Raw genomic sequence first — 57,671 nt, 5'->3', positions numbered from 1 at the left:
CGTCCTCGGCTACTCCTACGGGACGCGGATCGGGCCCCGGCTCGTCGAACGGCATCCCGAGCGCTTCCACGCCTACGTCGGGCTCGGGCAGGCGGCCGGCCCCGACGCCGAACGCCAGCTGTACGCGACGCTCATGGAGCGCGTCCGCGCGGCGAACGACACGACCGCGATCCGCGAACTGGAAGCGCTCCGGCCTTATCCTCCCGCCGCGGGCCCCGGCGCGGTCGACAAGCTGCTCGCCACCCGCAGGTGGGCCCGGGAGTACGACGGCGGCTGGTACGGGAAGCCGACCTTCGACCTGTACTTCGCGCTTCCCGAATGGGGGCCGGAGTACACGGCGGCCGACGTGGCGAACATGCAGCCGGCCATGGCGTGGGCCGAACGCCACCTCATCGACCGGGCCCCGGCGCCCCGGCCGGCGCGGCTCGTGCAGCGCTTCGAGGTGCCGGTCGTCATCCTCCACGGACGGTTCGATCTGCACACGCCCTACCAAAGCGCCAGAGACTACTTCGACCGCATGGAGGCGCCCCATAAGCGCTTCGTGACCTTCGAGCGCAGCTCGCACATGCTCATGTTCGAGGAGCCGGGCCGACTGCTCCTGGCCCTGGTGGAGGAAGTCCTTCCGCTTGCGGGCGGACGGGCGCCGTTCTGATCCGGTCCCGGATCGCGCCACCCGCGCGGAACCGCGGCGTATTGCGCGGGCATTTCTGCGGTGCAGTTTGCGGGCGGAAGCCCCGTCATCTCCCCGTTTCCGAGGCAGTATCATGAAAGCAGCCCGAGTTCTTGCGCTCTCCGCGGCCGGTCTCCTCTTCGGCGCCACGACCGGCGCGACGGCCGCAGCCGCCCAGTCCGCCCTCGAGACGGCCATCTCCCATCTGGAGTACCGGGAGATCGGCCCGGCCCTCATGGGGGGACGGATCGCCGACCTCGATGTCGTCGAAGCGAAACCGCAGATCTTCTACATCGGCACCGCGAGCGGAGGGCTGTGGAAGACGGAGAACCACGGCACGTCGTGGACCCCGCTGTTCGACGACCAGCCGACGAGTTCGATCGGGGACGTGACGCTCCACCAGGCGAACCCGAACCTCGTGTGGGTGGGGACGGGCGAGCCGCAGAACCGTCAGTCCTCCCCGTGGGGGAACGGCGTCTACAAGTCGACGGACGGCGGGAACACCTGGATGCACATGGGCCTTGAGGCGACGAAGCACATCGCCCGCATCCTCATCCATCCGCGCAACCCCGACGTCGTCCACGTGGCCGCGATGGGGGATCTCTGGGGTGCGAACCCCGAGCGCGGCGTCTTCCGGACCCGCGACGGCGGCGATACGTGGGAGAAGGTGCTGTACGTCGACGACCACACGGGCGCGATCGACCTCGCGATGGACCCCGCCGACCCCAACACGATCTTCGCGGCGATGTACCAGCGGCAGCGGACCGGCTGGGGATTCAACGGCGGCGGGCCGGGGAGCGGCCTCTACCGCACGGTGGACGGCGGCGACAACTGGACGGAACTCACCGAGGGCCTGCCCGACGGCGACAAGGGCCGCATCGGAATCGACATCTACCGCCAGGACGGCAACCTCGTCTACGCGCTCGTCGAGGCGGATCCGCGGCGGCCGGGGCAGGGCTTCGGCGGCGGAGGCGGCGGTCCCCGCCAGGGCGGGCTCTTCCGCTCCACGGACCGCGGCGAGACGTGGGAGAAGGTGTCGGACACCAACCCGCGGCCGATGTACTACTCCCAGGTTCGCATCGACCCGAGCAACCCCGACCGCATCTACGTGCTCGGCACGCAGCTCTCCATTTCGGATGACGGAGGACGGACGTTCCGCAACGACGGTGCCGTGCAGATCCACGTCGACCACCACCAGCTGTGGATCAACCCGGAGGACCCGGACCACCTGATCCTGGGCAGCGACGGCGGGGTCGCCGCCTCGTGGGATGGGGCCGCGCACTGGCGCATGTTCGACAACATCGCGCTCGGCCAGTTCTACACGATCGGGTACGACATGCGGACGCCCTACGCGGTGTGCGGCGGGCTGCAGGACAACGACGCGTGGTGCGGGCCCTCGAACACGCGCTCCTTCCACGGCATCCGCCACCAGGACTGGTACGAGACGGCCTACGGGGACGGGTTCTTCACGATCGTGGACCCGACGGACTCGACGATCGTCTACTCCGAGTCGCAGGGCGGGAACATGAACCGCTACGACCTGACGACGGGCGAGAAGATCCCGATGCGCCCCATCGTCGGGCCGCGGGCGGATGGGGACACGACGAAGGCCTACCGCTACAACTGGAACTCGCCGCTCCTGCTCTCGCCGCACGATCCGGCCACCGTCTACCTGGGCGCGAACTACCTGCTGCGCTCGCGGGACTACGGGATGTCGTGGGAGGAGGTCGGGGGGCTCGATCTCACGAAGCAGATCGACCGCGAGGAGCTGGAGATCATGGGTGTCTCCGGCTCCGAGCCGCAGATGTCGCTCAACGACGGGATCGCCAATTACGGGAACCTGACCTCGGTGGAGGAGTCGCCGCTCGCGCCGGGGTTGATCTACGCGGGGACGGACGACGGAAACCTGCAGGTGTCGAGAGACGACGGGGAGACGTGGGAGAACGTCGTCGACCGCATCCCGGGCCTCCCGGAGCGGACCTATGTGAGCCGGGTGGAGCCGTCGCACCACGTGGAGGGGCGCGTCTACGCCACCTTCGACGGGCACCGGAACGGCGACTACGCGCCCTACGCCTACGTGAGCGAAGACTACGGGCAGAGCTGGCGGGCGATCGCGAACGGGCTGCCGGACCTGTGGTCGGTGAACGTGATCGTCGAGCACCACCGGGCGCCGAACCTCCTCTTCATCGGGAACGAGGTCGGTGTGTTCGTCTCCGTGGACCGCGGCGAAAGCTGGGTTCAGCTCAAGAACAACCTGCCCACGGTCCCGGTGGACGACCTCCTCGTGCACCCGCGCGAGAACGACCTCATCGTCGGCACGCACGGGCGCAGCGCCTGGATCCTGGCCGACGTGGCGCCGCTCGAAGCCCTCTCCGAGGGGATGCTGGCGGAGGCGGGACGCGTGTTCGGCGACCGTTCGATCATGTGGACGGAGAAGGGGGACTGGCCCTTCTACGGCGCGACGTACAGCGCGCCGAACCCGCCGCGCGGCGCCCGGATCCGCTACTACCTGCGCGATGCCCCGGGCGAGGCCGTGGCCGAGGAAGACGACGAGGGCGAAGACGGCGACGGTGACAACGGGGATGGAGACGACGGAGAAGGGGGCGACGCCGGCGACGAAGATGGAGGCGAGGACGCCGCCGAGCCGGACGATCCGCCCTTCTCGCTGAAGATTTCCGACGCCTCGGGGGTACATGTGCGTACGCTGGAGGCGCCCGCGGAAGTCGGTATCAACGAGGTGATCTGGGACTGGCGTCACGACGCGCCGTACGAGCGCGAGGGTGGCCCGGGCGGCGGCCCCGGCGGAGGCGGCGGCTTCTTCGGCGGCGCACCGCAGGGCCCGATCGTCCTGCCCGGCGAGTACACGGTGAGCATGGAGGCGGGGGACGAGACGCATTCGGCTACCGTCGAGGTCGTCGCGGAGCCCAGGCGGCCGATGAGCCGGGTGGATCGGATGGCGCGGCAGGAGGCGCTGATGAGCCTCCACGCCATGGCGGGCCCGATCTACGAGGCGGGGCAGGCCCTCGACGCGATCGAGGAGCAGCTGTCCGCGGCGGCGGAGCTGATCGAGGGCGCGGACGAGGCGCCCGAGGGACTGGAAGAGGAGCTTGAGGCGATCGAGGAGGAGGTGGAGGAGATTCGCGACGAGCTGGGGGATGCGCGCAGGAACGCCGGCGTGGCGAACGCGATCCAGGGTTCGTCCACGGTCCCGACCGCGGACCACCTGTGGCAGGTCGACGAGGTCTGGAACGTGATGCCGGAGTTGCTGGACCGGCTCAACGCGCTCATCGAGACGCGCGTGCCGGCGCTGAACGCCCAACTGTACTCGGAAGGCGTGCGGCCGTCCGCGGGCGAACCGGTCGCCCTGCCGGACCGGCCGGGCGGCTGACGGGCAGCCGATCGACCGCACCGTTAGATTGCAGCCCATGCGACCCATGACGAGACAGGGAATGAAACCGGGCCTCACGGGGCTGCCGGCGCCGGTGCTCGCCCTCGGGCTGGCGGTGGTGGCGGTGTCCGCCTCGGGCGGGCCCGTGCCGCCGGGACTCGGTACCGTCCTCGCGCAGTCCGCGCCCGTCGCGCAGTCCGCGGCCACGGTCGTTCGGGTGCCGATCTCCGGTACGATCGAACTCGGCGTGGCCCCGTTCGTGGCTCGCGCGCTCTCGGAAGCGGCGGAGTCCGGGGCGCCCGCCGTGATCATCGAACTCGATACCCCCGGGGGCCGGGTCGACGCGGCGTCGAAGATCATCGACGACCTGCGCGACGCGGAGGTCCCGACCTACGCCTACGTGAACCGCCGCGCGCTCTCGGCGGGCGCGATGATCGCGCTCGCGACCGACCGGATCTACATGCGGCCGGGTTCCACGCTCGGAGCCGCCACGCCGGTCACCGGCGAGGGCGAGAAGGCGCCGGAGAAGATGGTGAGCGCGATGCGCTCGGAGTTCCGGGCGCTGGCCGAGGAACGCGGGCTGGATCCGCTCGTCGCGGAGGCGATGGTCGACGAGAGCATCGAGGTCCCGGGCGTGAGCGAAGCCGGCCGGCTGCTCACCCTCACCACGGATGAAGCCACGGCGCTCGGAGTCGCGGATGGCGAGGTTCGTGACCTCATCGAACTCCTCGAGGTCACGCGGCTTCCGGCGGCCCCGGTGCGGGAAATCCAGCCGAACTGGGCGGAGGCGATCGTCCGCTTTCTGACGAACCCGGCGGTCGCGCCGTTGCTGCTGAGTCTCGGCTTCCTCGGACTCATCGTGGAGGTGCGGACGCCGAGCTTCGGGGTGGCGGGGGCGGTGGGACTCGCGTCGCTGGCCGCCTTCTTCGGGGCGCACCACCTCGTGCACCTCGCGGGGATCGAGGAGATCCTCCTCTTCGGCGCCGGCGTCGTGTTGATCGCGCTCGAAGTCCTCGTCATTCCCGGCTTCGGGATCGCAGGGATCCTGGGAACGGGGGCGGTACTCGGGGCGGCCGTCATGGGCATGGTCGGCCAGGTTCCGACCTTCGACCAGGTGTTCAACGCGGCGGGGCTCGTCTCCCTGTCGATCATCCTGGTGGGCGTCGCCGGATGGGCACTCGTGCGGCACCTGCCTCGCAGCAACCGATTCTCCGGCCTATTCCTCCGCGCCTCGACGAGCCGCGAGACGGGCTATCTCTCCGTGCCCCCACGCGAGGATCTGGTCGGCCAACTCGGCGTGACGTCGACCGATCTGCGGCCCACGGGGGTCGCGATCATCAACGATGAGCGCATCCACGTCGTGACCGAAGGTCCCTGGCTGGAGGCCGGGACCCCCATACGCGTACTCGAAGTCGCGAGCGGGCGGGTTCTCGTGCGCCGCGCCAAGCAATCTCCCGAATCCGAACACAGGAACGAGGCCTGATATGGAACCACTGGCGGGAACCAGCATCATCATCCTCATCGCCATCGCGCTCGGCGTACTCATTCTGTCCTGGATCGTGCCGATCCGGCTCTGGGTCACGGCGATCGCGTCGGGGGTCCGCGTGGGCCTCGGAAGCCTGGTGGGGATGCGCCTGCGGAAGATCCCTCCGCCGCGGATCGTCTACCCGCTCATCAGCTCCTACAAGGCGGGGCTCCCGCTCCACACGAACGAACTGGAGTCGCACTTCCTCGCCGGGGGCGACGTGGAGCGCGTCGTGAATGCGCTCATCTCGGCGGACAAGGCGCAGATTGAACTGCCGTTCCGGCAGGCCGCGGCGATCGACCTAGCGGGACGGGATGTGCTCGACGCGGTGCAGGTCTCGGTCAATCCGCGTGTCATTCAGACGCCGAAGGTCGCCGCGATGGCGAAGGATGGGATCCAGCTCATCGCGACGGCACGGGTGACGGTGCGGGCGAACATCAACCGCCTCGTCGGCGGGGCGGGGGAGGAGACGATCCTGGCGCGCGTCGGCGAGGGGATCGTGTCGACGATCGGGTCGGCCTCATCCCACAAGGCGGTGCTCGAGAACCCGGACAACATCTCGAAGACGGTGCTCGCGAAGGGGCTCGACTCCGGGACCGCGTTCGAGATCCTCTCCATCGATATCGCCGACGTCGACGTGGGGAAGAACATCGGCGCCGAGCTTCAGACGGACCAGGCGGAGGCGGACAAGCGGATCGCGCAGGCGAAGGCGGAGGAGCGCCGGGCCATGGCGGTCGCCTCGGAGCAGGAGAACCGGGCGCTCGTCGAGCAGATGCAGGCCGAAGTCGTGAAGGCGGAGGCGGAGGTTCCCCTCGCGATGGCCGAGGCGTTCCGTGAGGGCAACCTCGGGATCATGGATTACATGAAGTACCGCAACATTCAGAGCGACACGCAGATGCGCAGATCCATAGCGAAGCCGCCGGAGAGCGACAAGGACGGCTGATGCCCGATCTCGAGGGGGCACTTCCCCTGATTCTGCTGATGATCTTCCTCTGGGTGCGCAGCATCGGCGCCGCGATGAAGAAGAACCGGCAGCGGCAGGAACAGGCGCTGGGGGAGGGGCCGGAATCGGACCCGACGAGGGGCGAGGACGGGCCCCTGGAACTGCCCGGGTTGCCGAACCTGCCGCCGGATGCGGGGGTCGCGACGACCGCACCGGCGAAGCGCCCGAGCCTGCGCGAACAGCTGCGCGACATGGGCCGCCAGCTCGAGCAGCAGATGCAGCAGGCCGCGGACGAAGGCCGGCCGGGCAGTATGGTCGGGCATGTGGATCCGGAGGAGGCCCCGGAGCCTCCTCCGTTCATCCGCCCTGCACCTTCACCTCAACGCCAGGTCACGCCTGCCTCGGCCCCGGCGCACTCCGTCCACTCGAGCCCGCCGCGCGAGCCGCTTCGCCCCGCGGCGGCGCGTCCGCTCGGTGAATCGCGTCCGCCGGGTGTGGCGAGTCGGCGTGCCTCCGCGCCGGGAGACGGTCCCCTGGGACGTCTCGAGCGCTACCCCGCGCTCGCTCGCGCCGTGATCCTCTCCGAGATTCTCGGGACCCCGCCGGGGCTGTCCGACCGGGAGGGATCGGCGTCGCGGAACTGACGCGGCCGGCCCCGTTCAGGCCTGCCTGGGTCCTTACCTGCTGTGCAGGGCGAAGGCGGCTCCCTGCGGGTCGATGCCCTGCAGGATGAACTCGCCGCCGGGGACCTCCATCGGCCCCACGACGACCGATCCGCCCAGCTCCTTCACGACCTCGGCAGAGGCGTGCACGTCGGACACGAGGATGTAGAGCCCCCAGCACGGCGGCGGCATGTCGTCGCTCCGCGTCATCATGCCGCCCAGTTCCTTGCCGTCGCGCCCGTACATCTGATAGATGCCGGCCTCGCCCATGTCCATCTGGGTCGTCTTCTCCCAGCCGAACAGGTCGGAGTAGAACGACCACGCCGCCTCGAGGTCCCCTGCGATCAACTCGTGCCAGGAGAACTCTCCGAGGGCGGGCGGCCCGTCGTGCCCGGGCGTGTCTTCGGAAGGCTGGTACGCCGTGAAAACCGCTCCGTCGGGGTCCCTGAGGACCGAGATACGGCCGACTTCGGGGATCTCCATGCGGTGGATCACGCCACCCCCCAGCCGTTCTGCCCGCGCCGTCGTCGCGTCCACGTCGGGCGTCGACAGGTAGGGCAGCCAGTGGGCCGGGGCTCCGTCGGCGAGAGCGTCGTCCGGCAGCTGCATCACGCCGCCGAGCGGGGTGCCGTTGTTGTTCCAGGTGATGTACGGCGGGCCTTCGCCCTGCCATGTTCCGGTCTCCCAGCCGACGACCTGCCGGTAGAAGTCCTGGGCGCCTTCGAGGTCCGTGGTGAGAAGCTCGTACCAGCAGAAGCGGCCGAGCGGCGTTTCAGACATCGCCTGCCTCCTGAGAGATGTCGGGTGAGACTGCGGCCGGGTCGTACCCGGCGGGGACGAGATGCCGGCCCGTACGGCGGAATCCGGATGCCGGTTTCGCGTACGCCGGCATGGACGCCGCATGAGGGCGGCGGTCGGTCAGCGGTCAGTCATCCTCGGCAAGGTCATCGAGGAAGGGCGATTTCTTCCTGCGCGGCTCGTAGACGTCCCCGAAGGGGGAGGCGTCCGGAGTCTCGCGATCGACCTTCGGGTTCGGCGTCGCGTTGCCGAGTATGGACTGGAGTTCCCGCTCGCTGAGTTCGAACGGGTCGTCGCCCGCGTAGAGCGGCGGCCGGGCCCGGCGCGGGGCGCGCGGATTTCCCGGGACCGGATCGAAGCGCCACTCATGCTTCGAGGAGACGCGTACTTCCCACCGGGTTCCGTCCCGGTCGGCGAACTTTCGATGACTCATGGCCGCAGTCCGTGGTCTGGCGGGGAAGCTACGCTCGTGCGTCTCAACGTCGCCACTCGCGGGGGGCCGGGAGCCCGCGGCTGAACAGCGCATCGAGGCCCGGCTCCGGCGGGAGGGCCCCGACATCCACGACGCTGCGGGCCAACGAGGCGGGGGGCGGATCACTCAGGAAGGCACGCACCTGTCCCGTCCGCGCATTCCGCAGGATGAGCATGGGTCGATCCGTGTCGCCGTCGAGCAATGCGGTCCCGCCCGGCCCGGAGAGCACGATGGAAGCCAGCTCGCCCGGCCACTGCGGATCCGTCGGGAGGACGAACACGAAGGCGGAATTGCCTCCTCCGTCTGCCACTTCCGGCATGTCGAAACCAAGCGAGAACAGCACCTCGCCCCAGCGGGTCCGTCCCTCAAGCTCGAACGCGCCGGCTCCGGTCTCGGGAAGTGTGGTCGGGGCGTCGACAACGAAGGCGGGTTCGAGGAAAGGCATGCCCGCAGCGTCTACACCGCCCCACAGCAGCAGCGATCGGGCGGAGTGGCCTCCCGCCGCGACGTCTCCCCCCCGCGTGGCAGCGGGCGCGGCGTCTTCGTCCGCCAGGCGAAACTGGAGGGCTCTGTTGAAGTGATAACCGCTGATCCATTTGGGGTTGCAGTAGGACATGAGGTCCCGGTGCGCCCCCGGTGCTACCAGCGACTGCCAGTAGTCGTACCCCCAGTCGCCGATGGTCCCGTTGGCGTGAGGATACGATGGATCGACCCCGTCGGGATTCCCGCACGGGGCGTGCAAGAGGTTCATGTTGTGCCCGAGTTCGTGCGCGATGGTTGCAGAGTAGGGGCGCGAGACACTCGTGCGCCCCGCAATCTCGCCGCGGCCGGCGGCCCCCGCCATCGGACCCGACATCATGCCCATGTAGTGGCCATCCCCGTGCTCGAAGATTCTGATCAGGCGGGTCTGGCGGATCAGGTCGAGATCAAGGTTGCTGCTACTCAGCACGGGTTCGTGCGCCGTCACCTTCAGCCCCGAGACAGGCAGAAGCGTGCGCGTGTCGTGCAGCAGGGGATGGCGCTCGGGGTCGGCCGCCATGGCATCGATCATCTCCACGATCTCCTCGTCCGGCGCCTCTCCCCACAGGAAGGGGATCAGCGTGAGCTCGAGCACGGGCATTTCCAGCACATCCACGGTCAGGCGGCCCTGCTCCGGGATCCGCCGCGAGATACCGAGTGAGGCGTCCAGCGTCCCCTCGGGGTCGATCTCGACTACCAGTTCCAGCCCCGGGCGCATGACCTCGCCGGGAATGGGCGCGTTCGCCGACGCCACCCAACGGTCCTCGCTCACCGTCGTCGGAATGACCCCTCCCCCGGCCGGAATCTCCGCGGTGTACGTCGTCGCGCCGTCCACGTGGAAGGTGGCCCGCACGGGCGGGATCGTCGCGGTGGTCGAGTCCGGGACCGTCACGAACACCCTCAGCAACGCCGACCTGTCCGCGACCAGCGGCACGGGAATCGATCTTGATTGTACCGCCTGCATAAGATACACGGTCGTGGGGCCCGTATCGTCGAGGCAGCGAGGCAACTGTCCTGTGACACCCAGCGTCCACGCCTGGAAGTCGGGATCGGCGGAGGCACACAGAGCCGTGCCGGCCGTCTCGATCCTCTCCAGCCGGTCCAGAACCATCAGGCTGACCGGGAGGGGGCCCGCCAGACGCGGGTTATGCGATACGGAAAGCAGCTGAAGCCGCGCCAACCGACCGAATTCCGGCGGGACGGATCCCGTGAGGTTGTTCCCGGACAGCTGCAGCTCCTCGAGGCTGGCGAGGTGCCCCAGCTCGGGAGGGATCAGGCCCGCAAGCCTGTTCCGGGACAACTCCAGTTTCTCCAGGGCGACGAGGTTCCCCAGCTCCGGCGGGATCCGGCCTCTCAGGTTGTTGTTCGCCAGCGTCAAGCGGAGTACGTCGCCGGCGGGATTGGCTACGACTCCCTGCCACGCGTCCACCGGCGCTTCGGACATCCAGTTGTCGCGCCGGGTCCAGTTGGGCCCGCCGGTCGCTTCGTACAGGGCCCCCAGGGCCGCCCGGTCCCCCGAGAGAGCGGACGAGGGGAGAGGTGGCACGGGGACCGGAGCGGGGCCACTCGTGGCCTCTTCACAGGCGAGCAGGACGACCACGATCAAGACCGGCGCACCGCGAATGCCACGGAGACCGCACGGCACGGCTCTACCCTCCGACACGAAACATCCCATGCCGGAAGATCGATCGTGAGGGTACCGGCGTAAACCCGGTGCGCTGCTACTCTCCGCGAGTGAGGATCGCGGTGCCGACCAGCGCGATCACGGCGAACGAGAACCACTGGATCGCGTAGGAGAGGTGCGGGCCGGAGTCCGTCTCGATCTCGCGCGCGGGACGGAAGCTGGCGCCCGCGGGCGGATCGTCCGCGCGCAGCACATGGGGGGAGGGGTCGAGGTCAGTCTGATCGCGAATCAAGGCGAGGTCGAGGCCCGCGATGGCGAGGTGCCCGGCGCCGGCGATCTCGACCTGGAGGGGCTGGCCACCCCGTCCGTCGCGTGAGGAGACGAACACGCCCTCGGCGCGTGCCGGGTCCCCGCCGCCGGTGGTGGCGGGCGGGGCGGTCCAGCCGGCTGCCAGGTCGGGGCGCAGGCCGTCCGGCGCGGGCAGCCAGCCGCGGAGGACCATCACGGTCTGCGCGGAGTCACCGCCGACGAGGAGCGGGGTCAGCACCTCCGCGCCGGCCCGCCCGTCCAGGGTGCGGCTCCTGATGACGACCTCGCCAGCCCGGTCCCACCGGCCGCTCAGCCGCGCGCGGCGGCCGATGAGGCCGGCTGTGTCGGGCGGCACGTCGCCGGGGCCGCTCCACTCGAGCACGGGGGCCTCGGCGCGGACTGCGCGCTCACGTACCCCGGCGCTCCGCTCCCCATGCCGGTCGAGTTGCCAGAATCCGAGCCGGACGAAGAGCGCGCTCAGGCCGATCGCGACGACCCAGAGGACGATCTTGCGGGTGGAGGTCATGGAGAGTCGAGTCTACGGGTTCGCGCCCCCGTGCGCAGCCGGTCCCGGTGACCACGCGCCCCGCCCGGCGATGCCGCGGCGCTCCCGGCTGCTTGCCGGGCCGCGGCCGGTTCGCCGATCTTCCGCTCGAGTATCGGCGGTCGACGCCGCCCCCTGAATCCACCGGAAGGACGCCGAATGATCTTCCACAGCCCTCATCCCCCGATCACCGTCCCGGCGCAGTCCTTCTCCGACTATCTCCTGGGTTCCCTCGGGGACCGCCGGGACAGGCCAGCGTTCATCGAAGGACCGAGCGGCCGGGTGGTGACGTACGGGCAACTCCGTGATCAGGCGCGCGCCGCGGCGCGGGGCCTCGCAGCCCGCGGACTGGAGCGCGGGGGCGTCATGGCCATCTGCAGCCCGAACCTGCCCGAGTACGCGACTGCGTTCCTCGCGACGGGCATGGCCGGCGGCTGCAGCACGACGCTGAACCCTCTCAGCACCGACGACGAACTCATCTCCCAACTGAACGATTCCGGTGCCCGCTGGTTCATCACCGTCCCGCCGCTTCTCCAAAGGGCTCAAGCGGTCGCGGCACGAACCGGGATCGAAGAGATCTTCGTGTTCGGAGAGGCGAAGGGTGCCACCGCCTTCGCCGACCTCATCGCAGACGGGATGAAGGACGGGATGACGGCGGATGCGGAACCGGCGGGCAGCGGCGATCCCGCCGAGGATCTCCTCACACTCCCGTATTCGAGCGGCACGACGGGCGTGTCCAAGGGCGTGATGCTCACGCACAGGAACCTCGTCGCGAACATCGAACAGTTCAGCGCCGTGGGACTCGTGGACGCCGACGACGTCGTGCTCGCCGTCCTCCCCTTCTTCCACATCTACGGGATGGTCGTGGTCATGAGCGGCGCCCTGAGAGCGGGGGCGACCGTCGTCACCATGCCCCGCTTCGATCTCGAGGAGTTCCTGGGGGCGATTCAGCGATACCGGGCCACGAGCCTCTACCTCGTTCCCCCGATCGTGCTCGGCCTCGCAAAGCACCCCGCGGTCGATGGCTACGACCTTTCGTCCGTGAACTGGATCATGTCCGGTGCGGCCCCGCTGGGAGAGGAAATCGCCCTCGCCTGCCAGGAGAGGATCGGGTGCCGCGTATTCCAGGGGTACGGTCTTACCGAGGCGAGTCCCGTCACCCACGTCTGCTTCGGGGAGAACGTCGACGTGGACAAGATCGGGACGATCGGGCCGACGATCCCGAGCACCGAGATGATGATCGTCGATCTCGAGTCCGGGGAGGCGCTGGGACCGGGCGGGGAAGGGGAGGTGTGGGTCCGCGGTCCGCAGGTGATGAAGGGATATCTCGGGAACCCCGAGGCGACGGCGGCGACCGTCGATGCCGAGGGCTGGCTCCACACGGGGGATGTGGGACGCGCGGACGAAGACGGATATGTGACGATCGTCGACCGCGCCAAGGAACTCATCAAGTACAAGGGTTACCAGGTGGCCCCCGCCGAACTCGAGGACCTTCTCCTCGCCCATCCGGCCGTGGCCGATGTCGCCGTCATTCCGGTGGCGGACGAGGAGGCCGGCGAGATCCCGAAGGCGTGCGTCGTGAGGGCGGGAGAGGTGAGCGGCGAGGAAATCATGGAGTACGTGGCGGAGCGCGTGGCTCCGCAGAAGAGGATCCGTGCCGTGGAGTTCCTCGAGGAGATCCCGAAGTCGGCGTCGGGCAAGATCCTCCGGCGGTTCCTGGTGGCGCGCGAGCGGGCCGGGGCGTCGTGAGCGAGTCGCTGCAGGAGAGGTACGCGCGCGAGTCGATCTGTTTCGGCTGCGGTCCGGCGAACCCGGATGGGCTCCGGCTGTGCAGCTTCCCGGCGGCGGAGGGCGGCCACGGGCCGGACGGCAGCTACGAGGTGATCGCGGAATGGACGCCGGGGCCGAATCACCGGTCGTTCCCGGGAATCCTCAACGGAGGGATCATCGGAACGCTGCTCGACTGCCAGTGCAACTGGTGTGCCGCGCACTACTTCATGCGTACGCGCGGGCTGGACCATCCGCCCGTCACGGTGACCGCCGAATACACGGTCCGGCTCCGGAAGCCGACGCCCTCGGACGCTCCGGTGCAACTCCGGGCGCGGATCGCCGAGGTGGGCGAGCGCAAGGTCGTGGTCGAAGCCGAACTGCTTTCCGGAGGCGAGCGCACGGCGACCTGCTCGGGGACGTTCGTGGCCATCGGAGAAAGGCACCTGGCGCATGGAACCCGCTAGCACCCTCGCTCGCACGCTCGCCCCGCGCGGTCCCGGCTTCCACGGATTCGTCCCCCGGAGCCTCGTCGCCCGCGGCCTCGTCGTTCGCCACCTCATCGTGTGGGGTCTCGCGTTCGCATGGGGCGCCTCGTCGGCGGCACGGCTCTCCGCCCAGACGGGGGAGGGCGGGGCGGCGGCGTTCGAGGTGTGGGAGGCGTCGATCCCCGAGCTTCAGGCTGCGCTCGAGTCGGGCGCGGCGACCTCCGTGGACCTCGTCGACGCGTACATCGCACGGATCGCGGCGTACGACCGTGCGGGGCCGACGCTCAACGCGATCATCCGCCTCCATCCGGGCGCGAGGGAACAGGCGCGGCGGCTCGACGCGGAGCGCGCGTCGGGGCGCTTGAGGGGGCCGCTGCACGGGATCCCCATCCTCCTCAAGGACAACTACGACACCTTCGACATGCCCACGGCCGGCTCGACGGTTGCGCTCGCGGGCTGGACGCCGCCGGACGACGCCTTCCAGGTGGGGAAGCTGCGCGAGGCGGGGGCGATCATCCTCGCGAAGACGAACATGCACGAACTGGCGGCGGGGATCACGAGCATCAGCTCGCTCGGCGGGCAGACGCGGAACCCGTACGATCCGGCGAGGAACCCCGGCGGCTCCTCCGGCGGGACAGGCGCGGCGGTTGCGGCGAGCTTCGGAGCCGTGGGCTGGGGATCCGATACGTGCGGGTCGATCCGCATCCCGTCGTCCGTCCACAACCTCGTCGGGCTGCGGCCGACGAAGGGGCTGTCGAGCATCGACGGGCTCATCCCCCTCTCGCACACGCAGGATACGGGCGGCCCGCTGGCGCGCTCGGTGGTGGATCTCGCGCTCGCCCTCGACGCGACGGTCGGCGCGGATGCGGCGGATCGGGCCACGGAGGCGATGCGGGGCCGCGAGCCGGTCGGCTTCCTCGCCGCGCTCGACGCGGAGGCGCTTGACGGCGCCCGGATCGGCGCATTGACGGAGTGGCTGTCGGATTCGGGCGCGGAAGCTCCGGTCACGGCGTCCGTCCGCGCCGCTCTCGATGCGATGGCCGCGGCGGGGGCGGAGATCGTCGATGTCGAGATCCCGGACCAGGACTCGCTGCTCACGAACACGAGCGTGATCGGGCACGAATTCGCCCTGGATCTCGCCGCGTACCTGGATGCGGCCGGCGGCGCGCCCGTGGCGTCGCTCGGGGACATCGTGGAGCGGGGACTGCACCACGAGCAGCTCGACGGCACCTTCCGGCGGCGCAGCGAGTCGGGGCAGCGCGATGAGGCGGCCTATGCCGAGGCGCTGGCGCGGCAGGCCGCGCTGCGGGAAGCGATCGTGGCGTTCATGGACGAAGAGCGGCTCGACGCGATCGCCTACCCGACGCTGCGGCGCGATCCCGCCCGGATCGGCTCAGCGCCGGTCGGGGGGACGTGCCAGCTCGCCGCGCACAGCGGGCTCCCGGCGATCAGCGCGCCCGCGGGGTTCACGCGGACCGGGATGCCGACCGGCGTAGAGCTGATCGGCCGCCCGTTCGACGATGCGCGTCTGGTCTCGTTCGCGTACGCGCTCGAACGGGCGATCGAGCCGCGCCGCGCACCTCACCGCACGCCCCCGCTCGCGGACGGCCGCGCGCCGGAACCGCTCCGCTTCAGCGTCGCCGGCGACGGCGGATGGGCCGGGCGGCCCGCCGCCCCTCGGCTCCAGGGCAGCTTCAGCCTCGACCTTCCGCGCGGCACCCTCCGCTACCTCATCGCCACGTCCGGCCTCGGGCCGGCGGACGCCCACGCGATCGTGCTCCAGCGCCGGGGCAGCGGAACGCGGCCGAACGCGGTCGTGCGTCGTCTCTCCGGCCCGGGCCACGCATCGGCCGAGGGCACGCTGACGCTGAGCGCCGCCGACCTCGACGACCTGCTCGCGGGGCGGTTCGAGCTCGCGCTCTACACCGCCGACCGCCCGCTCGGCGCCGTGCGGCTGCCGCTCGACCCGCGCGGCTGAGGCGCGAGCGTCGAAGTGCCCCGGGACTCGAACAGAGTTGGCATCGTGGTGCTTCCCGGCAAATCCCGCATTCCGGCGGGGGCACAGGGGCTGGTCTGCAGGTATCAGGTCGCGCCGAAAACGCGTTTAGTGCCGTTTGTATTCGCAGAGCCGTGACCACAACTCGGGCGCCGGCCCACCGCTGGCAGCCAGAAGAAGCTTGCCCGCTTGGCACCACGCACAGACGTTAGGACATGGGTTCTCGACCACTTGCGGCACATCGAGTCCCATAGGTGGCCACTGACAGGGTGGCGGTTGCTCACTTGCGTCGAACAGGGCGCGGACGTAGTCGACACCACCTGTTTCGAAGATGCCGTACAGCGCTTGATCTCCCTCGTACTGCAGTCTGGCCTCGCCATCGTAGGACTCGTAGAGCCGAATGAACGCATCTGCTGCGCCCGTGTACGGTACGCCGCGTCCAGGTTCTTCAGCCACCGCGGCGGAGTGGATCAGCGCCATGTGAGCGGCATACGCCTGCAGTTTCGTCCCGTCGCGGATCAACCGCACCAAATCATCGGCGAACGCATCCAGTTCAGCCTTCGAACGGCTTTCGAAATGCTGACGCAAGACAGCTTCGGCTGCGTTTCGCCCTCGGAGGCGTCCATCGGCATCTGACTCTTCGACCTGCAGTGCGCGGAGGGCGCTCGTGGGAGTCGGTGTCCGCCATTGCCCCCGCTCCAGTAGCATACCCCGTTCCGGCATTTGCTCCCGGGCGCTCAGGCCTGCCGGACACAGTAGCACCAGAAAGAAAAGTACGATCCGCTTCATTTGCCGTCTCTCTTCTGCTTTCATCGATTCATCGACGATACGCCCTTGAGGCTCGTGACGTCGAGATACAGGTACCGCATGAGGCAGCACGGCGATCTCTTCAACACCCTCCGGAGCAACCCTTCGTCACGTTTTCAGCCGCCATTGACAGCTCACGACATCGGTTCACATGGTGGCACGCGCGGTTGCTGGTGCTGGGGCGAGGAGAACGATCATGAGGTTGGAACCGGGGAAGCTCCTTCTCACCCTGGGAGTGCTTCTCGCTCCGCTAACCGTGTCCTGCCAGCAATCGGAGAGGGACAGGCGGTGGCTCGTGCGGGGTGAGGCCGGAGAATGGCGTGAACCCACGATCGCCGACGCACTCCTCGCCCTGCGTGGCGAGTCGGATCTGGTCAGTCCGGGCGCCGAGGCTATGCCCGCCATCAGCATACTTCGGCAGGTGCATACGCCCCGCTCACCGATCCAGCTGGAGGCGTTTGCAAACAGGCTGGGGGATATCCTGTTACTCGACGCGGAGTACTTGTCGCCGGAATACGATACACAGGTCAAAGCGTATTCGGCGCTGGTCAGCGCCATGGGGTACGGTCGTGGTCGATCGTACCCCGCCGCCTTCGATGTACTCGTGCGTGTTTATGAAACGCGTGCGGATCGCGTGCTTGCAGGTGGCGGTACCGATCCGATCCACGAGGCTCACCGCCGCGGGAGCCGATCCGAAATACGTGGGCTCGTGTCGGCGCTGGGCGACATCTACCACGCGGATCCCGAGGGCCGGGGACGTGACTACATGCGGAGGCTGGCGGAGTCGAGTACGCCGCCGCCGCCGTGCAGAGAGGTCGGCGGGGAGGTCAGCCCCTCCGGCAGTGAAGTCGACCTGTCGATGCCGCCCTGCCCGAATCACTCTCTCTGGTGCCATGCCGTAGGCAAGTTCATGTACGAGAACCCCGGCACCCTGGAGCCACCCCGGAAGCCGCCGGAGTCCGTTCTCCCAAACGGTCCGGATGGTAAGACGTTCGACCGCCTTTGCAATGAGAGGGTATGGTGAGGCTGTAGCGTGATTCCCCCGATGCCCGCCGGCCCCTGGGCTTCATCGCAGCTCCAGCCTCGACTTCCCGCTCCCACACGCTGAAGTGACCCCGGACGTTGGCAGCGACCCCGGAGGTCGGCCGCTGGCCCGAGCCCTCATCAGTGCGCTACGAGATTGATCCGACGCCGTAGGCGCCCAGGAGCAGTGCTTCTTTGCGGAAGCGTTCCGGGCGGTAGGGGGCGAGGTCGACGTCGGGCGTCTCGCCCAGCAGGGACTGCGCCACGCAGCGCCCGATGGCCGGGGCCAGCTTGAACCCGTGCCCCGAGAACCCGTAGGCGAGGTACAGGCCGGGCAGGTCGGGCGCGGGGCCCAGCACCGGATTCCAGTCCGGTGTGATGTCGTAGGGTCCCACCCACGAGTCCGTGAGGCGCGCCCCCTCGAAGGCCGGCATGCGGGCTCCGATCTGCGTCCGCTGCAGGGAGACGAGGTCGCGCGGAGCGGTGGCGGTCATGCGGTCGGGATCCTCCAGCGGGTCTCCGAAGTCTCCGGTCCCCACGAGCACGACACCGCCATCGGCAGGTCGAAAATACATCTTATTATTGACAGTAAGATCTTTTACGATAGGAATTTCAGGGCCATATTCCGAGGAGCCGCCGAACGTCAGTACCACGTGCCGCGACACCTGCAACCGGAGGGCTTCGACGGCATCGTCCGATAGGCCGGATTCTGCGTAGAGACCTCGGGTCCAGGGGCCCACCGCACTCACGACGCACCCGGCCTCCACCGTCCCGCCGGGCGTCGTCACGCCGGTCACGCGATTGGCGGAGGTCCCGCCGTCCGGCGCGAGGCACAGCCGCTCCACGGGTGTGTGCTCGAACACCGCTACCCCGCGCCGCTGCGCGGCCGTGACGTACCCCAGGGTCGTGGCGACTGGATCCGCGTAGCCCGACGCGGGTTCCCAGCCGATCGCAGCCACGTCTTCCAGTTCGAGCCAGGGGTGCAGTTCACGTGCCTCCGCCCGCCCGATGGGCGACGTGTCCGCGCCCAGCTCCCGTTGCCGTGCGAGATTGTCGGCCAATCGGTCGGCGAAGGATCCGGGCCCGGCCAGGATGAGGTAGCCCGAGTTCACGAAGCCGCACGCGACGCCGTCTTCGCCGAGCGCTTCCCGGAAATCGCGGAACACCTCGAGACTCCGGAGCGTCAGCCGGGTGTTGCTCGCCACCGAGTAGTGGCTGCGGATGACGGCGCACGACCGGCCCGTGCCACCGCCGCAGACTTCTCCCCGGTCGAAGAGGGCGACCGAGGCATCCGACAGCTCCGCCAGGTGAAAGGCGATGGAGGCGCCGATGACGCCCCCGCCCGCGATCGCAAAGTCGTAGCCCCTCTTCACCGGTCCCCCTCCCACCGTCGGTCGGCTCGCAGGCCGCCGCTGCCGGCATTACCCGCAGAGTGCGTCAGCGGGACGTCACGCCCGGGAGCCCCTCGGGCTCGTCGTCCCACCACCAGAGCGGGGCCAGCGGCCGCTGCCGAGGATGGATCTCGTCCAGCGTATCCGCGTCGTACAGGCGCCCGTTCAGCATCACCTGCTCGATCGCGTTCGTGTTGCGCAGGTCGTCGAGCGGGTTCGCGGTCAGGATCACGAGGTCGGCGAGCTTGCCCGCCTCGATCGTGCCGAGGTCCCGGTCGAGCCCGATCGCTTCGGCGCCGAAGATCGTCGCCGTGCGCAGCGCGTCGTGCGCGTCCATGTCGTCGGCGGCCATCGCCCACAGCTCCCAGTGGTAGCCGAGTCCCTGCAGCTGGCCGTGGCTCCCCACGCCCGCCTTGCCGCCTGCGTCCACGAGGTTCCTGACGAACTCCCCGTGTCGCGAGAACACGTGCTGGTCCTCGCGGAACCACTGCGCCCGGCGCAGCGTGCGCGAGTCCACCTCGTCGTGCGGGACGAAGCGGCGGAGCTTCGGATCGTCGTGCGGGTTCTCGCGCGAATAGAAGTAGTTCTCCGCCCACGGGCCCCCGTACGACACGAGCAGCGTCGGCGTGTAGACCCGGCCGGTCTCTGCAAAGAGCCGCACGTAGTCGTCGTACACCGGGAAGATGGGGATGGAGTGTTCGAGCCCCGGATAGCCGTCGATCGTCTCGGTGAGGTTCTGCCGGAGGTTGAGCGACCCCTCCGTCGTCGGCATGAGCCCGAGTTCGCGCGCCGCCATGATGATGTGCTGCCGCCCCTTCCGCGCCGCGGCCACGTACATCTTGATCGTCTTCGTATCGAAGTAGTCCGCGTACCGGGAGAGGACGTTCATCGCCTCCTCCTCGGTGTCGATCCCGTCCTGCCAGAAGACGCCCGGCCCCGTGGAGTAGACGCGCGGTCCGAGAATGCTCCCGGCCCGGACCATGTCCGCGTAGGAGAGGACCTCCGTGTTCCCCGTCTGCGGGTCCCGGGTAGTCGTCACTCCGTACGCGAGGTTGGCGAGGTACGGCCATACATCCGTGCGGTGGAGCTGGTCGCGTGCCCGAAGGTGCGCGTGCGTGTCCACGAAGCCGGGGACGACCGTCCGTCCGCTGATGTCGAAGACGACGGCACCTTCCGGAACCGCGACCGAACCGCTCGCGCCCACGGCTTCGATCCGGTTGTCGCGGATCACGATATCCGCCTCCTCGATGACCTCGTCGCCGTTCATCGTGATCGCGCGCCCGCCGCGGAGCACCGCGACACCCGTCGGAATATCGCGCGGCGCCTCGATGAGGATCCGGTGTTCCGCCGCCCGGTAGCCGTCGTCCTCCGCTTCCTCTTCGGTCTCCTCTCCTTCCTCCTCCGCAGCCTCCGCTCCGACCTCTTCATCCGTCTCCTCGTCGGCCTCTTCCTCGGCTTCGGCCGCCTCCACGCTGTCTTCGTACGCCCGCGCCGCATCGAGGTCATAGGAGAAGTGGGCGTTGCCGAGGGAGAAGTGCACCGTGCGGCCGTCGCCGCTCCAGGTGGGAAACTCGCCGCCGATCTCGGTGACGCGGCGTGCGGGGAAGGAGGCGTTGTCCGGGTTCGAGACGTTGATCGTCGGAATCACGCCGGCTCGCGGCACCGTCACGGTGTAGATCTCACGCTGGATCTCCGCGAGCGCCTGGTCGCCGCGCGGCGCCATCTCGATGGTCGAAGGGGACAGGCCCTGCGTCGAGCCCTGGGGCGTGGGCCCGCGCACCTTCACATGCTCCTTCTCGTCCGTCCCATCCCATCGAATCGAGACCAGGGCGTCGGGGAAACGGAAGAGGTGGATGCGGTCTTTCTCCTCCACGAAGTGGGGATTCGCCCGTCCGTCGGTGGGCGCGATGAGCGTCGCCGGCCCGCCGCCGGAGCCGTCCGGGTTGGCGGACACCCACACGATCTCGGTGCCCGGCGCGCCTCCTTCACCCTGCGTCTCGTAGGCCCGCACGAGGCCGCGCACCGCCACGATTCGGTCGCCGGGGCCCCAGGCGGGGGCGAAGTACGTCGCCGCGTCGCGCGTGAGCCGCACCGGCGCCGCGCCGCCGTCCGCGCGCGCCTTGTAGAGGTGCCCCTCGGTCCCGTCCCACGTCGAGTAGGCGATCCATTCGCCGTCCGGCGACCAGGTCGCGAAGTGCTCCGACATGTCCGCGTCCGTGAGCCGTTCGGCGCCTGAGCCGTCGGCGCCCGACACCCAGAGGCGGTCGAGCGCAGTGAAGGCGAGCCGGTCGCCGGAGGGGGATGGCGCCGCATCGCGGATCTGGCGCACGGTGAAGGTCGGCGTGTCCTCGATCGGATAGTCGAAGTCAACCCTCGGTCCCAGCGTGAGGTCGAACCGGACGCGGAAGGGGATCTCCTCCGCGTTGCCGCCTTCGACCGGGAGCTTCCAGATCTTCCCGCCGTAAGAGGCGAGGAGGTGCCGGGAGTCCGGCGTGAACGACATGCCGGGGAGTGCGTCCAGCGTGGCCCGCGACTCCTGGTCGTCGTGCTGGACGGGATAGGCGAGCCAGCGCTCGTCGCCGCTCTCGAGGTCCCGGATCATGAGCCCCGTGTGTGCGTCGTGGCGGGTCCCGAACACGAGCCAGCGGCCGTCGGGCGAGAGCACCGGCCGGATCGCCGAGCCGTATCGCGAGGAGCGGGTGTATCGTTCGCCCGACTCGCGGTCGTACGCCTCGAGCTGGTACTGCGGAAACTGCGCGTTGTAGGTCCAGTCTCCGGTCCGCCGCGCGTACCAGATGTAGCGGCCGTCGGAGGAGACTGCGGCCCCGAGCATCTTCAGGTTGTCCGGTTCCGAGACGAGCTGGATGCCGCTCCCGCCGTCCACGTGGAACAGCTTGAGCTTTGGCAGCCCGCCCCCGCGGAAGCCGCCCATCGACGCGACGATGTAATCCCCGCCCGGAAGCCACTCGGGAGACTCGGCGCGGTTGGCGGAGCCCTTCGAGATCTGCGTCGTGTCGGAGCCGTCGAGGGAGCGGATCCAGATGTTCTGCCCGCCGTCATGGTCGGACGTGTAGGCGATCCGCGTGCCGTCGGGAGAGAAGCGGGGCTGCGCGTCGAAGGCCATGCCCGACGTGAGTTGCGTCGCATCCCCGCCGTCGATCGGGATCGTGAAGAGATCGCCGAGGTAGTCGAAGACGATCGTCTCGCCGTCCGGGCTCACGTCGAGAGAGATCCAGCTCCCCTCGGTCATGTCGATGGCGACGGTGCGGTCGACCGGCAGCGGCAGATCCTCGTTCTCCGGCTCCCCGTCTCCGTTCGAACCTTCCTGCGCAGTCGCCGCGCCCGCGGTCACGAAAAGGAGTGCAAGCGAAAGGGTGTACGGGGCGACCGCGGGCATCGCGCGGTTCACGAACGAAGATTGTTTCATCGGACGGCTCCTCGAAGTGTGATGTTCCCGCGGGAACGTCGCTGCGCCCGGGGAACGTCGCAATTTGCGCGGGGTCCCCGCGTGGCGCACTCTCCGGCCCATGACTCACGGAACAGACTCAGCGTCGGATTCGGGTCCGGCGCCGCTCTCCCTGCTTGCCATGGCGGGCAGTTGCCGCCGGCGGTCGTTCAATCGGGCCCTTCTGCGGGCCGCCATGTCGCGGGTGCCGGAAGGCGTCGAAGTCCGGGATTTCGATCCGTCACGGCTACCGTTCTATGACGGGGACGTGGAGGCCGCGGGCGATCCCGGCGAGGTTGCGGAATTCAAGGCCGCGATTCACGCGGCGGACCTGGTGCTGCTCGTGACGCCGGAGTACAACGGAGGGCTGCCGGCCGTGCTCAAGAACGCCGTCGACTGGGGGTCGCGGCCCCCGCGTCCGCAGGCGTGGGACGGGAAGCCCGTCGCCATCATGGGGGCGACGCCGGGCCGCCTGGGGACGGCGCTGGCTCAGCGCTCCCTGCGCGAGTCGCTCGCGGGGCTGAACGCCCACGTGATGCCGCAGCCGCGGGTTCTGCTCTCGGGAGCGAGCGCCGTGTTCGACGATGATCTCGAACTGGCGGATGAAGCGACCGGGAAGCATCTCGACAGATTCATGTCCGCCGCCGCAGAATGGGCACGTCGGTTCCAGTAGATCTTCAGGAAGACGGGAGAGGGTACGTGTCCGACGCCAACGGCGCCCGCGTCATCTTCGAGAAGCTGGCGGAGGATGTTCGCGTCCCGGAGCGAGCGACGGAGCAGTCGGCCGGTTACGACATCCGGGCGCATCTCACGTGCGGGCCGGTCCGGGTCCACCGGGGGGCCACCCGCGAGACCCTCTCCGTGACCGCGACCTCCACGGGGAAGGGTGCCCCTTCGATCGCCCTCGAACCCGGCGACCGGGCGCTCGTGCCCACGGGCTTCCGCGCCCGTCTGCCGGACGGCTATGAAGCGCAGATTCGCATGCGGTCGTCGCTCGCGTGGAAGCGCGGGCTCACCGTGCCCAACGCGCCCGGCACCGTGGACGCCGACTATCCGGACGAGTGGTTCGTCCTCGTCCTCAACTCGGCGCCGCACGCCATTCGCATCGAACACGGCGAACGGATCGCCCAGGTCGTCCTTCACCGGTACCGGGTCGCGCGCTGGGAGGAGGGGCCGGTCGCGATCTCGACGGACCGCGCCGGCGGGCTCGGCAGCACCGGCAAACGCTAAGGAGAAGACGCGATGTCCGAACTGCAGGAATGGCTCCTCGCCATCCCCGTCCTGATCACGCTGCTCGTCATCTTTCTCGTCGAAGTCACCGGCTCGTCCAGGCGCTGACGGGCCCCGAACCGGCGCTGACGCGAGATTCGCCGCGGGCTGCTAGCGGAACGGCTCGGGGCGGGGGCGCTCGAACGGTTCCGTTTCCTCCATGCGGTCGACCTCGATCGTGTCCGCGTGCGGGCAGGCGACCGAACGCGACGCGGGCCCCTCGACGACGAGGTAGTCCCCGGCCGCGGCATCTCCGACATCGCCGGCCAGCGTATAGAAGTACCCGTCCCGGTCCTCGAACGTCACGCAACCGTTCTCCTGCCCCGCGATCGTGCCGGTGCGCTGAATCCGGCCCGCCTCATCCGTCACGTGGAACGGGTCGGAGAGCCCCGTGGGCGCGAAGTTCCCGTTGAAGATGATGAAGACGACCGCGCGATCCCACGTCGCGGTCTCCGGCACGCTCACCGTGGCTCCGATCTCGCCGAACTCGCCTTGATCACCGGTTCCGAGTTCCTCGAAGCCCGTGCCGATGGCGCCCAGGCCGACGACGACCCTCGCCTGGAGCGGGATGTTCTCGGTGTAGAGGCTGACCTCGGTGCCCGGCGGCCCGATGCGCGGCTCCATCGTCTGGATCTGGCGCAGCGAGTCGGGCGTGGCGGGGTTGGGGTGTGCCTGGGCGAACCCGGTGTCGGCGGCTAACAGCAGCAGCGGCAGCGTGGCGAAGCCTGGCAGGAAGCGTCGTTTCGGGCATCGGTTCATGGCGGCCTCCCGGCGAAATCCGTTACCCATGCTGCGTCGGTGGCGCTGCCGTCCGCAAGACGAAACGTCCGAGCGCCCGGGCGAAGCCGGCGCATCCGGCTGCCCCCCGCGCCGCCGAGGCATTAGCTTCCGGGCCCCGCCGAACGCGCCGGGGTGGCGGAATTGGCAGACGCATCGGACTTAAAATCCGAAGGGGTCCATCCCCGTGTGGGTTCGAGCCCCACCCCCGGCATGTGGCTTCGATGGTCGAAGGGGGTGCGGAGGGTCAAACCCCCGCACCCCCTTCCTTCGCAACCGAACCGCGGCCTCCTGCCAGGGAGGTGCGGACTGTTAGAAGGGGTTGAAGTCCCAGCGCATCCGAGCGAGCACAACGCGGCCGATCGCCGGCGCCCCCAGCATGCTCTGGTACGCCTTGTCGAAGACGTTCGACACGTCCACCTGGAACCAGAGGTCTTCGTACCCCGGGATGCGGAAGCCGAAATTCGCGTCCAGCGTGGTGATCGCGGCGAGATCGCCCACCCACGGTCCCGAGTTGAACGGAAAGCCGTTCTGCGCCCGGAATCGCAGGCCCCCGTTGACCCCCGAATCGTCGTTCCGGTACGTGAGCGACGCCGCCCCGCGGACGGTCGGCGTGTTCAGCGACACCTCGCTCAGGAGTTCGCCCGCGGTCTCGAAGGTGTTCCGGTCGATGAACGAGAGGGAAGTCGCCATCTCCAGCTGATCGCTCAGGAGGAAACCGGCCCCCAGTTCGCCCCCCATCACGTCGAACCCGCCGGCATCCTGGTACCCGAGCGCCAGCGCCGAGGCGGTGCCTCCGACGCTCGTCGGGGTCACCGTCCCCAGCGGAATCTGCGCCGCCTGATCCGCTATGAACGCCGCCGTCCCCAGCGCCTCCGCCTCGGTCGCGAACGCCACTCCGACGAGCTGGCGGAACACCCCCGACAGATACGTCCCCAGTTGCGGGCCGTTGAGGAAGACGTGCGGCGAGAGCAGCCGGAGGGGCGCGATATAGCTGTCGTAGCGGGTGAACCAGGCGTTGGCCCCGACGGAGACGTTGTCCCCGAACACTCCCTTGTACCCGAACTCGAACGTGTTGCTCACCGTCGGCCCCAGCGCCTCGATGTCCTGGAGGTTCGCGAGGTCGACGGCCTCGCAGAACGGGGGCGCCACGCAGCCCGGAGGCGGCGCGCCGCCTCCCGCCACCTCCGTATCGAGCAGCAGCGCCAGCACACCCACCTGGTCCGCCGACGGGACGGGGATCAGGGGCACCAGCGGCGCAGCCTGAGGGAGGAGGGCGCCGATCAGATCCACGGCCGTAGCCCACAACTGCGCCGTGGTCGTCGGCAGGAACTCGCGAGGACTTCCGCCCCGAAGCGCGCTGAAGGGCGACATGTGCATGGGGATCCCGTTCTCCCGCATGTACGAGTAACCGTTGCCGCCGGAACCGGTGGCGCGCAGGTCGTAGAAGAACGGCGTGCCCGTGATGGGGATCGTTCCGCCCGAGATGTCCAGGAACTGGTTCGTGGACGTGGGCGTCGAGAACGCCCGGTTGAAGGTCAGCCGGAACGAGTTCGAGGCGTCCGGCTTGAACACGAGCGCGGCGCGCGGCGAGAAGACGGGATCCGCGAGGCTGCTGTTGTAGTCGTACCTGAAGGCGCCGGTGAGGTCGAACTTCGGGCTCAACGCCCATTCCCACTGGACGTAGCCTCCGATTTCCGTCGTCTGGTCGTCGTTCTCGAACTGTCCGTTGATCGTCCCCTTGCTGTCCGGGTTCGTCCCGAGGTAGTCGACGCCGTAGACGAGGCGGTGCGCCGATCCGATACGCGACTGGTACTGCAACTGCCCCACCAGAAGCGATGAGTTGTCGAAGAGCGGGCGCCCGTTACGGAGGAGGAAGGTCTCGTCGTTCGTGTTGTAGTTGTAGAAGAGTTGCGCGAACAGGTCCCTGTGCCGGAGGCGGGCCTGCCCGTAGGTGACGCCCCAGTTGGTGACGTTGGACGCGCCCAGCCCGGTGAGTTCCGTCGCCTGCGCGGCCACGTTCCGTCCGGCAGCCAGTACGAGCGACGTGCCCGGCGACGGCTCGAAGTCCATGCGTGCGTCCACGCCCCAGTTCCGGTGCCCGTCGTCGCGCCCCATCGCCGCATTGCGGGCGGACTGGGCCAGCACGCCCTGATCCGCCGGATTCGTGAGGTCGAGCCCCGAAGTGAACGGCCCGCAGGCCGGGGAGGTGGGGTTGAACCCGGCCCCGATGCAGGCCTGCCCCGCGCCCGCGACCTGCGCCTCGACGAGATCGGTGAAGGCGTACTCGGTCGCGTCGAAATACTGCCCGGAAATCTTGAACCCGAACTTGTCGCTCGGAGCCACCGCGATGCGCCCGTCGAACTGGAACAGCCCCGCGTCTCCGCCCTGAATGGGACCGCTGCCGATCCCGCCATCGTCCCCCTGCTGACGGAGGCCGCCACCGACCGAGAACGTCGCCCCGGGCGAGCGGATCGGCGACTTCGTCATGTAGTGGACGACGCCGCCGGCCGCGTTCGGTCCGTAGAGGGCCGATCCCGGGCCCAGGACGGTCTCCACCCGCTCCATGTCGAGTTCGGACGTCGGGTTCAGGTAGAAGATGTTCACGCGGAGCGACGGCACGCGCGCGATCCGGTTGTCCGTCATGAACAGCGTGCGGCCGGAGAAGATGTTGTTGAAGCCGCGCAGCACCGCCGTGCGGCCGCGGATCCCGGTGCGGCCCACGTTCACCCCGGGTTGGTGTTCCACGTGTTCCACGGGAGACGTGACCTGCCGTTCCTCGAGGTCGCGCGTTGATACGACTTCCACGGCGGCGGGCGCATCGAGCGCCTTCTCGAAAGTACGGGACGTGGTCACCGTAAGCGGGTTGATCTCGTAGGCCCGCTCCTCCATGGTCGCCGATACCGTCGTCGTCTGTCCCGACGTCACGGACTGCGATTCCATGACGACGGTCGTCCAACCCGGCGAGACGAACCGAACCGAATAGGCACCGGCGGCAATGCCGTCGAGGACGTACGTACCGCCCGGGCCGGTCGTCGTCCGCGCCGCTACCGCATCCTGGGCGTTCGTAGCCTCGACCAGCACAGCCGCCAGGGGTGCGCCCGTGGCGGCATCGGTGACCGAGCCCGCGATTCGCCCCTGGGCCCAGGCGGCGCCGGGCAGAGCCCCGAGCGCAATGACTGCCGCCAGAAGAAAGGTTCCACTGCTAGCATTACGACCGAACCGAACTCCGAATCCCGTCATCGCGAGCGCCTCCCGCCCTTCGGTTGAACCTGCCGGCCTCCCATGTAACAAGCTAAGCCGCGCCCCCGATTCTGTCAGCCGCGATTCGAGCCTCCACAGGTGGCTGGAGCGGCGGGGGAACCTCAGGGCACCCGGCCGAAACGGACGTCGCGCGTGCGGACGTTGGAGATGTAGAAGCCGATCACCTGGCCGTTGCGATCCCGCTCGAAGGCGAACGACAGGCCGCCTCCCGAGAACTGATCTTCCTCGCCGGGTTCGAGTTCCGCCCGGTCGAGCCTGCGCTGGTGCAGGACGAGAGATCCGTCTTCCACGGTGAAGGCGTAGAACGTCTCCAGCTCCTCGCTGAAGAATCGACCGGCGAAGTCGGTGAGATCCTCCGCCGTCGGCTCCCAGGCCTCGGCCTCATCATCCTCGAGGCGGGTGGCGTGGTTGTCTCCGTTCTGGTGCAGCGTGAGCCCCTCGACGTCGCCCTCCGGATCCCGCAGGAAGGTGACGGAAGCCTCGACGGCGAGCAGGCGGAAGGTCGAGTCGGAGGTGGGGACGATCTCGAGCCGCTGCTGTCCCGTCGCCTGCGTGTAGAAGGTGTCGTCCTCGCGCGTGAAAGTGAGGATGAAGTTCGGCGCCGCGTCGAGCGCGTAGCGGCCGGCGAATTCGTCGAAGGCCTCCGGGTCGAAGTCTTCAGGATCGAAGTCGCCGGCGTCTTCCTCCTCCTCCATCGCGTCCCCGAAGAACGCCGCGGCGAGTTCGTAGGCGACGCCGCTGTTGAACTGCGCGTGGTTGCTCTGGGTCGTGAGGCCCGCGTTGATCTCGGGGAAGTAGACGAACATCGAGCGGTGCGCGACGTCCGCGCCCCCGTGGCTCACCCGCTTCAGCCCGCGCTGCTCGTCAACGGAGAGCCCGTACCCATACCCGGTCTCTTCTCCGTCGTTGAGGACGAACGACGTCATCATCTCGTCGATGCTCTCCCGCGTGCCGACGCGCGGGTTCGCGTAGTTCTCGGCCCACGTCTGCAGATCGCCGATCGTGCTGTAGATGGCCCCCGCGCCGACCGCGCCGCCGAGGTCGCCGATCTGGCGGTAGCCGTCCGGGCCCGGGGTGTAGCCTTCGGACATGTTCGGGACGATGTGCCGCGTGGAGGGCCGCACCATGGTCCCGGTCATCCCCAGCGGCCCGAACACGTTCTCCTGCATGAAGACGTGGAAATCCTGCCCGGAGGTGCGCTCTACGATCACGGCCGCGAGGCCGAACGCCGTGTTGTTGTAGTTCCACTCGGCGCCGGGCTCGTTCTGGAGCGCCGGCTGCCGCTGCACGATGTCGACGAGCTCCGAGCGGTCGATCCAGTCCCCGTGGTCGAGGCGCCGGCCCGTCATCCGCAGCAGGTTCAGGAATTCGCGCAGTCCCGACGTGTGGGTGACCAGGTGCTTCACCTGGATCGTGTGCTCGAACTCCGGAAGTTCGGGGATGTGCTTGCGGATGTCGTCCTCGAGGGAGAGGAGGCCGCGCTCCGCCTGCAGCACGATCGCGAAGGCGGTGAACTGCTTCGAGGTCGAACCGATGTTCGTCCTCGTGTCCTCCTCGAAGGGGAGACCGTAGGCGAGGTTCGCCATCCCGTAGGTCTTCGAGAAGATCGTGCGGCCGTCGCGCCACGCGCGGACCGCGCCGCCGGGGGAGTGCGGACCGTCGAAGCGAGACATGATCTGGTCGGCCAGCTCCTCCGGATCCGTCGCAACGGGTTCGTGCCGCAGCAGCGTGACCTCGTAGCGCCCGCCGGCGTCGGCATCGTCTCCCGCGACGAACAGCTCCAGCGTGTGGACGCCCGCGCCAGCCGTCCGCCCGCCGAAGCGCTCGACGCCGCGCCCCAGCCCGCCGAAGCGGCCGACCTGCGTCCCTTCCGGGTCGAGGACGCGCGCGGTGACGTCGACGGAAATCTGGTTCACCTCGCCGAGGACGAAGTCGTTCTCGCCCGTCTCGATCGTGTAGCGGGCCGTGTCGCCCGCGGCGAGCGTGCCCGGCAACCGCCGGCCGACCTCGAGCTCCGTGTTCTGCGCCGCGATCTCCGCGGTCGAGAGCAGAGCGAGAAGCCCGGTGCAGAGCGTGAAATGGGACGAGCGTGGGCGGCGGCGACGGAAACGCGTGTGCATTTGGGTAACTCCGGGGGCGGGTTCCAGGGAGCGCGCGAGAGACGGTAAGGAGGCCGGACTCCAGCGGGCAACCGCGCGACACCGTAAATACGGGGTCGATACGGGATCGATACGGTCGGCCACAGATACCGGTTTCGACGCCTCCGGACGTACAATCAGGCGGCGTCAACGGCTCGACCCGGGACCACCCCAGATTGCGAAGGATCCGATGAAGGCAAGACTGAAGGCACGCTCGCTCCTCCTCCTCACAGCTATGCTCCTCACGGCCTCGTTCCGTCCCTCCTGGGCACAGGACGCGACCGGCACGCTCATGCTCGCCCAGCCCGCGGTGAGCGCCGACCGGATCGCGTTCGCGTACGCCGGGGACCTGTGGACCGCCGGAATCGATGGGAGTTCACCGCGCCGGCTGACCTCGCACGTCGGCGTCGAGTTCAATCCGCGCTTCTCGCCGGACGGGGAGTGGATCGCGTTCTCCGGGGAATACGATGGGAACACCGATGTCTTTCTCGTGCCCGCGGCGGGCGGTGTGCCCGAGCGGCTCACGTGGCACCCGGGACCGGATCTCGTTCAGGGCTTCACGCCCGACGGATCGGCGGTGCTCTTTTCGTCGGGACGCAACGCCTACACGGGCCGCCACCGGCAGTTGTTCACGGTCTCCACGAGTGGGGGACACCCCGAACAGCTGCCCATTCCGCACGCGTTCAAGGCGACCTGGTCGCCGGACGGCGCGAAGATCGCCTACACGCCGCTGTACGAAGCCTTCGCCCAGTGGAAGAACTACCGGGGCGGGACGACGACGCGGATCTGGGTCTACGACGTGGCGGACCATTCCGTCGTCCAGATTCCGCAGCCCGAGGGCCGCTCGAACGACACGGATCCCATGTGGATCGGGGACCGCGTCTACTTCCGTTCGGACCGCGACGGGGAGTTCAACGTCTACTCGTACGACGCGGGGGCCGGGCACGTCTCGCGGGTCACCGCGCACGAGGATTTTCCCGTCCTGAGCGCGTCCGCCGGCGCCGGCCGGATCGCCTACGAGCAGGCGGGGCGGCTGCACCTGCTCGATCCCGGCTCGGGCGCAAGCGACCCGGTGCCGGTGCGGATCGCGACGGATCTTCTTGAAGTGCGCCCGCGCTACGCCGGCGGCGAGAACTTCGTCCGCAACGCGAGTCTCTCGCCCTCCGGCACCCGCGCCGCCTTCGAGTTCAGGGGCGAGATCGTCACGCTGCCGCGCGACGAGGGGGACGACCGCAACCTCACGCAGTCGACCGCCGCCCACGAGCGGAGCCCCGCATGGTCGCCGGACGGAGCATCCATCGCCTGGTTCTCCGACGCGTCGGGCGAATACCGGCTGTACGTGGCTCCCCAGTCCGGTGCGGGAGAGGCCCGCAGCTACGATCTGGACGGCGCGGGGTTCTACGTGGACCCGGTGTGGTCGCCCGACGGCACGAAGATCAGCTACACGGACAACTCGCGCGCCGTGTACTGGATCGATCTCGCGTCCGGGGACACCCACCGCGTCGATGCCGACGCGATGTACGGGCCGCTGCCCCCGCCCTCGCACGCCTGGTCGCCGGACTCCCGCTGGCTCGTCTACACGCGCAACAACGAGACCAACATCCGCACCGCCTACGTCCACCTGCTCGAGACGGGCGAGACGAGGGCCGTCACGGACGGACTCAGCGACGTCTCCGAAGCCGTCTTCGACGCTGGCGGCAAATACCTGTATCTCACGTCGTCCACCGACGCGGGCCCCGTCGTCCAGTGGTTCGCCCAGTCGAACAACGACTTCGAGATGACGAACGCGATCTATCTCGCGGTCCTCGAGAGGGGCACGCCATCCCCGCTTGCGAGGGAGAGCGACGAGGAGGCGGGGGACGAGGCTGAATCGGAGGCGGAGGGCGCGGACGATGCGGACGAGGTGACGGTCCACATTGACTTCGACGGACTCGACCAGCGCATCCTCGCCCTGCCGCTTCCCGAAGCCGGCTACGCGAACCTGCAGCCCGGCGACCCGGGCCAACTCTTCTACATCCGAAGCGCGACGGCGAGCGGGTTCGGAAGCCCCGGCTCGGGCCCCGGCCTTCGCCGTTTCTCCCTCGCCGACCGCGAAGAGGCGACCGTTGTGGACGGCACGCGCTTCTACGACCTGTCGGCGGACCGCGGGAGCGTGCTGTACGCGACGTCGGGCGGCTGGTTCATCGGCAGCGCCGGCGGGACGGACATCGGATCCGGTGCGGACCGGCTCGGCGTCGCCGAGGTGGAGGTGAGAATCGATCCGCGAGCGGAGTGGCGTCAGATCTACGAGGAGGCCTGGCGGATCAACCGCGACTACTTTTATGACCCCAACATGCACGGCGCGGACTGGCCCGCCATGAAGGAAAAGTACGCCGTCTTCCTCCGCCACCTCACCTCGCGGGCCGACCTGAACCGGCTCATGACGTGGCTCCATTCCGAGATTGCGGTGGGGCACCACCGCGGCGGGGGCGGCGACTTCCTGCACGAGACGGACAACGTGCCGGGCGGTCTGCTGGGCGCGGACTTCGTCATCGACCAGGGGCGATACCGGTTCGAGAAGGTGTACGGCGGTCTCAACTGGAATCCGGGACTCCGGTCGCCGCTCACGGAGCCGGGCGTCGAGGTCGAAGCGGGCGAATACCTGCTGGGGGTCGAAGGGGTCGCGCTCTCGGCGCCGGAGAACCTCTACAGCCGGTTCGAGAACACGGCCGGCCGGATCGTCTCGATCACCGTCGGTTCGTCGCCGGATGGAGCGGGGTCCCGCACGGTCGACGTCGTGCCGGTGGCGAACGAGGGCGCGCTGCGGAACCGGGACTGGGTGGAGGGCAACCTAGCGCGGGTCGACGAAGCCACGGACGGGCGGGTCGCCTACGTGTACGTGCCCAACACCGCCGGCGCGGGACACGAGTACTTCAAGCGCTACTTCTTCCCGCAGACGAACCGGGAGGCCGTGATCATCGACGAGCGGCACAACGGGGGCGGCCAGATCGCGGACTACTACATCAACATCCTCCGGCGGCCCTACATGTCGCACTGGGCGATGCGCTACGGGGCCGACCTCGTGACGCCGCAGGGCGCGATCCCGGGCCCGAAGGTGATGCTCATCGACGAGACCGCCGGCTCCGGCGGCGACATGCTGCCCTGGATGTTCCGCAAGCTCGAGATGGGGACGCTCATCGGCCGCCGCACCTGGGGCGGGCTCGTCGGCGTCCTGGGCTTCCCGATTCTGATGGACGGGGGGTCGATCACGGCGCCGAACCTCGCCATATGGACGGAGGACGGATTCATCGTCGAGAACGTGGGCGTGCCCCCGGACATCGAAGTGGAGCAGTGGCCGGCCGACGTGATCGCGGGCGTCGACCCGCAGCTGGAGAAGGCGATCGAGGTCGTGCTGGAGCAACTCGAGGCGTCACCGGTGGCGACGCCCGAGCGTCCGCCTTTCCCGATCCGCGTGCGGCGACCTTAGCAGGACCGGCGGGAAGCGGAACCGGCCGGCAGCAGGACCGGCCGATCCACCGGCGATGAGCGTCGGTGCGGGCTCACGGACTGGGGCCCGCGCCCGACGCAGCCGGGATCAGCGGCAGGTGACCGGATCGACGGAGATCATGACCGCCTCGGCGGTGAGCGAGTTCCGGTTCAGCCGAACATTGATCATTGCGTTCGCCCCGAGCCGCTGGGCATCAGAGACGAGCTTCTCGAGCGCTTCACGAAAGTCCGAGCTCCCGGCAATCTCATCCGGGCGTTCCTCGTCGTCCGCCGATATCCCGCCGCCCGTCATCGTCGCCTGCACCTGGCCATACTCCGACTCCTTCGGGCACCGATCGATTCCCTCCCAGCCGGGGTCGCAGCGAATAAGTCGCGAATTCTGGAGGTTGATCTGATTGTCCGTGGTGCCCCCGAAGCAGGCCCAGATGCGGTCGTCGTCGCCGCCGCCGCCACCACCACCCACATCGGAGAGCGAGAAGGTGAGGTCCAGGCGGGTGATCTGCTCCGCGAGATTGGCCGTGATGGCGGCCCCTCCCGTGCCCATGAACACCGGTTGCACCGAGACCTCGACGCCGAGCGGCACGTAGCAGAGCGTGTAACCGCCGTCCAGCGCGGTCTGCCCCTCCATCTGCCCTTCCTCGCCGTCCTTCTCCCATGTGGCGACGACGGTGGCGCTCGGCAGCCCCATCTGCGTGTCCCCGTCCGCGACCAGCCCCCACAGGGCGCCCGTCATGTCGGGCGAATCCGGACACACCTCACTGAGTTCCTGCGCGATAGCGGCGGACCCCGCGAGGGCCAGCGCCACCGCACCCACGGCCATCCCCGAAGCGAATCTTCTCATCCTCATCGTCTTTCCTCTCCTGCAGCAGCCTGGCGTGCGTTGCTCATCGGTTGCGCGTGTACTTCGTGACTCCGCCCTCGGCGGCGGCCCGCGAGTTCGGTCCCTCCGCAGCGTAAACGTTTCCGTCCGCATCGACCGCAACACCTTCGCCGGCCTCGCCCTGCGGATCGTCGGATTCGTGCGGCGGGATGAAGGCCGTGACCCGGTCCTCCGACACGTGGCCGATCCGAACGCCGGTCAGCCAGTCGGAGTGCTGGTTGGGGTTCGACTCCGAGTCGATCGCGTACACGTTGTCCCCGTCGTCGATGAAGAGTCCGCTGACCCGGCCGAATTCGTAAAAGATGTCGAGCAGGTTCCCTTCCTGGTCGAAGACCTGGATGCGGTGGTTTCCCCGGTCCGCGACGAAGAGGCGCCCCCGCGAATCCATCTCGAGCGCGTGCGGTGTCCGGAACTCGCCCGGCGCGTCGCCGATCACGCCCCACTCCATGAGGTATTCCCCGTCGGGCGAGAACTTGATGATGCGGCCGGTGGACCCCTCCGGCGGGTTCGCGTTCTGTCCGCTGTGCCCGTCGGAAACGAAGATCGACCCGTCCGGAGCCGTTATGACGTCGCACGGCTCGTTGAAGAAGGTGCCGGGCTCGCTGTTCCGAACGCCCATCTCCCCGAGCATCAGGAGCACCTCGCCCTCCGGCGAGAACTTCACGACGATATGCCCCTTGTCTTCCGTCCCCTGGGAGTCCGTGACCCAGACGTTCCCGTCATCGTCCACGTAGAGCCCGTGCGGAAGGACGAAGAGGCCGGCCCCGAAGCTGGCCATGATCTCGCCCGTCTCGCGGTGGAACTTGAAGACCGGGTCGACGAGGTTCTCGGCGCACCCGCCGGCGAGCGCGATCCCGCCGCAGCGGTCGTACGCCCAGATGTGGCCGTCGGTGGGGTCGATGTCGATGCCCGCCGTGGAGCCCCACTCGCGGCCATCCGGAAGCGGCGCCCAATCCTTGATGACGTTGGGTGTGGGGTTCGGGAGACCCTCCGCCGCCGGATCCGTGACCTCGGCCGAGGCCATCACGTCGCCTTCCGCGGCGTCCTCCGCGCCGCAGGCCCCGATGCCGAGGAACGCGGCCCCCAGTGCGGTGAGGTGTGCCAGTCCGGTTACGCGCAGGTTCTTCATGTTTCCTCCGACGGTTCAGTGTTGCGCAACCCGTACCCCGCCCTGCGTCGCCCCTGGCTTGAAATCTGTCTCGGAGCTGTCGATCTGGCCAGAGAATAGGCCGGGTCGCAGTTTCGACCCGACGCACGCGGAAAGATCAACCAGGAGGTCGGAACCGATGGCGAACTTCCCGGGGAGGCGCGCGCTTCGTCGCGCGGAGCGAAATGCCCGTCGTCGGAGTCGTGTGCTGACCGCCCTTCTCGCCCTGGGACTGGGGACGGTCGCCGCCTGCGCGCCGAACGACGGTATCCCGCGAACCGCCTCGGGACATCCCGACTTCAACGGCATCTGGTCCGCCCTCGGAAACGCGTACTGGGACATCGAGCCGCACATGGCGCGGCCGGCGCTCGCCATGCAGGAAGGTCCCGTCGTGCCGGTCCCCGCCAACGAGGTCGTCGCCCTCGGCGCCGTGGGGTCCGTGCCGTCGGGGCAGGGCATCGTCGTCGGGGGGAGCATCCCCTACCTCCCGGAAGCGCTGGAACGGCGCGACGAGAACCGCGAGCGCTGGCTCGAGCGCGACCCGGAGATCCGCTGCTACCTGCCCGGCGTCCCGCGCGCGAACTACATGCATCTCCCGTTCCAGATCTTCCAGAGCGAGTCGAAATTCTTCATCGCCTACGAGTACGCCGGGGCGGTGCGCGACATCTATCTCGAAGATCCCGGTCCGCCTCAGGTGGATTCCTGGATGGGCCAGTCGGTGGGGCACTGGGAGGAGGACACCTTCGTCGTCACGGTGAACGGGTTCAACGGCCAGACCTGGTTCGACCGCGCGGGGAACCACCACAGCTACCGGCTGGTGGTCACGGAACGGTGGACGATGCTTGGGCCCGACCACCTCATGTACGAGGCGACGATGGAGGACCCCGACACGTTCTCGGAGCCGTGGACGATCCGCCTGCCGCTCTACCGAAACGTGGATCCGGACGCGCGGCTTGGGCAGTTCAAGTGCGTCCCGTTCGTGGAGGAGTTGATGTACGGACACCTCCGCAAGAACCCGATCCGGTAGCCGCGGGCAGCCAAGCTTGCCTGCACTGATGCGACGCCCGATTCGCCGCCGACGCCCGGGCGGATTCTGCGCCGTTCCGTTGCTCGGAGCGCTGCTCGGCGCCGTCTCTCTTGCCGCCTGCGACGGGACAGGCGGCGTGCCGCGGGGAGAGGGGAATGAGTGGGTCGTTCCGCGGACCGCGGAGGGGCATCCCGACCTGCAGGGCGATTGGACGAACGGGACCATGACGCCGCTGCAGCGCCCCGAGGGCGAGGCGCTCGTGCTCACGGCGGAAGAGGTGGCCGTCCGCGAGGGGCGGCGCCAGGAATACATCGACGAGCGGAACGCGCCCAGCGACCCGGATCGCGAGGCCCCGCCGGTGGGAGGGGACGGCTCCACGGGCGCGGCCGGCGGCGTTGGCGGCTACAACTACTTCTGGATCGACGCGGGCGACCGGGTCGCGGTGTTCGACGGCGAGCCCCGAAGCTCTCTCCTCACGTACCCGGAAGACGGCCGCATCCCGGACCTCACTCCCGAGGGCCGGCGGCGCCGGCTGCAGGCGTTCGCGCGGCTGGGGGGAGCGTTCGACAACCCCGAGAACCGGCCCATCGGCGAGCGCTGCATCCTCTCCTTCGGCTCCAACGCCGGACCTCCGATGCTCCCGAACTACTTCTACAACAATAATTACAGGATCGTGCAGACGCCCGAACACATCATGATCCTGACCGAGATGGTGCACGATGTGCGCATCATCCGCATGGGCGAGCCGAAGCCGGCCGCCGAGGGCGTGCGCCCATGGTTCGGCGAATCGTGGGGCCGCTGGGCGGGCGACACGCTCGTCGTGCGGACAACCAACCTGAACCCGGACCAGATGGCGGCGTACGTCTACCTGTTCGGCCCCGGCTCGGAGAACATGACCGTGACGGAGCGTTTCACGCGCGCAGCCGAGCACGCGATCCACTACGAGTTCACCGTCGAGGATCCGGATACGTTCGTCGAGAGCTGGGGCGGGGAAGTGCCCTTCACGCGCCTCGACGGCGACTTGTACGAGTACGCCTGCCACGAGGGCAACTACGCCCTCTCCAACGTCCTCAGCGGCGCCCGCGCCCAGGAGCGCTAGTCTCCTGGCGGGTAGTTGGTGCGCATCCCACGTAACGGAGTCCGGTCGCGCAGAGTCGAGCGATCCTGTTACTCTGAATGGAATCGTGAAAGACCGGCGTTGGGGCGCCGGATCGTTGGTTGAGACATGGGTGAGATCTATGCGGAAGCTGCCTCTGTACCTCCTCGCGGGCGGGGTCGCGCTGGCCGCCGCCGCGCCGCTGATCGCGCACCACGCCTTCGGCGCGGAATTCGATCGGAACGCCCCCATCCGGCTCCGAGGCGCCGTCGTGCGGCTCGAATGGGTGAACCCGCATACATGGATTCACCTCGAGGTCGAGACCGACGCGGGATCCGAGGTCTGGATGGTCGAGGGCGGGACGCCGAACACGCTCCTGCGCCGCGGCCTCCAGCGGGACTGCCTCGCGCCCGGCACCGAACTCATCGTGGACGGTTATCAGGCCAAGGACCACTCCCTCAAGCGCGCCAACGGACGTGACGTCACGTTCACCGACGGCAGCAAGTTTTTCATGGGCTCATCCGGCGCCGGCGCCCCTCCCGGCGGCGCGCCATGGCCCAACGATCCCGCCTACGACGCCAACCCCTGCCAGCCGCCGCCGGGCTGGGAAGGCGAGGTCGTGGAGGTCACGAGCCGCAGCATCCTCGAGGAGCACTAACCCACGAGCCCGGCGCGCCATGAAGGGACCATATCGGATCAGTGCCTGGCTCGTCGTCTTTCTCGCCGGCTGCGGCGGGGACGACACGCTGGACCCCGAGCCGCAGCCAACCCCTCCCGCGGCACCTCCGCCCGCGCCCATCGCGGCAAGCGTGGTCATCGAGACGCGGAAGATCGTTCAGGACTATCTCAGCGGTGTCGAACTCGACTTCAACGAGTGGGCGAGCACGGACACCCTGATCATCCGTCCCGGCCTCACGTCCCCGGTCATCCGCGTCACGGCCAGGCAGGAGGACGGGAACGTCGTGTCCGGTGTGGAGCCGACCGTGAGGTTCACTACGGGTACGGATGACGTGACGTATCGCACGCTCGTCGGTGACAGTCTGAGACAGATATGGCTGCAGCGGGAGGGCTCCCGGTTCTGGACCATCTTCGACCTGGGGACTCCCGCCGAGGCCCAGATTCTCACGGTGACCGCAAGGGTGGGGAGGGCGGCCGACAGCCTCGTGGTGATTCTCCCCACCGCCCTGGACACCGCCGGGGCGCCGGGGACGCTGCCTGAAGGCGTCACCCTGGACAACATCGGGGATCGCGCGTCCACGCCGCTCGACTGGTTTGCCTCGCGCGCGGGCGCCGACATCTCCTACGAGTTCCACGTGGGCGCCTTCCCGGTCGACGAGTTCCATATAGGGGAGACCCCCGTCGATGGTCCCCCCAACCTCGACCTCAGGCAGAACGATAGCGGTGAGCTGGAGATCACCGCGGTTGGGCGCGGGCGGCGGTATCTGCACTACCGGGCGCTGTCGTCCGCCTTCGAGTTGAGCACGGGGCGCATGCTGACCGCGGTCGATGACTGCTACGCTCCGGAGCTGGAGAACCGCCCCCTCTACGACCGCGCCTCGACGGGGTTTCAGGTTGAGCTGGTGTACGACGAACCGGATGATTGGTCGCGCTGCGCCAGAGTGATGTTCGATCACGCGGCGGGATTCTACGAAGCCGCATTGAAGGACAACGCCGAGCCGCAGGACTTCCCGATCTTCGTGTTCGACGGGGAGGAAGACTGCGGGGGTCTCGCGTGCGGCGGACCGCGCGGACTACGCGTGAACCGACGGGCAGGTGCCGGGTTCTACTTCTCCGCCGGCGGGATCTACTGGACCCGGGACCGTCCATACGTCGCGCCGTTCGGCCGCGTCCCGGACAACTTCACGTACGAGGTGATGCTGCACGAACTGGGCCATGTGTTCGGCATCGGGACGTACTGGTACCAGGGCGACGTGCGGCTCGTGAACCTCCCGAGCAGTACGCGAAGAGTGGATACCCATTTCCCCGGGGCGAACGCCGTTGTCGCGTTCGATGCGGCGGGCGGGAGCGGTTACACCGGTGCCAAAGTGCCGGTGACGAACGATCCCGCCGAGGATGCCGACGCAGGGGGGCATTGGCGAAGCGTGTTGTGCGGCGAGATCATGACCCGCGGCAACTGCCCGGGCGAGGAACTGACCGTCGTTTCCGCCATCACGCTGGGCGCGCTCGCCGATTTGGGGTGGGTCGTGGACATGTCCGTGGCCGAGGACTACATGCTGCCCTCCAGGGACATGGCTGCGTCGGTTCGGGTCGATACGGCAGGCGGTTATAACGATGTGTTGATGCGAGTGGAGCCTCCGGACAGGCGCTGAGGCGCGGGTCAGGCGGAGAAGCCGATCCAGCGTCCCGCCGCGGCGACAGTGAACCAGAGGCCGAGCGAGATCGCGGCGATGAGCCGCGTCCGCCCGTTCGCTCGCGCCGGCGCTGCGGCGACCACCCACCTCCGGGCCCCGAAGGTGAACGCGAGCGCGACGGGAAGCGAGATCATCTTCACCCAGAAGGACGTGTTGTAGTAGCACTTCACGGCTTCCGACAGGAACAGCGGGATCCCGGTCAGGAACATCAGCGCCACCCCCGCCACGAGCCACGGGCGAGCGTACCGCACGACGCTCGCGATCGGCTGCCGCTTGAGCCCCGTCCCCAGGAGCCGGAGATCGGCGAGCAGCACCGCGCCCCCCAGGAGCCCGAGTCCCAGCAGGTGGACCGCCTCGATGATGGGGAAGGCCCAGATTGATTCTCGCACGGCCGTCCCGATGGCCGTGTTCTCCAGCCGCTCGAAGAAGGGGAGCCACGCTTCCGGCGCGAACTGACGCCCGCCCATCAGTCCCCCGCCACGGGGCAGCCCGCCGCCCAGTTCACCCAGCCCGGCTGGCCGGGGATGTCACAGTCGAACCAGTTGTAGGCGATGAGTCGGCCCGCCACGATGATGAGCGCCCACGCCGCGAGCGAGATCGCGCCCGCCGCCTTCGCGCGGCCCGGCAGAACGGGGAGTCGCTCCCACTCCAGCACCCGCCGGTGGATTCCCCGATGAAACAGGAAGGCGTTGAGTCCCGCCACCACGAACAGCAGCACCTTCACCCGAAAGAAGATGTTGTGATAGTAGCGGACCGGGTTGGAATAGAAGATGAGAAGCCCCGTGACGACCATGACCGCGAAACCGATCCGGGTCCAGGGGAGAAGGCGACCGGTGACCTCGGACACGGGCACGCGCCGCATCGTCCAACCCAGCAGCCGGAGATCGTTCATCATCACGGTGCCGAAGAAGAGGGCCACGGCCAGGACGTGGGAGGATTCGATGAGCGGCCATGCGAGCGTGGACTCCAGCAGCGCGATGCTCCACGGGGTGCTCCCCAACCACTCCAGGAATCGTTCCATGCGCCGGAGCTAGCGTCCGTCCCGGCTGGCCGTCCCGTCCGTCGCGGGCGCGCCGGCATCCGGAGCTTCTCCAGGTCCGGGAGCGCTATGCGGATCGCTCGGCCTGAGGGTTTCCGCCGCGTACCGGGCGTGGCAGTCGCGGCACGCGTAGTAGACCTCCGCGCCGGCGTCGAACACGGCGTCCGGGTTGCGGCGGTCGACGGCCTCCAGCGCCCCGCGCCCGGCCTCGACCATCGTTCGCGAGTGGTCCATCCAGTCACCGCGGTCGCGCGCACGGCCGTCCATCATCATCAAGTTGCCGGATTCGGCGAGGACGAAGGCGGCGTTGCGGAGTGAGGTCCAGTCCTCCTCGGTCAGGGGCCGGAACTGGTGCACGCCCTCCTCGGTGAGAACCTCTCCGACGCCGTCCCAGTAGGCCTCCGCCGCCGGTTCCATTACGGAGACCATCAATTCCTGCATGTCCGCGACGGGGACCGGCCGTTCCGGCGCTTCCCCGGTGCAGCCGGCGGAGACCGAGAGGGCGAGGAGCGGCAGCGCGAAGAGCGGCAGCTTGGAGTTCATGGCGGGGCAACCTATTCGCGCCGTCGGCGCCCGCGCTACGAGCCCGGCGGGCGGCCGACGTCCGTTGCCCGCCACGATTGATCGGCGGGCTCGTTGGGATCGGACCGCAGGAACCGGATCAGCTCCGCGTGAAAACGCTCCGGGATCTCGAACTGCGGAGAATGTCCGACCTCCGGGAAGAGGAAGAGTTCCGCGTTCTGAAGTTCCTCGGCGACGTTTCGGGCGAGGACCGGGTAGTTGGCCACGAGGCGGTCGTCGGCGCCGCCGATGACGAGCGCTTTCGTCGCGATGTGCTGCCACTCGTAAACGACGGGGTCCTCGTAGAGGATCGCGCGCTGCGCCGCCCGCACCCGCGCCATGCGCGGCCAGTCGCCGCTCAGCGTGAGGCCGTACTGGACCTTCACCCACTCGAGGTATTCCGGGCGCCAGCCGTTCGGGTAATAGCGCATGTGCCCGCGCAGGACCGACTGATACGTCGTCCCGTTGAGCACCGAAGCATAATTTTCATCCGCGTCCGTCCACCCCCGGCCGGGACGGGAGTCGGTGAGCCCGATCTGGTTCACCATGGCGACGTGCGTCGTCGTCTCCGGATAGGTCGAGGCGAACCGGGTCGCCACCATCCCGCCCATCGAGTGTCCGACGATCGCGGCGCGCTCGATCCCCAGCGCGTCGAGTAGCCGCTTCGCGTTCCGGGCCGGGATGTGGAGGTTGTAGTGGATGATGGGTTTCGAGGAGCGGCCGAAGCCCAGCCGGTCGATCGCGATCACCCGGAATCCCGCGTTCCGGAGCGCCTCGATGGTGGGCCGGAACCCCGCCGCGAAGAAGTTCATCCCGTGGAAGAGGACGACCGTCTGGCCATTCGCGGGGCCGGCCGGCGCCACATCCATGTACGCGAGCCGATAGCCGTTCCCGTAGACCTCGACGTCGAGGTACGACACCGGGTGCGGATACGGGACGTTGCTGTAGTCGATCGCGGTCACCTCCCAGTCGGCCGGCGGCTCGGCGGGCGGCTCCGTTTGCGCCGAGACGGGACCGGCGACCGCAAGGACGGTCGCGGCGGCCACGGCCGTCGCGGCGGCGAGAACCCGGCGGCCCCTCCGCCCCCGGCTCACACGGGCCGATGAACGGATTCCGTCGTGGCGAATGATCGGCATGGCGGTCCTCCCTTCACAAATGGTTGCCCGGAAGCTCCTCACTCCTTCCGGTATGCTCTCGTGATCCGGACGGGTGGGGTGAGTTGTTGCGCGTCGTGGGGGGCGCGGTGGATCGCGCGCACCACGTCCATGCCGGCCACGACGCGTCCGAAGGCGGCGAAGCCCTGGCCGTCGGGGTTGCGCATACCGCCGAAGTCGAGCGACGGCTGGTCGCCGATACAGATGAAGAAGCTCTGCGTTGCGGTGTCGGGGCCGCCGCGCGCCATCGAGACCGTCCCGTCCTCGTGCCGGAGCCCGGTCTCGGAGGTGCGTTCCAGTGGGATGGGCGGGAAGGACTCGGCGTCCATCTCGGGGTTCCGGCCGCCCTGGACGACGGCAATCCGGACGGAGTCGTCGGGCTGGTTGTCCGCGTGCACCGTTCGGAAGAACGTGCCGCCGTCGTAGAACCCGCCGTCCACGTAGCGGAGGAAGTTGGCCGCGGTGACGGGTGCCCGGTCGACGTCCACTTCGAGTTCGAAGGCGCCCAGCTCCGTCTCGACGACGACGATGACGGGGTCCCCGGACGCGGCTGGGGCGGCGGCGACGCTCGCGACTCCCGCACCGAGCGGCGCCGCGGTGGCCGCAATCATCCACCGAGCCCAACGTGTTCGCACGGCTGTCCCTCCTTTTGCTGACGGGATCGACACAACCTTACGTTTTCGAGCCAGCCCCGGGCGAACCTCGCCCTCGAAACCATGGGATGAATGTGTATCCGACATGAGCGAAGAAAAGAGAGCACCCGATTCCCGGCCGCCCCCCGAACGCGACCGCCGGAGCTTCGTCAAATCCCTGGCCGCCGGCTCCGTGCTCGCCGCGGGCGCGCCCTCGCTGCTGGCCGGAGCCGATCCCGGCCGTCAGAGTGGTCCCGCCGTGCGCCGGACGCTTGCCCGAGGGCCCGCCGCCCGTCGTGCGGCGCTGTCCGACGACATCGGCCTGGCGGTGATCGGCGCGGGCGGGATGGGCATGGCGGACGTCGCGACGGCCCTCCGTATCCCGGGCGTGAACCTGGTCGCCGCCAGCGATGTGTTCGATGGACGGCTCGAAGCCGCCCGCGAGCGTCACGGGGACATCTTCACCACCCGCGACTACCGCGAGGTCCTAGCGCGCGACGATGTGGATGCGGTCATCGTCGGCACCCCCGACCACTGGCACCAGCCGATCTCGGTCGACGCGCTGCGCGCCGGCAAGGCCGTCTACTGCGAGAAGCCGATGGTCCACCGGATCGAGGAGGGGCACGACCTGATCCGGGCCGAGCAGGAATCCGGTGCCGCCTTTCAGGTGGGTAGCCAGGGGATGAGTTCTCTCGGCAACGAGAAGGCGAAGGAACTGTACGAGGACGGAGCCATCGGCGAACTCAACTACGCCGAGGGTTTCTGGGCGCGCAACGATCCCATTGGCGCGTGGCAGTACCCGATCCCGGCCGGCGCCTCCGAGGAGACGGTCGACTGGAAGGGCTTCCTCGGCCCGGCGCCGGCCCGGCCGTACGACCCGCTCCGCATCTTCCGCTGGCGCAACTACCGGGACTACGGCACCGGGGTGGCGGGCGACCTCTTCGTCCACCTCTTCTCCAGCCTCCACTTCGTCGTGAGTTCGCGCGGCCCGACCCGGATCCAGGCCGCCGGAGGGCTCCGGTACTGGAAGGACGGCCGCGAGGTGCCGGACGTGCTCCTGGGCGTGTTCGACTACCCGGAGACGGAAACGCATCCGGGCTTCAACCTCTCGCTGCGCGTGAACTTCGTGGACGGGACTTCCGGCAGCACTTTCCTCCGCCTCGTGGGGAGCGAGGGAGCGATGGACGTGACGTGGACCGAGGTCATCCTCCGCAAGAACGTCGCCGTGGACCCGATGGACGCCTTCTCCCAGGAGAAGATGGCCGAGGCGGCGGCGTCGGCGGACGGGCTCCCCCCGCGGGTCCGCATGCTTCCCCCGGCCGAGGTTCGGTACGAGGTCGAGCGCGGGTATCGCGGCGCCCACGTCGACCACTTCTTCAACTGGTTCGAGGCGGTTCGCGGCGGTCCGGCCGTGCGCGAGGACGCGACCTTCGGGCTGCGCGCGGCCGCCCCCGCGCTTGCCTGCAACCTCTCCTACTTCGAGGACCGCATCGTGCGCTGGGACCCCGACGCCATGAGGCTGGTCTGATGCCCGCCCCACGACGATCCCGGATCCGCGCACGGCTCCCCTTCCGCGCCTCCCGCCCGCTCCGCGTCCCCCTCCCGACCGCGCTGGCGGCGGGGCTGGCGCTCGGCTGCGCCCAGGCTCCCGAGGCCTCGCCGGACACGGGGGCTACGGACGCGGCGGAGACGACGCCGAACACCCTCACGGACGCCGAGCGCGAGGCGGGCTGGCGGCTGCTCTTCGATGGAGAGACGACCGCGGGCTGGCGCGGCTACGGCCAGGAGACCTTCCCGGACACCGGCTGGGCGGTGATCGACGGCGCCCTCGTCGTGGGCGCGACGGCCACAGATCCCGACGTGGCCATCGGCGGAGACATCGTCACCACGGAAGCCTTCACGGACTTCGATCTCAGGTTCGAGTTCATGCTCTCGGAGGTGGCCAACAGCGGCGTCCTCTACCGGGTGATTGAGGAGGAGGGCGCCGCGATCTGGCACAACGCGCCCGAGTACCAGGTGCTCGACGACGCGGCCTACATCGAGATGGGCACGATGGACATGCACACGCACCTGACCGGCGACAACTACGACCTCCACGCCTCGGGCGAGAAGACGCTGCGGGGGCCGGGTGAGTGGAACGAAGGCCGGATCCGCGTCCAGAACCACCTCGTCGAACACTGGCTGAACGGGGCAAAGACCGTCGAGTACGAACTGGGGTCCACCGAATGGGAGGCGCTCGTCGCCGCGAGCAAGTTCGCCCCCTATCCCCGCTATGGCCGTGCCGCCTCCGGGCCGATCGGCCTCCAGGATCACGGGCGCAACGTCTGGTACCGCAACATCCGGATCCGTCCCCTCGAACCCGTCTCCCTCTTCAACGGCGAGAACCTTGAGGGCTGGCGCGTGCACGGGACCGAACTCTGGTACGTGGAGGACGGCGAGCAGGGTGGGGAAATCGTGTGCGAGAGCGGCCCCGACGCCGAGTACGGCTACCTCGCGACCGAGGCGACGTACCGCGACTTTGACCTCACCGTCGAGTTCAAACAGGAGGCGGACGGGAACAGCGGCGTCTTCCTGCGCTCGAGCGTGGAGGGCACGACCGTCAGCGGCTGGCAGGCGGAGGTCGCGCCCCCGGGCCTGTTCACCGGAGGCATCTACGAATCGTACGGCCGAGGCTGGCTCGTGCAGCCCGACCCGGAACTCGACGCCGCGCTCCGCATGGGCGACTGGAACACGATGCGGATCCGGGCCGACGGCGACCGCGTCGCCACGTGGCTGAACGGCACGAAGATGGTGGACTTCGAGGACGAGCGGATCGGCGACGCCGGGGGTTCCGTCGCGCTCCAGATTCATGACGGCGGCGGCATCAGGGTCCGCTGGCGCAATCTGAGCATCACGAACCTCGCCAACTGACTTCAACCAGCGTGAAATCAAGCGCGAACTCAGAGGAGATTAGATGAGATTCAGCCGCGCGGTGTGGATCACCCTGCTGGCGGGTTGCGGGGGCGAGACCGGGGGTACGTCCGCCCCGTCGCCCGCAGAGGACCGTCCGCTCCAGGCCGATTTCGAGGAGGTGTACCGGATCGGGGGGATCGCCGCCGAGGGGTGGGACGCGTTCACGGAGATCGCGGACCTGGCCTTCGATGCGGGCGGGCGGCTCTACGTCCGCGACGAAGCCGCGTCCTCCACCCGCATCGTGGTCGTGGATGGCGTCGGAGGCCTGGTGGCCGAGTTCGGGCGCAGGGGCGACGGTCCGGGCGAGCTTCGCGACGTGGGGCACATGGTGGCCCGGCCCGGGGGAGGGGTTGTGATCGTCGACAACGGTCACCGCGCCTACCTCCTGTTCGGCCCCGATGGGTCGTTCGAGCGCACGGTCCGGTTCGCGATCGAGGGCGCCTCGGAGACCGCCTCGGCGGAGACCGTGCGCGCCGCCCGGGAGGGGGAAACCCTGTTCCTGACTCGAAGCCCGAACGCGCGCTTCAGCAACGGGGAAGCGTCCATCGAGGCCGGCGACCGCACCATCTACCGCACGTCGCTCGCCGACGCGGCCGAGGCCACCGCGGACGAGGCCACCGCGGTGCCCTTCGCGGAAGGGTGGGAGGCGCAGCCGGAGCAGGAGGTCACGATGGAGGCGGCGGATCCGTCGGACATGTTCGACGCTTTCGGCGACGCGTTCATGGGGTTCGTGCCGGACCTCGTGTTCGATGTCCTCCCAGGCGGCGGCGTGGCGTACTCGGATTCCTCCGCCTACGCGATCAAGATCCAGCCGACCCCCGGGGCTCCGGTCCGTGTCATCGGCCGCCCCCTCCAGCCCGAGCCCGTCACGGAATCGCTGCGGGAGCGCGCCCGGGCCCGGATGCTGGAAGCTCTGGAAGCCTCGGCTACCGGACAGTTCAACGGCCAGTCGTTCGACGATCTCCCGCCGGAGGTTCGCGCGCAGGTGGCGGCGATGCTGGAGGAGATGATGGCCGGGATGCGCGACGCAATGGCGAACGCGGACTTCATGCCGGAAGTGCCCATCGTGCGGGACCTGCGGACGACGTGGGAGGGGGCGATCTGGGTTCAGCGCTGGGGGAGCGACCCCCTGGCGCAGATCGATGCTGAGGCCCCAGTCGTGGCCGGAGGGCCGGAAAGGGAGGAGGCAGCGGCCGGTTGGATCGATGTTCTCTCGCCGGAGGGCGAGTACATAGGCACTCTGGCGCTGGAGGAGACGCCCATGCCCGACGCGTTCGGGCCCGGCGGCCTCGTCGCCTTCGTGGAGACGGACGAGTTCGATGTCCCGACGATCATCCTGAAGCGGCTGCCGCCGACCACCCCAATGGCGCTGGGGTCGCCCGCCCCGGGTGGCTCAGGCGACGACGGTGGCTAGCGTAGTGGTTAGCGCGGCGTTTGACCGGGGCTTCGCCCGTTGCGTACCCTTTTGCGAACGAGTCCTCCCGCAAGGAGCGATGTGATGCCGCACACCACGCGGATCTTGTCTCTCGCCCGGAGATCTTCCGTCCTGCCCGTCCTCATGTTGCTCTCCGCCGGCGGGATGGCGGCGCAGGACGGCGGGCCCGCCGCGACCGCACGCCATGCCGCGACAGGGACGCCGGGCGTCGAGGCGGACGACGTGACCTTCAGCCGCGACATCGCGCCGATCCTGCAGCGGGCCTGCGTTCGCTGCCACCGCGACAACGGCGTCGCCCCGATGCCGCTCGTCACCTACGACGACGTCCAGCCGTACGCGAGCATGATCGCCCGCCGCACCCAGATCCGGGACCGGGCCGGCGCGATGCCGCCGTGGTACGTGGAGAAGGACATCGGCATCCAGCACTTCAAGGATGACATGTCGCTCGACGAGTGGGAGATCGAGGCGCTCGACGCCTGGCGGCGCGCCGGCACCCCCGAGGGCGACCCGGCGAACCTGCCGCCCGCGCTCGAGTTCGACGACGACGTGGTCTGGGCCGCGGGCGAGCCGGACCTGATCGTCAGGCTCCCCGAAGTGCTCGTGAAGGGCGACGCGCCCGACTGGTGGGGGGACATCGAGAGCGTGCCCACGGGCCTCACCGAGGACCGCTACGTGAAGTCCGTCGAGATCCGCGAGGTGAACGACGTGCCGCAGCGGCGCGACGGGGAACACGGCGGGCGCCATACGGTCGGCGGACGGTTCGTCGTCCACCACATGATCTGGAGCACGCGCGTCCTCGAGGGCCAGGAGACGGGGCCCGGCTCGCGGCGCGCCTCCACGGACACCGGCTGGCCGGTGCACGAGGTCGGCCGCGAACCCGACCTCTTCGACGACGACGCGGGCCGCCTGCTCAGGGCGGGCTCCTCGGTGGTGTCGAACTCCGTCCACCTCCACTCCAACGGCCGCGACACGCGCGCCCACCTGGAGATCGGGTTCCGCTTCCATCCGGAGGACTACGAGCCGAAATACCGGCGGAGCGTCTTCGGGCTCGGCAACGGAAGCGACATCGACATCCGGCCCGGGGTGGCGGGGCAGGAACTTCACGCCTACAAGGTGCTGAACCAGCACACCAAGCTCGTGACCTTCGAGCCGCACCTGCATGCGCCCGGCATGCGCATGTGCCTCGAGGCGATCTGGGGCTTCAACGTCGAGACGCTGAACTGCGTCGGCTACGACCACAACTGGGTGCGCGGCTACACCTACGCGCAGGACCACCAGCCGCTCCTTCCGAAGGGGACCGTCCTCCACATCATCGGCTACATGGACACCTCGGAGGCGAACCGGAACGTCCCGGACACGCGCAACTGGCAGGGTTCGGGGAACCGTTCCGTGGCGAACATGTTCATCGACCTCGGCATGCGCGTGGAGATGTCGGATGAACAGTTCGTGGAGGAGATGGCGATGCGCCGGCACCGGCTCGCGCTCGGCCCCAACGACCACGTCGTCGGCTGCCCGCTCTGCATGGTCATCCCGGCCAACGGCGACATGAGCTACTTCGCCGACGCCGAGTGGTGGCAGTCCGATGCCGCCACCGAGGCCGAGTCTTCCGGCGAAGGCGAATCGGGGTCCGGGGATGGCCGCGATCCCGGCGACCACCGGGAACGGTGATCGTGGCCGAACCGGTTTCCATGCCCCGGGTCGCGCGGCCCGGGGCGCTGGCCGTGCCGCTTCTGGGGCTGATCCTCGCCGTGTCCGCGCTTCCCGCCGCCGCCCAGACCTACGCTCGGGGACAGAACGTCGCGCCGGCGTACGAGGGATGGGAGCAGAACGAGGACGGGTCGTTCAACTTTCTCTTCGGCTACATGAACCGGAACTGGGTCGAGGAGATCGACGTCCCCGTGGGGGATGACAACGTGTTCTCGCCGGGCCCCGCCGACCGGGGGCAGCCGACCCACTTCCTCCCGCGCCGCAACCGCTTCGTGTTCAAGGTTCGCGTGCCCGCCGACTGGGGCGACAGGGAACTCGTGTGGACGCTCACGAGCCACGGAGTCACCGAGAAGGCGTACGCCACGCTGCGGCCCGACTACATCGTCGACAACACGGTGATCATGTCGGAGACCGGCGCGCTCGGCGCGGGTTCCAGCAACGCCGAGATGCGGTCCAACGAACCGCCGAAGATCACGCTCGAGGGCGAGCGGACGCGCGAGGCGATCGTCGGCCAGCCGGTCACGGTGAGCGTCACCGTGGAGGACGACGGCCTGCTGCGGGCGTTCCGGCAGGGTCCGCCCGACCCGCCGGAGACCGCGGAGGACTCCGCGCGCGTCGACTCGATCGCGAACGCGTTCCCCAGCTTCAGCGGCCGCCAGCTCCGGCCCCCCTCGCGCGTGACGGTGCAGAAGGTGAACGGCCTCTTCATGTCGTGGTTCGTCTACCGCGGAGAGGGGGAGGTGGCGTTCGATCCGCCGCAGGTGAAGGTCTGGGAGGACACGCGCACCGGCGCGAACTCGCCGTGGGCGCCGCTCTGGCGCCCCCCGGACCTGCCGGAGGATGACCGCTGGACGGTGACCGCGACCTTCCAGCAGCCGGGGACCTATATCCTCCGTGGCCGCGCCGACGACGGCGGTCTGTTCGCCGATGAGGAAATCACCATCGTGGTGCGCCCCGCCGCCAGCTGACGGCCACCGGGGTGCGGCTGACGCGGGCGCCGTGCGGGCGGCCGGTGTCACGATTCCCGCTCCCGAGTCGTTCTCAGGTTTCCGGCGAACTGGGTCCGGCGGATTGAGCCGCCGGGCCGTCTCGCCTTCTTTCCTGAAAAGTATGCATCGCAATGATCCTGCTCCTGGCGGATACGTGCGCCGATGCCGAGCGCATACGGCAAACCGTTGATGACGCCGCCATCATAGTCGGCGACGCGAGCGAACTCACTTCAGCCGACAGCCGGACCGACTGTATGATTATCGGCTGCCGGAGCCGGTTCATCGAGGACAGAATCGTACTGATCAAGGACATCGGGCGGAGACTCCCGTTGATTCCGGTCATCCTGGTGACGGATCGCGATATCAGCGTCCCTCGTTTGTTGCGCGGTGTGAATATCTTCTCTCTCGTCTGGTTCGATGATGTTCAGACCCAACTCCAATCCCAGGTCGAGGAGGCTCGCCACACCGTCGCGCTGTCACGCCTGTCCGAGACGGTCCGGCGATCCGGGCTGCCGCCGGCCCTCCGCGCGGGCCTCGTCCATAGCTTTCAGAGGGCCAGGAGCATGCCTGTGCGGAACGTCGCCGAGCTGGCGCAGGCCGTACGCCGCTCTCCGATCACGATCTCGCAGCAGTTCAGGATACACGCGGGAGGCGTGACGACGTTGAGTTCGTTCATCGGCGGGCTCGTGCTGCTCCGGGCGCTCCAGCTTCGTCTTGCAGGTTCCACATGGACGAAGGTGAGCGAGCATCTCGGGCTTGCCCGCGCGACCCTGAATCGCAGATCCCGCGCCTGGCTCGGATGCACGCTCACCGAACTCGAACGGATCGCACCGGAGCACCTGCTCGCGTCGTTCGTGTCGAAGTACCTGCGGCCGCTGCTGGAAGAGACCGTCTCGGAGGCCGTGGCGAAGCGGCCGCCGACGGACTGACCGCGCTGCCGTAAAGCCTTACCATCGTTGTTGTTTCCTTCCCATCACTTTCGCCCCTGATTCATCGATCCTGTCTCTTCCTTCGATGCCGACACATGGCCAGCATCAGGTCCGAAAACGCCGGAGTCCTGCTCGCCACGACTCGACCTCGCCCTGGACGTGGGCGTGCCGACCCGGCCCTGGACCTGTTTCACGCCGATTCAGGTCCGCCGATGAACGTCGATCCGAGAAGAGAAAACCGGAATGACAAAAACTCCCAAGTGGTCCCGCCTGATCCCCCTGGCCATCGCGTTGAGCGCTTGCCAGAACGACACGGTTGATCCGGCGGCCAGCAGAGCTCCGGCGAACGCACCCCGCGCGAGCCTCGACGCCCGCGCGGACTCATCCAAGCTTGTGCCCGCTCCGGGCGAGAAGGTGCCGAACTCCTACATCCTGAAGACTCACACGGACAAGGATGCCCGCGCAGTCGCCGCGCAGCTTGCGGCGGAGCATACGGCCACCGTGAAGTACGTCTACCCGAGCCTGCCGGGGCTCGCGGTCACGCTGCCGAACCCCGACGATCTGCCCAAGCCCACCGACCTGAGCAAGCTGCTGGAGGACCGGCGAATCGTCCGAGTGTCCGAAGAGCGCATCCTGCAAGCGACCGGTCTGTTTCCATCCCGGCCATCCGAGGAGACGAGCCTGGACACGCAGACGGCGGGGGTAGGATGGAATCTGGATAAGCTGGATTCTCGTGAATTCGCTACGAACGGCACGTATCGTTACGAAGAGACAGCGTCATCGGTACCCGTATATGTAATCGACAGCGGAACGATATCCCACGGCGAGTTCGGCGGACGCGTCCTTCCTGGCGTGGATCTTGTAGGATTAAGCGACGGTCGAGGCGACTACAGCGGCCATGGTACGGCGGTTGCAAGTGTTATCGGAGGCAACACCACCGGTGTGGCGAAGACGGTACAGCTGGTCCCCGTCAGAATAACACATAATCGCGAAGCTGATGAAAGCACGTTCATCGCAGGTATCGAATGGGTGATCGCCCGCAATATGGGCTTCGGGGTGGCAAACATAAGCTTCGCAACTCCAGACACCGTTGACGCCGATGTGGATGAGATTGTACAACGACTCGTGGCTGACGGGGTTACAACCGTGGTGGGGGCGGGAAATTACGATAAAGACGCATGCAAAGTGTCACCCGCTCGACTGACTGAAGTCATCACTGTGTCGGCCGTAGATTCCAACGGAAACCGCTCCGTGTTCAACTCGGAAGAGCACCCCGCGGCAACTTACGGGGCATGTGTTGATATCTGGGCACCCGGCAACGACGTTCGCGCCGTATACAGCCAAACGCATGAGATTCATCTTTGGTCTGGCACGTCCGTGGCAGCGCCACATGTAACGGCCGTAGCGTGGCTGATACTCCGCGAAGAAAACAATCGGGCGTCTCCCGCTCACATCAAGGATGTGATCCTGTCGAGCGCGACGGAGGGCAGGTTGAACGTAAACGGGCCGAACAGGTTCCTCTACGCGCCGCGCTCTGTCGCGTGGATCAGCGGACCGTCCTCGGTCACGTCGAGCGGAAGTCAAACGTGGAGCGGAAGAGGGTGGGGCGGCTACTCGCTGACGTACCTGTGGGAAACCAGCACCGACGGTGGAACAACCTGGACCGCCGCCGGTACTGGTGATCGATACACACGCTCGTTCAACAGCAGAGAGAACTATACACTGACATTGCGATTGACCGTGACGAACGACTTTGACGAACAACCCTCGGTCACATGGACGATCCCGGTCGACACCGGCTGCGGCGAGACGGTATGCCCTGGGTGAGTGGGCTGCGGAGGTTCCGGCTGCTACCACTGGTAGCGCTCTCGCTACTGGCGGCATGCGACGAGGCGGTGCTAGAGGGCAGTCCGGCTCCTTGCTCGGCTCTGATCGAAGTCGAACCACGCTTTGACATCGTAGTTCGGGTGGCTGAAGTGCGGCGGGTTCACGTGCAAATCCGGCAGCTTCCGGACCGGGAGCCGAACTACTACCGCGGTTGCCCCGAGTGGTCAGTCGCGCGACTGACCTGGACGATCGACGATCCCAACGTAGCTCGGATCGTCGAATACAGCACAGGCGTTTGGACCATCACAGGGTTGGCAGTCGGCGAAACATCGATCCGCTTGCGGCATCATAGTCCGTTCACCGAAATCTCTAAGCGACTCAAAGTCGTGGAGCAACCCTCGGTCACATGGACGATCCCCGTCGACACCGGCTGCGGCGAGACCGTATGCCCGGGGTGAGGGGCTTGTGGCGAGTCCGGCAGCCGTCCGCGGTAGCGCTTCTCTTCCTGGTGGCGTGCGGCGGGGCCGAGGTCGTATCCGGGCATTTGCCGTTTCCTTGTTCGACCGTGATCGATCTCCAGCCAGATCTCGAACCAGGCGATGAGATCGTAGTTCCAGTGGGTGGATCGAAGAGGGTTCGCGTACATATCCTGAACCGGCGCCGGTGGGGCAGGGACCGTGAATTCCACTCAAACTGTTCCTATCTGTTCGTCGCGCGACCGAACTGGACGATCGATGACCTGAGTGTGGCTCGGATCGAGGAGTACAGCGCAACCGCCGCGCTGTACTCCTCCTGGACGATCACGGGGTTGGCGGTCGGAAAAACATGGATTCACCTGCGGTACGATCTTCGCGAGCCCGAAATCTCAATCCGGCTCAAAGTCGTGGAATCCTGAAGCCACTACGGGTGGGTTCATAGCTCCGCGCGGTCGTGCTCCACGGCTTCGAGGGCCTGGAATACATGCACGGCCGCGCAGGCGATGGAGCACATCAAGTCGAGCGGCTCGCCGTCCGCGAGCCAATGGGTGATCGAATACACCAGCAGGGCGGCGTTGGCCAGCGAGACGCCTGTTGCTCGGACTCGGCGCTGCAGGAGTTGGCCGAGACCCGGGACGAGAAGGCTCGCGAAGCCCGCGACCGGCGGCGTCAGCTTCATGCGGCCGAGGTTCGCTTGCGCCAGTAGCGGGCGAGGCCCCACCACGAGTCGCCGGCGCCGAAAGCGTTGATGTAGGTGTCCACGGGCTCCGCCGGCATGCGCCCGCGCAGGTCTTGCTCCACCCACGCCGCGAAGGCCCGGGCCCGGGCGGGGTCGGCGGACGTGTCCGGCTCCGCCGCGTCCTCTTCGCCCAGCGACTCGCGCACGATGCGGGCCCAGCGCGCGAGTTCGTCGCGGAGTTTCGCGAAGTGGGCGGCCGGGTCCTCGACCGCCCCGAAGTGGGTCGGGATGATGCGGTCGGGACCCCACGCCATGACCCGCTCCATGCTCGCGTTCCAGCCTTCGACGTCGATGTCGGGTACGGGAGTGACCGGGATCACGCCCCCCGGCGGGATGCGGATGCCGCCCACATCGCCCACCCACGCCGTCCCTCCGTCGTCCTCGAAATAGGCGACATGGTGCTTCGCATGGCCGGGCGTGTAGGCGACGCGCAGCGCACGATCGCCAAGTTGCAGGGCATCCCCCTCGTCCACCGCAGTGACGGACTCCGCGGGCACCGGAAGGAACTCTCCCCACAGCGTCTCCATCCGGTCGCCGTAGATGCGGCCGGCCGAGGCGAGGAGACGCTCCGGCCGGATCATGTGGGTCGCCCCCACGGGGTGCACGTAGACCCGCGCCTCGGGCACCCGGCTCACGATGGTCCCGGCGGCCGTGGCGTGATCGAGGTGGATGTGCGTGAGCAGGATCGCGCGCACGTCGGGGAGGCCGGATCCGGCCTCCCCGAGCCCGGCCTCCAGCGCGGGGAGGCAGGTCGTGGGCCCGGGGTCGACGAGCGCGATTCCATCCCCGGTTTCCAGGACTCCGGTGCCGATGGCGAGGTCGAAGCCCTGGAACTTCAGATCGACGATGGAGGTCCGCGCGTCGAGCGTGTGGATCGTCATCCGTCCTCCTCGGGGTCGGCCGGGCCGGCCGGATTGGTCGGATCGGAGCCGGCGTCGGAGGGTCGCAGTTCGATCCAGAGCCCGCCGGCGTTGCCGAGCACGATGTTGTCGGAGACGGACCCGGGTCCGCCGCGCACGGTCAGCGACACGACCGGGGCGGACTCCGGATCGGCCATCCAGAGGCGCGCGTCGACGACGTAGACGGTGCCGCCGCGGATGCCGACGGCGCGCCCATGCAGGTGCTCGGGGTGTCGCGACGGGCCGCAGTCGCGGGCCCCGAAGGCGAGCAGGAACCGCGTGAGGCGCTCCGGGTCTTCCACCATCACCCACACCGCCTCGAGTCCGCGGGCGCCGTTCGGGTGCGGCGCCGGGTCCGCCGACGTCGCCCTCCCGGGATCGGAGGTCACGAAGAACACGGGGTGAAGCGGGTGGCCTCGGGGGAAGACGACCCGGGGGCCCGCTCCGCCCGAAACCGCGGCCAACTCGGGTTCAAGTTCGCCCGCGATCTCCAGGACGCCCGCCGGCGTCGGACCGGAGAACGCGAGATACGCCCCGCCTCCGCCATCGGCGATGAGGTCCGCGTAACGCTGCGCTTCCACGGTGCCCGGCGCGTCGGGGCCGGGGGCAGGGGCAGGTTTCATCGTCCTCAGTTCGAGCCGGGTCCCGTCGCCGAACGGAATCGATGCCGTCGCGAGACCGTTCTCGTCCCGCTCGGGACTCCGGACCCGGAAACCGAACTCGTCGGTGAGTCGCTGCGAGAGGGCCTCGAGGTCTTCGACGGCGATGGGCACGTGGTCGAGGCGCAGCGAGGATCCCGGGGCGACGCACGCCCCCGGAGCCCCCTGCGCGAGGGCGGCCGAAGCCGTTCCGAGCAGGGCACAGACGACCGTCGCGATGGGAATCGAGCGGTGGTTCATGGGGACAAGATGTCGCCGGGACGGCGAGGTCGATAGCTTGCCGGCCATGAACCGACCTGGACCCGACGAACACGGCGAGTACTACTCCACCTACATCGACCGCGTACCGGCCGACCGGCCCTTGGTCGATGTCCTCAGCGAGGCGCCCGACGAACTCGACGCGCTTCTCTCCGGCCTCCCCGGCGAACGCGAGCACTTCGCGTACGAGCCGGGGAAGTGGACGTGCCGCGAAGTGCTGGGTCATGTGATCGACACCGAGCGGATCTTCTCCTATCGCGCGCTCCACATCGCCCGCGCGGATTCGGCGGAGCTGCCGGGGATGGATCAGGTTGAATGGGCCGCGGCCTCCAACGCGGCCGATCGTCCCATCCCGGAACTGCTGCATGAATTCCGTGCGCTGCGCACCGCGAACGCGGCCTTCTTCGCCTCGCTCGACGAAGACGCGCTCTCGCGCCGGGGAGTCGCGAGCGGCGCCGAGTGCACGGTGCGGGCGCTCATCCATATCATCGCCGGCCACGAGCTTCACCACCGGGACGCGCTCAGGGAGCGATACCTGGCCGCCCGCGCCGAAGACTGAGGAGACCGAGATGACCGAGGTTACGCTCTACTACCAGCGCCCGGGCTGAACGAGCTGCAAACGCACCCGTGCGGTGTTCGACGAGACCGGCGCGACGATCGCGGAGGAACGATCCACCACGAAGTCGCCGCTCACGGATGACGACGTGCGGGCGCTGCTGGCGGCCGCCGAGCGCGTGGTCATTGCGAAGGGAAGGAGCCGGCGCGACCTGGACCCGGCCGAGACCGAACTCGATGCGCTCAAGGGGCCCACGGGGAAGTACCGCGCGCCGATCGTGCTGGCGGGAACCACGCTCCTGGTCGGCTTCAACGCCGAAGCGCTCGCGGAACTGTAGCGTCGCCTCCCGGCCGGGGCCGGGATCCGGCCGGGATTCAGCGGGCGGTTTGCACCGTGAAGCCGAAGTCGCCGCGGATCGTGTGGCCGTCCTGCGACATGGCGCGCCACATCACCTCGTAGTCGCCGTCCGCGAGCGTCTCGCTGACCTCCAGCACGACGACGCTGGGGTCGTCCCGATCCGCGGTCGCCGGCTCGAGGTCGAGGGGTTCGCCCCCCTTCGGCAGGAGCCGAACGGACGTCCCGGCCATCTGCGGGGCCTCCGTGAACCACAGCGTGACCGTCTCGGGGCTGGTCGTCACCAGCGCGTCCTTCTTCGGAGACGACGCCTCGAGGGCGAGGTGCGCGCCGACGAAGACGCCCGCCGTCGAGAACGCGGCGGCCGCCACGACGGCTGCCCCTCTTCGAATCCATCTGGACATCGACTCGTCCCGATCCTGATACGCTGAGTCATCCGGGGTCGAACGACGGCGCATCCGCCGCTTGCCCCCGAGCCTCCCGAGACTTCAAAAGTCCCGGGTACACCTTCAGGATGCTACCCGTTCCGCGATCCGCGGCAACCGCCCGATGCGGACGGGCCGCCAACTTGACTCGTTCCGCCACCGAACGCAGCTTCCAGCACTTGATCCGGAGTGCCCTTTGGCGGCACCCGGAATACTCTGACGGCATAGCTGTGAAGCGGATTCCTCCTCAACA

Annotated in this window: 48 protein-coding genes and 1 tRNA gene (2 of these 49 only partly in view); 26 read left to right on the top strand and 23 right to left on the bottom strand. The window is 68.6% G+C overall.

Annotated elements, in window-relative coordinates:
- From RN729_RS09685 to RN729_RS09665, 5 genes are all read left to right on the top strand, one after another.
- On the top strand, positions 1-652 hold the 3' portion of the coding sequence (locus RN729_RS09685) for an alpha/beta hydrolase (RefSeq protein ID WP_310775805.1). It extends 485 nt beyond the left edge of the window; 652 of the gene's 1,137 nt are visible here — the last part of the coding sequence; its start codon lies off the left edge, out of view; it ends in the stop codon at positions 650-652.
- 112 nt (positions 653-764) lie between these two features.
- Positions 765-4,058, top strand: a complete 3,294-nt coding sequence (locus RN729_RS09680) for a hypothetical protein (RefSeq protein WP_310784209.1) — start codon at positions 765-767, stop codon at positions 4,056-4,058.
- A 61-nt stretch (positions 4,059-4,119) separates the two neighbouring features.
- Positions 4,120-5,541, top strand: coding sequence for an NfeD family protein (locus tag RN729_RS09675; RefSeq protein ID WP_310784206.1), 1,422 nt, complete (start codon positions 4,120-4,122; stop codon positions 5,539-5,541).
- A gap of 10 nt (positions 5,542-5,551) precedes the next feature.
- Positions 5,552-6,526: a flotillin-like protein FloA gene (floA, locus tag RN729_RS09670; protein ID WP_343218915.1), complete on the top strand. Its 975-nt coding sequence runs from the start codon at positions 5,552-5,554 to the stop codon at positions 6,524-6,526.
- On the top strand, positions 6,526-7,170 hold the full coding sequence (locus tag RN729_RS09665; protein ID WP_310784203.1) for a hypothetical protein: 645 nt from the start codon (positions 6,526-6,528) through the stop codon (positions 7,168-7,170). The genes floA and RN729_RS09665 overlap by 1 nt, the downstream gene beginning before the upstream one ends.
- A 33-nt stretch (positions 7,171-7,203) precedes the next feature.
- Here the strand turns inward: RN729_RS09665 and RN729_RS09660 are convergent, their stop codons facing one another.
- The 4 genes from RN729_RS09660 to RN729_RS09645 form a co-directional block, all read right to left on the bottom strand.
- Entirely contained in the window at positions 7,204-7,968 is a 765-nt protein-coding gene (locus tag RN729_RS09660) for a VOC family protein (protein ID WP_310784201.1), read from the bottom strand.
- 145 nt (positions 7,969-8,113) lie between these two features.
- Complete coding sequence (locus RN729_RS09655; protein WP_310784198.1) at positions 8,114-8,419, bottom strand: hypothetical protein; 306 nt, start codon at positions 8,417-8,419, stop codon at positions 8,114-8,116.
- 43 nt (positions 8,420-8,462) lie between these two features.
- The gene (locus tag RN729_RS09650) at positions 8,463-10,577 is read right to left on the bottom strand and encodes a M66 family metalloprotease (RefSeq protein ID WP_310784229.1); all 2,115 of its coding nucleotides are present in this window, start codon (positions 10,575-10,577) and stop codon (positions 8,463-8,465) included.
- Between the two features lie 121 nt (positions 10,578-10,698).
- On the bottom strand, positions 10,699-11,436 hold the full coding sequence (locus tag RN729_RS09645) for an SURF1 family protein (protein WP_310784195.1): 738 nt from the start codon (positions 11,434-11,436) through the stop codon (positions 10,699-10,701).
- Between the two features lie 177 nt (positions 11,437-11,613).
- On the opposite strand from RN729_RS09645, the gene RN729_RS09640 reads away from it, so the two are divergent.
- From RN729_RS09640 to RN729_RS09630, 3 genes are read left to right on the top strand one after another with little or no spacing between them, the layout of a single operon-like run.
- The gene (locus RN729_RS09640) at positions 11,614-13,203 is read left to right on the top strand and encodes an AMP-binding protein (protein WP_310784192.1); all 1,590 of its coding nucleotides are present in this window, start codon (positions 11,614-11,616) and stop codon (positions 13,201-13,203) included.
- The gene (locus RN729_RS09635) at positions 13,200-13,688 is read left to right on the top strand and encodes a PaaI family thioesterase (RefSeq protein ID WP_310784189.1); all 489 of its coding nucleotides are present in this window, start codon (positions 13,200-13,202) and stop codon (positions 13,686-13,688) included. Before RN729_RS09640 ends, RN729_RS09635 begins: the two co-directional genes overlap by 4 nt.
- On the top strand, positions 13,675-15,687 hold the full coding sequence (locus RN729_RS09630; protein ID WP_310784186.1) for an amidase family protein: 2,013 nt from the start codon (positions 13,675-13,677) through the stop codon (positions 15,685-15,687). The genes RN729_RS09635 and RN729_RS09630 overlap by 14 nt, the downstream gene beginning before the upstream one ends.
- A 126-nt stretch (positions 15,688-15,813) precedes the next feature.
- Here the strand turns inward: RN729_RS09630 and RN729_RS09625 are convergent, their stop codons facing one another.
- On the bottom strand, positions 15,814-16,494 hold the full coding sequence (locus tag RN729_RS09625; RefSeq protein WP_310784182.1) for a hypothetical protein: 681 nt from the start codon (positions 16,492-16,494) through the stop codon (positions 15,814-15,816).
- A gap of 214 nt (positions 16,495-16,708) precedes the next feature.
- Here RN729_RS09625 and RN729_RS09620 point away from each other — a divergent pair, with 214 nt between their 5' ends.
- Complete coding sequence (locus RN729_RS09620; RefSeq protein WP_310784179.1) at positions 16,709-17,536, top strand: hypothetical protein; 828 nt, start codon at positions 16,709-16,711, stop codon at positions 17,534-17,536.
- Between the two features lie 148 nt (positions 17,537-17,684).
- Here RN729_RS09620 and RN729_RS09615 read toward each other — a convergent pair whose 3' ends face one another.
- Both RN729_RS09615 and RN729_RS09610 read right to left on the bottom strand, forming a co-directional pair.
- Entirely contained in the window at positions 17,685-18,908 is a 1,224-nt protein-coding gene (locus RN729_RS09615) for an FAD-binding oxidoreductase (protein WP_310784176.1), read from the bottom strand.
- A 64-nt stretch (positions 18,909-18,972) separates the two neighbouring features.
- A complete protein-coding gene (locus RN729_RS09610) occupies positions 18,973-22,353 on the bottom strand; it encodes an amidohydrolase family protein (RefSeq protein WP_310784173.1) in 3,381 nt (1,126 codons plus the stop codon).
- Positions 22,354-22,453: 100 nt separating this feature from the next.
- Here RN729_RS09610 and RN729_RS09605 point away from each other — a divergent pair, with 100 nt between their 5' ends.
- Complete coding sequence (locus RN729_RS09605; RefSeq protein ID WP_310784170.1) at positions 22,454-23,044, top strand: NADPH-dependent FMN reductase; 591 nt, start codon at positions 22,454-22,456, stop codon at positions 23,042-23,044.
- 26 nt (positions 23,045-23,070) lie between these two features.
- Entirely contained in the window at positions 23,071-23,601 is a 531-nt protein-coding gene (gene dut, locus RN729_RS09600; protein WP_310784167.1) for a dUTP diphosphatase, read from the top strand.
- Between the two features lie 150 nt (positions 23,602-23,751).
- Here dut and RN729_RS09595 read toward each other — a convergent pair whose 3' ends face one another.
- Entirely contained in the window at positions 23,752-24,399 is a 648-nt protein-coding gene (locus tag RN729_RS09595; protein WP_310784164.1) for a hypothetical protein, read from the bottom strand.
- Between the two features lie 147 nt (positions 24,400-24,546).
- Here RN729_RS09595 and RN729_RS09590 point away from each other — a divergent pair.
- A tRNA-Leu gene (locus tag RN729_RS09590) sits at positions 24,547-24,631 on the top strand.
- 98 nt (positions 24,632-24,729) lie between these two features.
- Here RN729_RS09590 and RN729_RS09585 read toward each other — a convergent pair.
- Together RN729_RS09585 and RN729_RS09580 are read right to left on the bottom strand one after the other, a co-directional pair.
- Positions 24,730-27,660, bottom strand: a complete 2,931-nt coding sequence (locus tag RN729_RS09585) for a TonB-dependent receptor (RefSeq protein ID WP_310784161.1) — start codon at positions 27,658-27,660, stop codon at positions 24,730-24,732.
- A 122-nt stretch (positions 27,661-27,782) separates the two neighbouring features.
- Complete coding sequence (locus RN729_RS09580) at positions 27,783-29,801, bottom strand: serine hydrolase (RefSeq protein ID WP_310784159.1); 2,019 nt, start codon at positions 29,799-29,801, stop codon at positions 27,783-27,785.
- A 208-nt stretch (positions 29,802-30,009) separates the two neighbouring features.
- Here RN729_RS09580 and RN729_RS09575 point away from each other — a divergent pair, with 208 nt between their 5' ends.
- Entirely contained in the window at positions 30,010-33,285 is a 3,276-nt protein-coding gene (locus tag RN729_RS09575) for a PDZ domain-containing protein (protein ID WP_310784156.1), read from the top strand.
- Between the two features lie 108 nt (positions 33,286-33,393).
- Here RN729_RS09575 and RN729_RS09570 read toward each other — a convergent pair whose 3' ends face one another.
- Both RN729_RS09570 and RN729_RS09565 read right to left on the bottom strand, forming a co-directional pair.
- Positions 33,394-34,146, bottom strand: a complete 753-nt coding sequence (locus RN729_RS09570) for a heavy metal-binding domain-containing protein (protein WP_310784153.1) — start codon at positions 34,144-34,146, stop codon at positions 33,394-33,396.
- Between the two features lie 43 nt (positions 34,147-34,189).
- Positions 34,190-35,314, bottom strand: a complete 1,125-nt coding sequence (locus RN729_RS09565; protein WP_310784151.1) for a peptidyl-alpha-hydroxyglycine alpha-amidating lyase family protein — start codon at positions 35,312-35,314, stop codon at positions 34,190-34,192.
- Positions 35,315-35,537: 223 nt separating this feature from the next.
- On the opposite strand from RN729_RS09565, the gene RN729_RS09560 reads away from it, so the two are divergent.
- The 4 genes from RN729_RS09560 to RN729_RS09545 all read left to right on the top strand — a co-directional run bounded on the left by RN729_RS09560 (position 35,538) and on the right by RN729_RS09545 (position 39,785).
- Entirely contained in the window at positions 35,538-36,359 is an 822-nt protein-coding gene (locus tag RN729_RS09560) for a hypothetical protein (RefSeq protein ID WP_310784148.1), read from the top strand.
- Between the two features lie 136 nt (positions 36,360-36,495).
- Positions 36,496-37,458, top strand: a complete 963-nt coding sequence (locus tag RN729_RS09555; RefSeq protein WP_310784145.1) for a hypothetical protein — start codon at positions 36,496-36,498, stop codon at positions 37,456-37,458.
- A gap of 139 nt (positions 37,459-37,597) precedes the next feature.
- Complete coding sequence (locus RN729_RS09550; protein ID WP_310784225.1) at positions 37,598-38,113, top strand: DUF6152 family protein; 516 nt, start codon at positions 37,598-37,600, stop codon at positions 38,111-38,113.
- A 19-nt stretch (positions 38,114-38,132) separates the two neighbouring features.
- Positions 38,133-39,785: a hypothetical protein gene (locus RN729_RS09545; RefSeq protein WP_310784143.1), complete on the top strand. Its 1,653-nt coding sequence runs from the start codon at positions 38,133-38,135 to the stop codon at positions 39,783-39,785.
- An 8-nt stretch (positions 39,786-39,793) separates the two neighbouring features.
- Here RN729_RS09545 and RN729_RS09540 read toward each other — a convergent pair whose 3' ends face one another.
- From RN729_RS09540 to RN729_RS09520, 5 genes are read right to left on the bottom strand one after another with little or no spacing between them, the layout of a single operon-like run.
- Positions 39,794-40,294, bottom strand: coding sequence for a DUF6644 family protein (locus tag RN729_RS09540; protein ID WP_310784140.1), 501 nt, complete (start codon positions 40,292-40,294; stop codon positions 39,794-39,796).
- Entirely contained in the window at positions 40,294-40,848 is a 555-nt protein-coding gene (locus RN729_RS09535; protein ID WP_310784137.1) for a DUF6644 family protein, read from the bottom strand. Before RN729_RS09535 ends, RN729_RS09540 begins: the two co-directional genes overlap by 1 nt.
- Positions 40,849-40,857: 9 nt before the next feature.
- Positions 40,858-41,409 (bottom strand): hypothetical protein, encoded by a 552-nt coding sequence (locus tag RN729_RS09530; protein ID WP_310784134.1) that lies wholly within the window; start codon positions 41,407-41,409, stop codon positions 40,858-40,860.
- Between the two features lie 35 nt (positions 41,410-41,444).
- The gene (locus RN729_RS09525) at positions 41,445-42,563 is read right to left on the bottom strand and encodes an alpha/beta hydrolase (protein ID WP_310784131.1); all 1,119 of its coding nucleotides are present in this window, start codon (positions 42,561-42,563) and stop codon (positions 41,445-41,447) included.
- A gap of 38 nt (positions 42,564-42,601) precedes the next feature.
- Positions 42,602-43,216, bottom strand: coding sequence for a peptidylprolyl isomerase (locus tag RN729_RS09520; RefSeq protein WP_310784128.1), 615 nt, complete (start codon positions 43,214-43,216; stop codon positions 42,602-42,604).
- A gap of 103 nt (positions 43,217-43,319) precedes the next feature.
- Between RN729_RS09520 and RN729_RS09515 the strand changes: the two genes are divergently transcribed.
- The 7 genes from RN729_RS09515 (at position 43,320) to RN729_RS09485 (ending at position 53,052) form a co-directional block, all read left to right on the top strand.
- Positions 43,320-44,741 carry a Gfo/Idh/MocA family oxidoreductase gene (locus RN729_RS09515; protein WP_310784125.1) on the top strand — a complete coding sequence of 474 codons (1,422 nt, stop codon included), beginning with the start codon at positions 43,320-43,322 and terminating at the stop codon, positions 44,739-44,741.
- Positions 44,741-46,123 (top strand): DUF1080 domain-containing protein, encoded by a 1,383-nt coding sequence (locus RN729_RS09510; RefSeq protein WP_310784123.1) that lies wholly within the window; start codon positions 44,741-44,743, stop codon positions 46,121-46,123. Before RN729_RS09515 ends, RN729_RS09510 begins: the two co-directional genes overlap by 1 nt.
- A 43-nt stretch (positions 46,124-46,166) precedes the next feature.
- Complete coding sequence (locus RN729_RS09505; RefSeq protein WP_310784120.1) at positions 46,167-47,579, top strand: hypothetical protein; 1,413 nt, start codon at positions 46,167-46,169, stop codon at positions 47,577-47,579.
- Positions 47,580-47,663: 84 nt separating this feature from the next.
- The gene (locus RN729_RS09500) at positions 47,664-49,268 is read left to right on the top strand and encodes a hypothetical protein (RefSeq protein ID WP_310784117.1); all 1,605 of its coding nucleotides are present in this window, start codon (positions 47,664-47,666) and stop codon (positions 49,266-49,268) included.
- A 2-nt stretch (positions 49,269-49,270) separates the two neighbouring features.
- Positions 49,271-50,275, top strand: a complete 1,005-nt coding sequence (locus tag RN729_RS09495; protein WP_310784115.1) for a hypothetical protein — start codon at positions 49,271-49,273, stop codon at positions 50,273-50,275.
- A 275-nt stretch (positions 50,276-50,550) separates the two neighbouring features.
- Positions 50,551-51,225, top strand: a complete 675-nt coding sequence (locus tag RN729_RS09490) for a hypothetical protein (RefSeq protein ID WP_310784112.1) — start codon at positions 50,551-50,553, stop codon at positions 51,223-51,225.
- 243 nt (positions 51,226-51,468) lie between these two features.
- A complete protein-coding gene (locus tag RN729_RS09485) occupies positions 51,469-53,052 on the top strand; it encodes a S8 family peptidase (protein ID WP_310784108.1) in 1,584 nt (527 codons plus the stop codon).
- 346 nt (positions 53,053-53,398) lie between these two features.
- Here the strand turns inward: RN729_RS09485 and RN729_RS09480 are convergent, their stop codons facing one another.
- The 4 genes from RN729_RS09480 to RN729_RS09465 form a co-directional block, all read right to left on the bottom strand.
- Positions 53,399-53,740, bottom strand: a complete 342-nt coding sequence (locus tag RN729_RS09480; RefSeq protein WP_310784106.1) for a hypothetical protein — start codon at positions 53,738-53,740, stop codon at positions 53,399-53,401.
- A gap of 224 nt (positions 53,741-53,964) precedes the next feature.
- On the bottom strand, positions 53,965-54,207 hold the full coding sequence (locus RN729_RS09475) for a hypothetical protein (protein WP_310784103.1): 243 nt from the start codon (positions 54,205-54,207) through the stop codon (positions 53,965-53,967).
- A complete protein-coding gene (locus RN729_RS09470; RefSeq protein WP_310784100.1) occupies positions 54,204-55,148 on the bottom strand; it encodes an MBL fold metallo-hydrolase in 945 nt (314 codons plus the stop codon). Before RN729_RS09470 ends, RN729_RS09475 begins: the two co-directional genes overlap by 4 nt.
- Positions 55,145-56,065 carry a VOC family protein gene (locus RN729_RS09465; RefSeq protein ID WP_310784097.1) on the bottom strand — a complete coding sequence of 307 codons (921 nt, stop codon included), beginning with the start codon at positions 56,063-56,065 and terminating at the stop codon, positions 55,145-55,147. The genes RN729_RS09470 and RN729_RS09465 overlap by 4 nt, the downstream gene beginning before the upstream one ends.
- A 46-nt stretch (positions 56,066-56,111) precedes the next feature.
- On the opposite strand from RN729_RS09465, the gene RN729_RS09460 reads away from it, so the two are divergent.
- Together RN729_RS09460 and RN729_RS09455 are read left to right on the top strand one after the other, a co-directional pair.
- A complete protein-coding gene (locus RN729_RS09460; protein WP_310784094.1) occupies positions 56,112-56,642 on the top strand; it encodes a DinB family protein in 531 nt (176 codons plus the stop codon).
- Between the two features lie 73 nt (positions 56,643-56,715).
- Positions 56,716-56,976, top strand: a complete 261-nt coding sequence (locus RN729_RS09455; RefSeq protein WP_310784091.1) for a hypothetical protein — start codon at positions 56,716-56,718, stop codon at positions 56,974-56,976.
- 37 nt (positions 56,977-57,013) lie between these two features.
- Here RN729_RS09455 and RN729_RS09450 read toward each other — a convergent pair whose 3' ends face one another.
- On the bottom strand, positions 57,014-57,397 hold the full coding sequence (locus RN729_RS09450; RefSeq protein WP_310784088.1) for a copper resistance protein CopC: 384 nt from the start codon (positions 57,395-57,397) through the stop codon (positions 57,014-57,016).
- Between the two features lie 113 nt (positions 57,398-57,510).
- Positions 57,511-57,671, bottom strand: the 3' portion of a protein-coding gene (locus tag RN729_RS09445) for a hypothetical protein (RefSeq protein WP_310784085.1). It continues 136 nt past the right edge of the window; only the last 161 of its 297 coding nucleotides appear in the window; its start codon lies off the right edge, out of view — the gene reads right to left on this strand; its stop codon occupies positions 57,511-57,513.

The organism is Candidatus Palauibacter polyketidifaciens (genome assembly GCF_947581785.1).
GTDB lineage: Bacteria > Gemmatimonadota > Gemmatimonadetes > Palauibacterales > Palauibacteraceae > Palauibacter > Palauibacter polyketidifaciens.
This window is presented reverse-complemented; position numbering and strand designations above follow the sequence as displayed.

Coding starts and splice junctions, on each gene's coding strand:
- RN729_RS09680 (WP_310784209.1), top strand. CDS start 765: ATGAAAGCAGCCCGAGTTCTTGCGCTCTCCGCGGCCGGTCTCCTCTTC.
- RN729_RS09675 (WP_310784206.1), top strand. CDS start 4,120: ATGAAACCGGGCCTCACGGGGCTGCCGGCGCCGGTGCTCGCCCTCGGG.
- RN729_RS09665 (WP_310784203.1), top strand. CDS start 6,526: ATGCCCGATCTCGAGGGGGCACTTCCCCTGATTCTGCTGATGATCTTC.
- RN729_RS09660 (WP_310784201.1), bottom strand. CDS start 7,968: ATGTCTGAAACGCCGCTCGGCCGCTTCTGCTGGTACGAGCTTCTCACC.
- RN729_RS09655 (WP_310784198.1), bottom strand. CDS start 8,419: ATGAGTCATCGAAAGTTCGCCGACCGGGACGGAACCCGGTGGGAAGTA.
- RN729_RS09645 (WP_310784195.1), bottom strand. CDS start 11,436: ATGACCTCCACCCGCAAGATCGTCCTCTGGGTCGTCGCGATCGGCCTG.
- RN729_RS09640 (WP_310784192.1), top strand. CDS start 11,614: ATGATCTTCCACAGCCCTCATCCCCCGATCACCGTCCCGGCGCAGTCC.
- RN729_RS09630 (WP_310784186.1), top strand. CDS start 13,675: ATGGAACCCGCTAGCACCCTCGCTCGCACGCTCGCCCCGCGCGGTCCC.
- RN729_RS09625 (WP_310784182.1), bottom strand. CDS start 16,494: ATGAAGCGGATCGTACTTTTCTTTCTGGTGCTACTGTGTCCGGCAGGC.
- RN729_RS09620 (WP_310784179.1), top strand. CDS start 16,709: ATGAGGTTGGAACCGGGGAAGCTCCTTCTCACCCTGGGAGTGCTTCTC.
- RN729_RS09610 (WP_310784173.1), bottom strand. CDS start 22,353: ATGAAACAATCTTCGTTCGTGAACCGCGCGATGCCCGCGGTCGCCCCG.
- RN729_RS09605 (WP_310784170.1), top strand. CDS start 22,454: ATGACTCACGGAACAGACTCAGCGTCGGATTCGGGTCCGGCGCCGCTC.
- RN729_RS09595 (WP_310784164.1), bottom strand. CDS start 24,399: ATGAACCGATGCCCGAAACGACGCTTCCTGCCAGGCTTCGCCACGCTG.
- RN729_RS09585 (WP_310784161.1), bottom strand. CDS start 27,660: ATGACGGGATTCGGAGTTCGGTTCGGTCGTAATGCTAGCAGTGGAACC.
- RN729_RS09580 (WP_310784159.1), bottom strand. CDS start 29,801: ATGCACACGCGTTTCCGTCGCCGCCGCCCACGCTCGTCCCATTTCACG.
- RN729_RS09575 (WP_310784156.1), top strand. CDS start 30,010: ATGAAGGCAAGACTGAAGGCACGCTCGCTCCTCCTCCTCACAGCTATG.
- RN729_RS09570 (WP_310784153.1), bottom strand. CDS start 34,146: ATGAGAAGATTCGCTTCGGGGATGGCCGTGGGTGCGGTGGCGCTGGCC.
- RN729_RS09565 (WP_310784151.1), bottom strand. CDS start 35,314: ATGAAGAACCTGCGCGTAACCGGACTGGCACACCTCACCGCACTGGGG.
- RN729_RS09550 (WP_310784225.1), top strand. CDS start 37,598: ATGCGGAAGCTGCCTCTGTACCTCCTCGCGGGCGGGGTCGCGCTGGCC.
- RN729_RS09545 (WP_310784143.1), top strand. CDS start 38,133: ATGAAGGGACCATATCGGATCAGTGCCTGGCTCGTCGTCTTTCTCGCC.
- RN729_RS09540 (WP_310784140.1), bottom strand. CDS start 40,294: ATGGGCGGGCGTCAGTTCGCGCCGGAAGCGTGGCTCCCCTTCTTCGAG.
- RN729_RS09535 (WP_310784137.1), bottom strand. CDS start 40,848: ATGGAACGATTCCTGGAGTGGTTGGGGAGCACCCCGTGGAGCATCGCG.
- RN729_RS09530 (WP_310784134.1), bottom strand. CDS start 41,409: ATGAACTCCAAGCTGCCGCTCTTCGCGCTGCCGCTCCTCGCCCTCTCG.
- RN729_RS09525 (WP_310784131.1), bottom strand. CDS start 42,563: ATGCCGATCATTCGCCACGACGGAATCCGTTCATCGGCCCGTGTGAGC.
- RN729_RS09515 (WP_310784125.1), top strand. CDS start 43,320: ATGAGCGAAGAAAAGAGAGCACCCGATTCCCGGCCGCCCCCCGAACGC.
- RN729_RS09510 (WP_310784123.1), top strand. CDS start 44,741: ATGCCCGCCCCACGACGATCCCGGATCCGCGCACGGCTCCCCTTCCGC.
- RN729_RS09505 (WP_310784120.1), top strand. CDS start 46,167: ATGAGATTCAGCCGCGCGGTGTGGATCACCCTGCTGGCGGGTTGCGGG.
- RN729_RS09500 (WP_310784117.1), top strand. CDS start 47,664: ATGCCGCACACCACGCGGATCTTGTCTCTCGCCCGGAGATCTTCCGTC.
- RN729_RS09490 (WP_310784112.1), top strand. CDS start 50,551: ATGATTATCGGCTGCCGGAGCCGGTTCATCGAGGACAGAATCGTACTG.
- RN729_RS09485 (WP_310784108.1), top strand. CDS start 51,469: ATGACAAAAACTCCCAAGTGGTCCCGCCTGATCCCCCTGGCCATCGCG.
- RN729_RS09475 (WP_310784103.1), bottom strand. CDS start 54,207: ATGAAGCTGACGCCGCCGGTCGCGGGCTTCGCGAGCCTTCTCGTCCCG.
- RN729_RS09470 (WP_310784100.1), bottom strand. CDS start 55,148: ATGACGATCCACACGCTCGACGCGCGGACCTCCATCGTCGATCTGAAG.
- RN729_RS09465 (WP_310784097.1), bottom strand. CDS start 56,065: ATGAACCACCGCTCGATTCCCATCGCGACGGTCGTCTGTGCCCTGCTC.
- RN729_RS09460 (WP_310784094.1), top strand. CDS start 56,112: ATGAACCGACCTGGACCCGACGAACACGGCGAGTACTACTCCACCTAC.
- RN729_RS09450 (WP_310784088.1), bottom strand. CDS start 57,397: ATGTCCAGATGGATTCGAAGAGGGGCAGCCGTCGTGGCGGCCGCCGCG.